This window comes from Solwaraspora sp. WMMA2065 (genome assembly GCF_030345075.1).
Taxonomy (GTDB): Bacteria; Actinomycetota; Actinomycetes; order Mycobacteriales; family Micromonosporaceae; genus Micromonospora_E.
Window position 1 is genome coordinate 5802157 of sequence record NZ_CP128361.1, and the last position, 54769, is coordinate 5856925.

General features: G+C 71.8%; 63 protein-coding genes, 1 tRNA gene and 1 pseudogene (2 of these 65 running past the window's edge). 37 read left to right on the forward strand and 28 right to left on the reverse strand.

The genetic code is table 11. The annotated features are described in order from the left end of the window. Together O7610_RS26395 and O7610_RS26400 are read right to left on the reverse strand one after the other, a co-directional pair. Window positions 1-244, reverse strand: the beginning of a protein-coding gene (locus O7610_RS26395) for a phospholipase (protein WP_281553072.1). 287 nt of this gene lie to the left of the window's left edge; the window shows 244 of its 531 coding nt (coding positions 1-244); it begins with the start codon at window positions 242-244; its stop codon lies beyond the left edge, outside the window. 229 nt (window positions 245-473) lie between these two features. Next, window positions 474-746, reverse strand: a complete 273-nt coding sequence (locus O7610_RS26400; protein WP_281553073.1) for a hypothetical protein — start codon at window positions 744-746, stop codon at window positions 474-476. 223 nt (window positions 747-969) lie between these two features. Here O7610_RS26400 and O7610_RS26405 point away from each other — a divergent pair, with 223 nt between their 5' ends. Then, window positions 970-1989: a potassium channel family protein gene (locus O7610_RS26405; protein WP_281553074.1), complete on the forward strand. Its 1020-nt coding sequence runs from the start codon at window positions 970-972 to the stop codon at window positions 1987-1989. Window positions 1990-2011: 22 nt separating this feature from the next. Here O7610_RS26405 and O7610_RS26410 read toward each other — a convergent pair whose 3' ends face one another. Further along, window positions 2012-3076 carry a 2-oxoacid:ferredoxin oxidoreductase subunit beta gene (locus O7610_RS26410; protein WP_278171615.1) on the reverse strand — a complete coding sequence of 355 codons (1065 nt, stop codon included), beginning with the start codon at window positions 3074-3076 and terminating at the stop codon, window positions 2012-2014. After that, a complete protein-coding gene (locus tag O7610_RS26415) occupies window positions 3069-4916 on the reverse strand; it encodes a 2-oxoacid:acceptor oxidoreductase subunit alpha (RefSeq protein WP_281553075.1) in 1848 nt (615 codons plus the stop codon). The genes O7610_RS26410 and O7610_RS26415 overlap by 8 nt, the downstream gene beginning before the upstream one ends. A 303-nt stretch (window positions 4917-5219) precedes the next feature. Between O7610_RS26415 and O7610_RS26420 the strand changes: the two genes are divergently transcribed. Beyond that, window positions 5220-5597 (forward strand): NADH-quinone oxidoreductase subunit A, encoded by a 378-nt coding sequence (locus O7610_RS26420; protein WP_281555407.1) that lies wholly within the window; start codon window positions 5220-5222, stop codon window positions 5595-5597. A gap of 38 nt (window positions 5598-5635) precedes the next feature. Here O7610_RS26420 and folP read toward each other — a convergent pair whose 3' ends face one another. Beyond that, the gene (folP, locus tag O7610_RS26425) at window positions 5636-6505 is read right to left on the reverse strand and encodes a dihydropteroate synthase (protein ID WP_281553076.1); all 870 of its coding nucleotides are present in this window, start codon (window positions 6503-6505) and stop codon (window positions 5636-5638) included. Between the two features lie 150 nt (window positions 6506-6655). Here folP and O7610_RS26430 point away from each other — a divergent pair, with 150 nt between their 5' ends. Genes O7610_RS26430 through O7610_RS26445 form a run of 4 tightly spaced genes read left to right on the forward strand, consistent with a single transcriptional unit; the run spans window position 6656 to window position 9037 of the window. Further along, the gene (locus O7610_RS26430; RefSeq protein ID WP_281553077.1) at window positions 6656-7297 is read left to right on the forward strand and encodes a DivIVA domain-containing protein; all 642 of its coding nucleotides are present in this window, start codon (window positions 6656-6658) and stop codon (window positions 7295-7297) included. Continuing rightward, a complete protein-coding gene (locus O7610_RS26435; RefSeq protein ID WP_281553078.1) occupies window positions 7294-7779 on the forward strand; it encodes an SRPBCC family protein in 486 nt (161 codons plus the stop codon). Before O7610_RS26430 ends, O7610_RS26435 begins: the two co-directional genes overlap by 4 nt. Beyond that, a complete protein-coding gene (locus O7610_RS26440; protein ID WP_281553079.1) occupies window positions 7776-8378 on the forward strand; it encodes a DNA-3-methyladenine glycosylase I in 603 nt (200 codons plus the stop codon). The genes O7610_RS26435 and O7610_RS26440 overlap by 4 nt, the downstream gene beginning before the upstream one ends. Window positions 8379-8410: 32 nt before the next feature. Next, the gene (locus tag O7610_RS26445) at window positions 8411-9037 is read left to right on the forward strand and encodes a hypothetical protein (RefSeq protein WP_281553080.1); all 627 of its coding nucleotides are present in this window, start codon (window positions 8411-8413) and stop codon (window positions 9035-9037) included. Between the two features lie 52 nt (window positions 9038-9089). Here O7610_RS26445 and O7610_RS26450 read toward each other — a convergent pair whose 3' ends face one another. Next, entirely contained in the window at window positions 9090-9881 is a 792-nt protein-coding gene (locus O7610_RS26450) for an enoyl-CoA hydratase-related protein (protein ID WP_281553081.1), read from the reverse strand. A 48-nt stretch (window positions 9882-9929) separates the two neighbouring features. Then, window positions 9930-10742 carry a PaaX family transcriptional regulator gene (locus tag O7610_RS26455; protein ID WP_281553082.1) on the reverse strand — a complete coding sequence of 271 codons (813 nt, stop codon included), beginning with the start codon at window positions 10740-10742 and terminating at the stop codon, window positions 9930-9932. Between the two features lie 190 nt (window positions 10743-10932). On the opposite strand from O7610_RS26455, the gene O7610_RS26460 reads away from it, so the two are divergent. Continuing rightward, window positions 10933-11100 (forward strand): DUF3117 domain-containing protein, encoded by a 168-nt coding sequence (locus tag O7610_RS26460; protein ID WP_007455245.1) that lies wholly within the window; start codon window positions 10933-10935, stop codon window positions 11098-11100. Between the two features lie 240 nt (window positions 11101-11340). Beyond that, the gene (locus O7610_RS26465; protein WP_502959121.1) at window positions 11341-12798 is read left to right on the forward strand and encodes a leucyl aminopeptidase family protein; all 1458 of its coding nucleotides are present in this window, start codon (window positions 11341-11343) and stop codon (window positions 12796-12798) included. Between the two features lie 14 nt (window positions 12799-12812). Here the strand turns inward: O7610_RS26465 and O7610_RS26470 are convergent, their stop codons facing one another. Beyond that, window positions 12813-13385: an O-methyltransferase gene (locus O7610_RS26470; protein ID WP_281553083.1), complete on the reverse strand. Its 573-nt coding sequence runs from the start codon at window positions 13383-13385 to the stop codon at window positions 12813-12815. Window positions 13386-13669: 284 nt separating this feature from the next. Here O7610_RS26470 and O7610_RS26475 point away from each other — a divergent pair, with 284 nt between their 5' ends. Further along, a complete protein-coding gene (locus tag O7610_RS26475; RefSeq protein WP_502959059.1) occupies window positions 13670-15097 on the forward strand; it encodes a S1C family serine protease in 1428 nt (475 codons plus the stop codon). A gap of 77 nt (window positions 15098-15174) precedes the next feature. Continuing rightward, complete coding sequence (locus O7610_RS26480) at window positions 15175-15675, forward strand: twin-arginine translocase TatA/TatE family subunit (RefSeq protein ID WP_475048883.1); 501 nt, start codon at window positions 15175-15177, stop codon at window positions 15673-15675. A gap of 28 nt (window positions 15676-15703) precedes the next feature. On the opposite strand, the gene O7610_RS26485 is transcribed toward O7610_RS26480, so the two are convergent. From O7610_RS26485 to O7610_RS26495, 3 genes are read right to left on the reverse strand one after another with little or no spacing between them, the layout of a single operon-like run. Next, on the reverse strand, window positions 15704-16852 hold the full coding sequence (locus O7610_RS26485; protein WP_281553085.1) for an Mrp/NBP35 family ATP-binding protein: 1149 nt from the start codon (window positions 16850-16852) through the stop codon (window positions 15704-15706). A 38-nt stretch (window positions 16853-16890) separates the two neighbouring features. Further along, window positions 16891-17490: a DUF1003 domain-containing protein gene (locus tag O7610_RS26490; RefSeq protein ID WP_281553086.1), complete on the reverse strand. Its 600-nt coding sequence runs from the start codon at window positions 17488-17490 to the stop codon at window positions 16891-16893. After that, the gene (locus O7610_RS26495; RefSeq protein ID WP_281553087.1) at window positions 17483-18748 is read right to left on the reverse strand and encodes a magnesium transporter MgtE N-terminal domain-containing protein; all 1266 of its coding nucleotides are present in this window, start codon (window positions 18746-18748) and stop codon (window positions 17483-17485) included. Before O7610_RS26495 ends, O7610_RS26490 begins: the two co-directional genes overlap by 8 nt. A 32-nt stretch (window positions 18749-18780) precedes the next feature. On the opposite strand from O7610_RS26495, the gene O7610_RS26500 reads away from it, so the two are divergent. Beyond that, complete coding sequence (locus tag O7610_RS26500; protein WP_281553088.1) at window positions 18781-19737, forward strand: PhzF family phenazine biosynthesis protein; 957 nt, start codon at window positions 18781-18783, stop codon at window positions 19735-19737. Window positions 19738-19800: 63 nt separating this feature from the next. On the opposite strand, the gene O7610_RS26505 is transcribed toward O7610_RS26500, so the two are convergent. Beyond that, window positions 19801-20316 carry a hypothetical protein gene (locus tag O7610_RS26505; protein ID WP_281553089.1) on the reverse strand — a complete coding sequence of 172 codons (516 nt, stop codon included), beginning with the start codon at window positions 20314-20316 and terminating at the stop codon, window positions 19801-19803. A 146-nt stretch (window positions 20317-20462) separates the two neighbouring features. On the opposite strand from O7610_RS26505, the gene O7610_RS26510 reads away from it, so the two are divergent. Continuing rightward, window positions 20463-21422, forward strand: a complete 960-nt coding sequence (locus O7610_RS26510; protein ID WP_289212112.1) for a DMT family transporter — start codon at window positions 20463-20465, stop codon at window positions 21420-21422. A 69-nt stretch (window positions 21423-21491) separates the two neighbouring features. On the opposite strand, the gene O7610_RS26515 is transcribed toward O7610_RS26510, so the two are convergent. Together O7610_RS26515 and O7610_RS26520 are read right to left on the reverse strand one after the other, a co-directional pair. After that, window positions 21492-21950, reverse strand: a complete 459-nt coding sequence (locus O7610_RS26515; RefSeq protein WP_281553091.1) for a DUF4190 domain-containing protein — start codon at window positions 21948-21950, stop codon at window positions 21492-21494. Window positions 21951-21980: 30 nt separating this feature from the next. After that, a complete protein-coding gene (locus tag O7610_RS26520; protein WP_289212113.1) occupies window positions 21981-22400 on the reverse strand; it encodes a DUF4190 domain-containing protein in 420 nt (139 codons plus the stop codon). Between the two features lie 111 nt (window positions 22401-22511). On the opposite strand from O7610_RS26520, the gene O7610_RS26525 reads away from it, so the two are divergent. Further along, window positions 22512-23447: an SDR family NAD(P)-dependent oxidoreductase gene (locus tag O7610_RS26525; protein WP_281553093.1), complete on the forward strand. Its 936-nt coding sequence runs from the start codon at window positions 22512-22514 to the stop codon at window positions 23445-23447. A gap of 5 nt (window positions 23448-23452) precedes the next feature. On the opposite strand, the gene O7610_RS26530 is transcribed toward O7610_RS26525, so the two are convergent. The 3 genes from O7610_RS26530 to O7610_RS26540 all read right to left on the reverse strand — a co-directional run bounded on the left by O7610_RS26530 (window position 23453) and on the right by O7610_RS26540 (window position 26051). Continuing rightward, entirely contained in the window at window positions 23453-23860 is a 408-nt protein-coding gene (locus tag O7610_RS26530) for a CoA-binding protein (protein WP_281553094.1), read from the reverse strand. Window positions 23861-23869: 9 nt separating this feature from the next. After that, window positions 23870-24898, reverse strand: a complete 1029-nt coding sequence (locus O7610_RS26535; protein ID WP_348650015.1) for an Rv2578c family radical SAM protein — start codon at window positions 24896-24898, stop codon at window positions 23870-23872. 121 nt (window positions 24899-25019) lie between these two features. Continuing rightward, window positions 25020-26051: a LacI family DNA-binding transcriptional regulator gene (locus O7610_RS26540; RefSeq protein WP_281553095.1), complete on the reverse strand. Its 1032-nt coding sequence runs from the start codon at window positions 26049-26051 to the stop codon at window positions 25020-25022. A 305-nt stretch (window positions 26052-26356) separates the two neighbouring features. Between O7610_RS26540 and O7610_RS26545 the strand changes: the two genes are divergently transcribed. Both O7610_RS26545 and O7610_RS26550 read left to right on the forward strand, forming a co-directional pair. Then, window positions 26357-27529 (forward strand): Gfo/Idh/MocA family protein, encoded by a 1173-nt coding sequence (locus O7610_RS26545; protein WP_281553096.1) that lies wholly within the window; start codon window positions 26357-26359, stop codon window positions 27527-27529. Next, window positions 27522-28379: a sugar phosphate isomerase/epimerase family protein gene (locus O7610_RS26550; RefSeq protein WP_281553097.1), complete on the forward strand. Its 858-nt coding sequence runs from the start codon at window positions 27522-27524 to the stop codon at window positions 28377-28379. The genes O7610_RS26545 and O7610_RS26550 overlap by 8 nt, the downstream gene beginning before the upstream one ends. Before the next feature lie 20 nt (window positions 28380-28399). On the opposite strand, the gene trxA is transcribed toward O7610_RS26550, so the two are convergent. Further along, window positions 28400-28762 (reverse strand): thioredoxin, encoded by a 363-nt coding sequence (trxA, locus tag O7610_RS26555; protein ID WP_281553098.1) that lies wholly within the window; start codon window positions 28760-28762, stop codon window positions 28400-28402. Between the two features lie 579 nt (window positions 28763-29341). Between trxA and O7610_RS26560 the strand changes: the two genes are divergently transcribed. From O7610_RS26560 to O7610_RS26600, 9 genes are all read left to right on the forward strand, one after another. Then, window positions 29342-29983, forward strand: coding sequence for a TrmH family RNA methyltransferase (locus O7610_RS26560; RefSeq protein ID WP_281555409.1), 642 nt, complete (start codon window positions 29342-29344; stop codon window positions 29981-29983). Window positions 29984-30165: 182 nt separating this feature from the next. Continuing rightward, window positions 30166-30885 (forward strand): DUF6758 family protein, encoded by a 720-nt coding sequence (locus O7610_RS26565; RefSeq protein WP_348650014.1) that lies wholly within the window; start codon window positions 30166-30168, stop codon window positions 30883-30885. 106 nt (window positions 30886-30991) lie between these two features. Beyond that, on the forward strand, window positions 30992-31150 hold the full coding sequence (locus O7610_RS26570) for a hypothetical protein (RefSeq protein WP_199757972.1): 159 nt from the start codon (window positions 30992-30994) through the stop codon (window positions 31148-31150). A 6-nt stretch (window positions 31151-31156) separates the two neighbouring features. Further along, on the forward strand, window positions 31157-32041 hold the full coding sequence (locus O7610_RS26575) for a PH domain-containing protein (RefSeq protein WP_281553099.1): 885 nt from the start codon (window positions 31157-31159) through the stop codon (window positions 32039-32041). A gap of 103 nt (window positions 32042-32144) precedes the next feature. After that, window positions 32145-32768, forward strand: coding sequence for a SigE family RNA polymerase sigma factor (locus tag O7610_RS26580; RefSeq protein WP_281553100.1), 624 nt, complete (start codon window positions 32145-32147; stop codon window positions 32766-32768). A 70-nt stretch (window positions 32769-32838) separates the two neighbouring features. Then, complete coding sequence (locus tag O7610_RS26585; protein WP_281553101.1) at window positions 32839-34122, forward strand: hypothetical protein; 1284 nt, start codon at window positions 32839-32841, stop codon at window positions 34120-34122. Continuing rightward, window positions 34119-34976 carry a PHP domain-containing protein gene (locus O7610_RS26590; RefSeq protein WP_281553102.1) on the forward strand — a complete coding sequence of 286 codons (858 nt, stop codon included), beginning with the start codon at window positions 34119-34121 and terminating at the stop codon, window positions 34974-34976. Before O7610_RS26585 ends, O7610_RS26590 begins: the two co-directional genes overlap by 4 nt. An 89-nt stretch (window positions 34977-35065) precedes the next feature. Beyond that, on the forward strand, window positions 35066-35680 hold the full coding sequence (locus O7610_RS26595; protein ID WP_281553103.1) for a MarC family protein: 615 nt from the start codon (window positions 35066-35068) through the stop codon (window positions 35678-35680). Window positions 35681-35813: 133 nt separating this feature from the next. After that, the gene (locus tag O7610_RS26600; protein ID WP_281567494.1) at window positions 35814-36668 is read left to right on the forward strand and encodes a RecB family exonuclease; all 855 of its coding nucleotides are present in this window, start codon (window positions 35814-35816) and stop codon (window positions 36666-36668) included. Here the strand turns inward: O7610_RS26600 and O7610_RS26605 are convergent. The 3 genes from O7610_RS26605 to O7610_RS26615 all read right to left on the reverse strand — a co-directional run bounded on the left by O7610_RS26605 (window position 36631) and on the right by O7610_RS26615 (window position 38371). After that, on the reverse strand, window positions 36631-37518 hold the full coding sequence (locus O7610_RS26605) for an oxygenase MpaB family protein (protein ID WP_281553104.1): 888 nt from the start codon (window positions 37516-37518) through the stop codon (window positions 36631-36633). The two genes, O7610_RS26600 and O7610_RS26605, sit on opposite strands and share 38 nt — an antisense overlap. Then, a complete protein-coding gene (locus tag O7610_RS26610; RefSeq protein ID WP_281553105.1) occupies window positions 37515-37934 on the reverse strand; it encodes a Fur family transcriptional regulator in 420 nt (139 codons plus the stop codon). Before O7610_RS26610 ends, O7610_RS26605 begins: the two co-directional genes overlap by 4 nt. Window positions 37935-38050: 116 nt before the next feature. Continuing rightward, window positions 38051-38371 carry a translation initiation factor 2 gene (locus O7610_RS26615; protein WP_281553106.1) on the reverse strand — a complete coding sequence of 107 codons (321 nt, stop codon included), beginning with the start codon at window positions 38369-38371 and terminating at the stop codon, window positions 38051-38053. A 117-nt stretch (window positions 38372-38488) separates the two neighbouring features. Between O7610_RS26615 and O7610_RS26620 the strand changes: the two genes are divergently transcribed. Next, entirely contained in the window at window positions 38489-38671 is a 183-nt protein-coding gene (locus O7610_RS26620; protein ID WP_281553107.1) for a hypothetical protein, read from the forward strand. A 28-nt stretch (window positions 38672-38699) separates the two neighbouring features. Here O7610_RS26620 and O7610_RS26625 read toward each other — a convergent pair whose 3' ends face one another. Beyond that, window positions 38700-39086 (reverse strand): FmdB family zinc ribbon protein, encoded by a 387-nt coding sequence (locus tag O7610_RS26625; RefSeq protein WP_281553108.1) that lies wholly within the window; start codon window positions 39084-39086, stop codon window positions 38700-38702. Window positions 39087-39186: 100 nt separating this feature from the next. Next, the gene (locus O7610_RS26630) at window positions 39187-39873 is read right to left on the reverse strand and encodes a 5-formyltetrahydrofolate cyclo-ligase (RefSeq protein WP_289212114.1); all 687 of its coding nucleotides are present in this window, start codon (window positions 39871-39873) and stop codon (window positions 39187-39189) included. A gap of 213 nt (window positions 39874-40086) precedes the next feature. Here O7610_RS26630 and O7610_RS26635 point away from each other — a divergent pair, with 213 nt between their 5' ends. The 6 genes from O7610_RS26635 (at window position 40087) to O7610_RS26660 (ending at window position 46441) form a co-directional block, all read left to right on the forward strand. After that, window positions 40087-42363 carry a GGDEF domain-containing protein gene (locus O7610_RS26635; RefSeq protein ID WP_502959122.1) on the forward strand — a complete coding sequence of 759 codons (2277 nt, stop codon included), beginning with the start codon at window positions 40087-40089 and terminating at the stop codon, window positions 42361-42363. Window positions 42364-42372: 9 nt separating this feature from the next. After that, the gene (locus O7610_RS26640) at window positions 42373-43332 is read left to right on the forward strand and encodes a UTP--glucose-1-phosphate uridylyltransferase (protein WP_281553111.1); all 960 of its coding nucleotides are present in this window, start codon (window positions 42373-42375) and stop codon (window positions 43330-43332) included. Then, the gene (locus tag O7610_RS26645; protein ID WP_281553112.1) at window positions 43329-44648 is read left to right on the forward strand and encodes a molybdopterin molybdotransferase MoeA; all 1320 of its coding nucleotides are present in this window, start codon (window positions 43329-43331) and stop codon (window positions 44646-44648) included. The genes O7610_RS26640 and O7610_RS26645 overlap by 4 nt, the downstream gene beginning before the upstream one ends. Continuing rightward, complete coding sequence (locus O7610_RS26650; protein ID WP_281553113.1) at window positions 44645-45286, forward strand: GNAT family N-acetyltransferase; 642 nt, start codon at window positions 44645-44647, stop codon at window positions 45284-45286. The genes O7610_RS26645 and O7610_RS26650 overlap by 4 nt, the downstream gene beginning before the upstream one ends. A 143-nt stretch (window positions 45287-45429) precedes the next feature. Then, window positions 45430-46266 carry a divisome protein SepX/GlpR gene (sepX, locus tag O7610_RS26655; RefSeq protein WP_281553114.1) on the forward strand — a complete coding sequence of 279 codons (837 nt, stop codon included), beginning with the start codon at window positions 45430-45432 and terminating at the stop codon, window positions 46264-46266. A 98-nt stretch (window positions 46267-46364) separates the two neighbouring features. Then, a tRNA-Ala gene (locus O7610_RS26660) sits at window positions 46365-46441 on the forward strand. Window positions 46442-46546: 105 nt separating this feature from the next. Here the strand turns inward: O7610_RS26660 and O7610_RS26665 are convergent. Further along, window positions 46547-47650 carry a sensor histidine kinase gene (locus O7610_RS26665; RefSeq protein ID WP_289212115.1) on the reverse strand — a complete coding sequence of 368 codons (1104 nt, stop codon included), beginning with the start codon at window positions 47648-47650 and terminating at the stop codon, window positions 46547-46549. Then, a complete protein-coding gene (locus O7610_RS26670) occupies window positions 47647-48306 on the reverse strand; it encodes a response regulator transcription factor (protein ID WP_281553116.1) in 660 nt (219 codons plus the stop codon). The genes O7610_RS26665 and O7610_RS26670 overlap by 4 nt, the downstream gene beginning before the upstream one ends. A gap of 135 nt (window positions 48307-48441) precedes the next feature. Here O7610_RS26670 and O7610_RS26675 point away from each other — a divergent pair, with 135 nt between their 5' ends. Next, window positions 48442-49410: a S1 family peptidase gene (locus O7610_RS26675; protein WP_281553117.1), complete on the forward strand. Its 969-nt coding sequence runs from the start codon at window positions 48442-48444 to the stop codon at window positions 49408-49410. Here O7610_RS26675 and O7610_RS26680 read toward each other — a convergent pair. Next, entirely contained in the window at window positions 49334-49831 is a 498-nt protein-coding gene (locus O7610_RS26680; RefSeq protein WP_281553118.1) for a VOC family protein, read from the reverse strand. The two genes, O7610_RS26675 and O7610_RS26680, sit on opposite strands and share 77 nt — an antisense overlap. 146 nt (window positions 49832-49977) lie before the next feature. Here O7610_RS26680 and O7610_RS26685 point away from each other — a divergent pair, with 146 nt between their 5' ends. After that, entirely contained in the window at window positions 49978-50709 is a 732-nt protein-coding gene (locus O7610_RS26685; protein WP_475048898.1) for a helix-turn-helix domain-containing protein, read from the forward strand. On the opposite strand, the gene O7610_RS26690 is transcribed toward O7610_RS26685, so the two are convergent. Then, window positions 50672-51328, reverse strand: a complete 657-nt coding sequence (locus O7610_RS26690; protein ID WP_281553119.1) for a TetR/AcrR family transcriptional regulator — start codon at window positions 51326-51328, stop codon at window positions 50672-50674. The genes O7610_RS26685 and O7610_RS26690 overlap by 38 nt on opposite strands. 124 nt (window positions 51329-51452) lie before the next feature. On the opposite strand from O7610_RS26690, the gene O7610_RS26695 reads away from it, so the two are divergent. The 4 genes and pseudogenes from O7610_RS26695 to O7610_RS30790 all read left to right on the forward strand — a co-directional run bounded on the left by O7610_RS26695 (window position 51453) and on the right by O7610_RS30790 (window position 53910). Beyond that, a complete protein-coding gene (locus tag O7610_RS26695) occupies window positions 51453-52472 on the forward strand; it encodes an aldo/keto reductase (protein WP_281553120.1) in 1020 nt (339 codons plus the stop codon). A gap of 52 nt (window positions 52473-52524) precedes the next feature. Beyond that, window positions 52525-52776, forward strand: a pseudogene (locus O7610_RS26700) (LLM class flavin-dependent oxidoreductase); the annotation flags it as partial. A 43-nt stretch (window positions 52777-52819) separates the two neighbouring features. Then, the gene (locus O7610_RS26705; protein WP_281553121.1) at window positions 52820-53278 is read left to right on the forward strand and encodes an LLM class flavin-dependent oxidoreductase; all 459 of its coding nucleotides are present in this window, start codon (window positions 52820-52822) and stop codon (window positions 53276-53278) included. Between the two features lie 299 nt (window positions 53279-53577). Beyond that, window positions 53578-53910, forward strand: a complete 333-nt coding sequence (locus O7610_RS30790; RefSeq protein ID WP_353850300.1) for a zinc ribbon domain-containing protein — start codon at window positions 53578-53580, stop codon at window positions 53908-53910. Here O7610_RS30790 and O7610_RS26710 read toward each other — a convergent pair. Next, window positions 53891-54769, reverse strand: partial view of a tartrate dehydrogenase gene (locus O7610_RS26710; RefSeq protein WP_281553122.1) — the 3' portion only. It continues 204 nt past the right edge of the window; the window shows 879 of its 1083 coding nt (coding positions 205-1083); its start codon lies beyond the right edge, outside the window; its stop codon occupies window positions 53891-53893. The genes O7610_RS30790 and O7610_RS26710 overlap by 20 nt on opposite strands.

The following is a 54769-nucleotide window of genomic DNA, read 5'->3' on the forward strand; positions in this document are numbered from 1 at the left end:
CGAGCGGGTTGTCCGGGCTGGACGAGCAGTAGTCGGTCGACCAGTCGAACTGGTACGCGGCCCAGGCGCCCTGGTTGAGCCGGGCCGAGTTCCAGACGCTGTAGCTGCTCGCGCTGGTCTGGGTCCAGTTGGACAGCACCGTGGGCTTGTCGGCGGGCACGGCGGCGGCGGGGCCGGCCGTGCCGAGGGCGGCGGTGAGGCCGAGCAGGGCGGCGGTGAGCAGGGTGGTCAGGCGTCGGGACATAGCGATACCTCCGGTGGACGGTCCGTCGGGTGGCGTCGGCATGCTTGTTACCGGTGGGTCACAAGCGTGTCCACAGTCTCACGGCATCAGCTGGAGTCGATCTGTAGTCAGCCTGATCGTTTGTCGACCGGTGTGTAAACAGACGAGTCGGCCGGACCGGTCACATCGCCCGGCCGTTGCGGCCCTCCAGCCTGCCCGGCCCTGATCCCCGGTCACCCGGACGGTCCGATCAGCCGGCGTCGGCGGCGTCGGCCCGGGGTGCACCGGGCAACGCGGCGACCCGGACCAGGGCGACCATTCGGCCGAGGCCGCCACCATCCGTTCCGAGGGAACGTCCGATGATCCACACCCACCGATTGTCGTAGTAGGCCGACAGATCGGGTCGCATCTGCTCCACCTGAAGTATGAGATTGTGTCCGCCGTACCGCCAGTCGTTCTTGCCGAGTCGCAATACCGTCCCCGGGGTGATCGCGGGAATGGCGGTGGGTCGTGGCGGGTTCACAGGCTGCTCCGGAACTGGCGGATGGATGGGCTCGCCGGGTGAGCATCAACAACACTGCGTCCCGATGCAATGTCTCTAAGCAAGATTTGAGGCGGCGGGATACGACTGCTTCCGCCCCGGACGCACCTGGCACAAGGTGTTGTCCAGGCGATCAAGATCAGGCGGCACGGAACAGCTATGTTGTGGGCGTGTACGGGGATATGAAGGCGGAGGCGGGCCGGCGGTGATTCACTTTCCCGCCGTACGGCAAGGGCCGTTGCGGGCACTGAGCCTGCGGCTGTCGGCGGCGGTCGGCCTGGTGCTCGGCGTGGTGGCCGTGGTGTATGCCGACCGCGACGGCTACCGGGACGCCAACGGTGACGGAGTCTCGCTGCTCGACAGCTTCTACTACGCGGTGGTCAGCCTCTCCACCACCGGGTACGGCGACATCGCCCCGGTCACCGAGACGGCGCGGCTGGTCAACGTCCTGATCATCACGCCCGCCCGGGTGGTCTTCCTGATCATCCTGGTCGGCACCACCCTGGAGGTGCTCACCGAGCAGTACCGGACGAACCTTCGACTGACCCGGTGGAGAAAGAACGTGAAGGATCACGTCATCATCTGCGGCTACGGCACCAAGGGCCGCAGCGCCGTCTCCGCGCTGCTGGAGAACGGCTTCGACAAGCAGCACATCGTCGTCGTGGAGAGCAGCGGGATCGCCCTGCGGCAGGCGACCTCCGCCGGGCTGGTGGCCATCGAAGGATCGGCCACCCGCTCGTCGGTGCTCAACGAGGCGCACGTCAAGCATGCCAAGGCGGTGATCATCGCGACCGACAGCGACGACGCCTCAGTCCTGGTCACGCTGACCGTCCGGCAGTTGACCGCCGGGAAGGTACGGATCATCGCCGCCGCCCGGGAAGCGGAGAACGCGCCGCTGCTACGGCAGAGCGGCGCGCACCATGTCATCGTCTCGTCCGCCACCGCGGGCCGGCTGCTCGGCCTGTCCACGTCGGCACCGCCGCTGATCGACGTGGTCGAGGATCTGCTCACCCCGGGACAGGGGATGGCGCTGGCGATGCGTTCGGCGAACCGCGACGAGGTGGGCACCTCACCTCGGCAACTGGCCAACCTGGTGATCGCGCTGATCCGGCGCGGCCGGGTGGTGTCGCTCGCCGACCCGGACAGCGTCAAGATCGAGACAGGTGACCTGCTGGTCTACGTGCGGGACGACCGCACCTCGGCCAGCACGCCGTCGATCGGCTGACATCCGAGCCGACCGGCACCGATCAGTTGATCGACCAGGTGTCGCCGCTGCGCAGCAGCCCGGCCAACTGCTCCTCCGGGGTGCCCTCGGCCGCCGCCCGGGCCTGCTCGACCTGGGTCTGGATCAAGCTGTCGTAGCTGGGCCGGGACACGCTGCGGAACACCCCGATTGGCGTGTTGCGCAGATCGGCGGCGGGCAGCCGGGACAGCGCGAACGCATAGGCGGGCTCGGCGATCGTGGCGTCGTGTACCACGATCTGCTCGGCCGGCACCGACGCGGTCTCGCGGACCTCCAACCCGAAACCGCCAGGCGGGTGGACCACGCAGAACTGCCCGTCGGCCCCGAACGTGATCGGCTGGCCGTGCTCCAGCCGGATCAGGTAGTCGTCCCGGGTCGCCGGCTCCTTCAACTGCTCGAACGCGCCGTCGTTGAAGATGTTGCAGTTCTGGTAGATCTCCACGAACGCCGAACCCTGGTGCTCGGCGGCGGCGCGCAGCACCGACTGCAGATGCTTACGGTCGGAGTCGATGGTCCGGGCGACGAAGGTCGCCTCGGCGCCGAGGGCCAGCGACAGCGGGTTGAACGGTGAGTCCGCCGAGCCGACCGGCGTCGACTTGGTGATCTTGCCCAGCTCGGAGGTCGGCGAGTACTGCCCCTTGGTCAGCCCGTAGATCCGGTTGTTGAACAGCAGGATCTTGAGGTTGACGTTGCGGCGCAGCGCGTGGATCAGGTGGTTGCCGCCGATCGACAGCGCGTCACCGTCCCCGGTCACCACCCAGACCGACAGGTCCGGGCGGGACACCGACAGACCGGTGGCGATCGCCGGCGCCCGGCCGTGGATGGAGTGCATGCCGTACGTGTTCATGTAGTACGGGAAGCGCGACGAGCAGCCGATGCCGGAGACGAAGACGATCCGCTCCCGGGGCATGTTCAGTTCCGGCATGAACGACTGCACGGCGGCGAGGATCGCGTAGTCACCGCAGCCGGGGCACCAGCGCACCTCCTGGTCGGACTTGAAGTCCTTGGCGGTGAGCTTGACCGCCACCGGCGTACCGCCGGGGCGTCCGTTGCGGGCGGGCTCAGACATTCTTCACGACCTCTTCCAGCATGGTCTCCAGCTCCGTGGCGGTGAACGGCAGGCCACGGACCTGGTTGTAACCGATCGCGTCGACCAGGTAACGGGCCCGGATCACGTGGGCCAGTTGACCGAGGTTCATCTCCGGGATCACCACCCGGTCGTAGTTGCGCAGCACCTCGCCGAGGTTGGCCGGCAGCGGTGCCAGGTGCCGCAGATGGGCCTGGGCGACCGACAGGCCACGCTGGCGCAGCGCCCGGCAGGCGGCGCCGATCGGTCCGTACGTCGACCCCCAGCCGAGCACCAGCGTCCGGGCGTCGCCGTTCGGATCCTCCACCTCGACGTCCGGCACCGGGATCGCGTCGATCCGGGCCTGCCTGGTCCGCACCATGAAGTCGTGGTTCGCCGGGTCGTAGGAGATGTCGCCGGTGCGGTCGGCCTTCTCCAGACCGCCGATGCGGTGCTCCAGGCCGGGGGTGCCGGGGATCGCCCACGGCCGGGCCAGCGTCTGCGGGTCGCGCAGGTACGGCAGGAAGGTCTTGCCGTCGTCGTCGTTGGCCTCGGTGGCGAACTCGACCTGCAGGTCGGGCAGGGAGTCGACCTCGGGCAGCAGCCACGGCTCGGAACCGTTGGCCACGTAGTTGTCGGACAGCAGCAGCACCGGGGTGCGGTAGGTGAGCGCGATCCGGGCCGCCTCGATGGCGGCGTGGAAGCAGTCCGACGGCGAGCGCGGCGCGATCACCGCGACCGGTGCCTCGCCGTGCCGGCCGAACAGCGCCATGTTCAGGTCGGCCTGCTCGGTCTTGGTCGGCATGCCGGTGGACGGCCCGGCCCGCTGCACGTCGACGATCACCAGCGGCAGTTCCAACGCGACGGCGAGCGAGATGGTCTCGCCCTTGAGCGCCACGCCGGGCCCGGAGGTGGTGGTGATGCCGAGGGCGCCGCCGTACGCCGCGCCGAGCGCCGCACCGACCGCGGCGATCTCGTCCTCGGCCTGCATGGTGACCACACCGAACCGCTTGTGCTTGCTCAACTCGTGCAGGATGTCCGAGGCCGGCGTGATCGGGTAGGCGCCGAGGAAGACCGGCAGCTTGGCCCGGACCCCGGCGGCCACCAGCCCGAGCGACAGCGCCGCGTTGCCGGTGATGTTGCGGTACGTGCCCGGGCGCATCCGGGCCGGGTTGACCTCGTAACGTACCGAGAAATCCTCGGTGGTCTCGCCGAAGTTCCAGCCGGCCTTGAACGCGGCGATGTTCGCCGCCACCAGGTCCGGGCGCTTGGCGAACTTGCGCTCCAGGAACCGGATGGTGGACTCGTAGGGCCGGGAGTACATCCAGGAGAGCAGACCCAGCGCGAACATGTTCTTCGCCCGCTCGGCGTCCTTCTTCGAAACGGACAGCTCGGCGAGCGCGCCGATGGTCATCGAGGTCAGCGCCACCGGGTGTACGGCGTACCCGTCGAGCGAGCCGTCGTCCAGTGGGCTGGTGGCGTACCCGACCTTCGCCAGGTTGCGGCGGGTGAACTCGTCGGTGTTGACGATGATGTCCGCGCCGCGCGGCAGGTCACCGAGGTTCGCCTTCAGCGCCGCCGGGTTCATGGCGACCAAGACGTTGGGCGAGTCGCCGGGGGTGAGGATGTCGTAGTCGGCGAAGTGCACCTGGAAGCTGGACACCCCGGGCAGGGTGCCGGCGGGAGCCCGGATCTCGGCCGGGAAGTTCGGCAACGTGGAGATGTCGTTGCCGAGCTGCGCGGTCTCCGAGGTGAACCGGTCGCCGGTCAGCTGCATGCCGTCACCGGAGTCGCCAGCGAAACGGATGACCACCCGATCCAGTTGACGGACCTGCTTGGTCACGTGAGCTGACCTCCTCGTTTCCTGCCGGCGGCGTGGATCGCCGGCCGTGCTGGGGCGGTTGCCGGCGGTCCTGCGGCTGTTGCCGGCCGTGGCGCTACCGTTGCCCGGCGCCACGATGGGTGTCCCGGTAAGGGCGTCCTAACCATGGTGACACTCTCAGCAGAGCCTACGTCGGATCGGGTCGGATACCCGGCTCGGGTCCGCCCGGTGGGACTGGAATCACCCGACGGTCACGGGGTGGCGACGTCGGTCTCCACCGCTCGGCCCACGCCGACCCGACGACCGGACGGTAGGCTGCCGGACATGCAGGGCTACCTCGGCTCGTACGCGACGTTGGGGCTGTTGCTGCTGGTCGGCGTCGCCTTCTTCACAGTCGGCTACGGCGCCAACCGGCTGCTACGGCCGGGGCGCCCGGCCGACCCGGTCGGTAAACGGGCCAGCTACGAGTGCGGCCTCGACCCGGTGGGCGGCGACTGGGCCCAGGCGCAGATCCGCTACTACGTGTACGCGTTCCTGTACGTGCTCTTCGCGGTGGAGGCGGTCTTCCTCTTCCCCTGGGCGGTGATCTTCGACCGGCCCGGGTTCGGCCTGGTCACCGTCGCCGAGATGGGCCTCTTCGTGACCGTCCTGGCGCTGGGCATCCTCTACGCCTGGCGCAAGAACGTGCTCCGCTGGACCTGACCTCCGCTGGACCTGACCACGGGTCGACCCGTACCCGCTCAGGCCAACGCCCGGCGGGACACCGCCGGCGGTCGGTCGCCCCGGATCGACGCCACCATGTCCAGCGCCCGCCGGGTCGCCGCGACCTGGTGCGCCCGGAACACCCGGGCACCCAACCAGGCGGAGACCGCCGTCGCCGCCAGGGTGCCCTCCAGCCGCTGGTCGACCGGCAGATCCAGGGTTTCCCCGATGAAATCCTTGTTGGAGAGGGCGACCAGGACCGGCCAGCCGGTGTCGACCAGTTCGGTGAGCCGCCGGGTGACCTCCAGCGAGTGCCGGGTGTTCTTGCCGAAATCGTGCGCCGGGTCGATCAGGATGCCGTCCGGCCGTACCCCGAGACCGACCGCGCGCTCGGCGAGGCCGGTCACGGTACCCACCACGTCGGCCACCACGTCGTCGAACGCGGCCCGGTGCGGTCGGGTTCGCGGCGCGGTTCCACCGGTGTGCGAGCAGATCAATCCTGCCCCGGTCGCCGCCGCGACCTCGGCGAGCCGGGGGTCCGCGCCGGCCCAGGTGTCGTTGAGCAGGTCGGCGCCGGCCACGACCGCCTCCCTGGCCACCTCGGCCCGCCAGGTGTCGATCGAGATGACCAGGTCCGGGAAGGCGGCCCGGACCGCCGCGATCGTGCCGACCGTACGGTCGATCTCCTCGGCCACGTCGACGGCGGTCCCGGGTCCGGCCTTCACCCCGCCGATGTCGACGATGTCCGCGCCGGCGTCGACCGCGGCGGCGACCGCGTGCAGGGCGGCGTCCGCCGCGAAGGTCGCGCCCCGGTCGAAGAACGAATCGGGCGTACGGTTGACGATCGCCATCACCGCGAGGTCCCCGGGTGCCAGGGACCGTCGGCCGAGCCGAAGCGTACGCCCCATCCGTGCCTCCGTTCCCGTCCCGCCTGCCAGGAGGCTATCCGGCTGCGGTACGCCAACTGCCGGCGGTCGCCGGGGCGGGAGAGCCCGCCGCGGGCCGGCGACTCGCCGCCGGGGGTCGCCCTCGCCGCGCCGGCATGTCACGATTCGGTCATGGATCAGTTTCTCCTCGTTCTGGTCGCCGCGTTGACCGTCGCCGCGGTCGTCTTCGGGGTCACCGTGCTCGTCACCGGCAACGACCCTGGGCTGGTCCCGGTCGAGCCGGACGGGCGGGCGGTCCCGCTGCCCGGCACCCGGCCGCTGCTGGAGCACGACGTCAGCCAGGTGCGGTTCGACACCGCGCTGCGCGGGTACCGGATGGCGCAGGTCGACCAGGCGCTGCGCCGGGCGGCGTACGACATCGGGTACAAGGACGAGTTGATCGAGGTGCTGCAGGCCGAGGTGGCCGCGCTGCGGGAAGGGCGGACCGAGGACGCCGACCAGTTGCGGCGGGCCCGGGACGCGGCCCTCGTGCCGGCCGTCGACCTGGCGGGGACCCCGGTGGCCGGCGCGTCGGCCGACCCTACCGAGTCGGCCGACCTCATCGCCGGCCCGACGGAGCCGGCCGGGGCCCTGGAATCAGCCAGCGCCGACCGGATCGAGTCCGTGCCCGCCGACGAGCCGCAGTCCGCGTCCGCCGACCGGTCGGAGTCCGCCCCGTCGCCCACGGCCGACGCAGCCGCCGGGCCGGGGAGCCGCCCGGCCGACGCAGCCGCCGGGCCGGAGATCCGCCCGGCCGACGGTGCTGCCAGGTGAGCGGTCCGAACGAGGCTGCCGCCGGCACCCCCGGCGCCGGCGAGGTGACCGCGACGGTCATCATCCGGGCCCCGGCCGAACGAGTCTTTGCCGCCTTTACCGCCTGGGAGCGGCAGTCCGAGTGGATCCCCTTCACCGATGTGAAGGTCGTCTCGGGCGACGGCGGCGAGGGCAGCCTGATCGCGGCAGTCACCGCGGTCGGTCCGGTGGCGTTGCGCGACGAGATGCGGGTCGTCCGGGTCGACGCTCCGTACGAGGTCCGGGTGGTGCACTGCGGCACCTTGCTGCGCGGCCCGGGAGTGCTGCGCTGCACTCAGATGGACCACGACCGCACCCAGGTCGTCTGGCACGAGTGGTTCCACCTGCCCGGTGGCGTCGCCGGCCGGGTGGCCTGGCCGTTGCTCTGGCCCGGTTCCAAGGTGAGTCTGACCCAGGCGTTGAAGAAGTTCGGCCGGCTGGTCGAGACCGGGGCGCTGCCGTGACCGGGCTGAGCGTCGGGGCGGACGGCCTGGCCCGGTGCGGCTGGGGCGCCGGTTCCGCCGACTACCGCCGGTACCACGACCAGGAGTGGGGCCGCCCGGTCCACGACGACGACGCACTGTACGAACGGCTGACCCTGGAAGCCTTCCAGTCCGGTTTGTCCTGGCTGACGATCCTTCGCAAGCGGGAGGCGTTCCGGGCCGCCTTCGACGGTTTCCGGATCGAGAAGGTTGCCGGGTACGGCCCGGCCGACGTCGAGCGGCTGCTCGCCGACGCCGGCATCGTCCGCAACCGGGCCAAGATCGAGGCCGCCGTGTCGAACGCGCGGGCCGTGCTCGACCTGCCCACCGGCCTGTCCGAGCTGCTCTGGCGACACGCCCCGCCGCCCCGGTCCGCCCGGCTCGCCTCGATGGACCAGGTGCCGGCAGTCACCGCCGAGTCGACCGCGTTGGCCCGGGAGCTCAAACGGCACGGCCTCCGGTTCGTCGGACCCACCACCGCGTACGCGTTGATGCAGGCGACGGGGATGGTCGACGACCATGTCGCCGGCTGCCACGTGCCGCCGCCGACCCGGCCCGGCGGTCCGGTCGTGGTCCGGTGATCCGCCGCCCCGCGTCGTGATGAGATAGGAGCATGCGCGAGATCAGTCAGCTCGACGATCAGCCCGCGACGCCCGGCCCGGCCCGGTCCGGCACCGGCGCCTGGGCGGTGGTCATCCCGGCCCAGCGCTACGAGGCGGAGCGGCTGTTCCACCACGACACGCTGGAATTGACCGGCCTCGACGGTGACCCCCGGCCGCCGTACGGTGCGCCGGTGCTGGTCGTCTCCGACGGTGACCCCCGGTTCGTCGTCGCGCTCGGCCGGATCGGCGGAGCCGGCGGCGGCGCCGAGGGCGGGGAGACCCGGGCGGCCGAGCCCGAACCGCTGGTGGTGCACTACACCTGCCGGGCCTTCGACGAGCCGGTGCCAGCGGCCGCCCTGCGGCTGACCGGGGCGGTGACCCCGGTGGACGTGGCCACCTACCGGTCATTGGCCGGCCGGCTCGCCCCGGCCGGTGACCGTCGCGCCTGGCTGGTCAGCGTCGACCTGCCGATCGAGGCACCGACGGCGGCGGAGGCGGTCCGGCTGTTCTGGTCGTACGTGCGCGAGCTCGGGCCCCGCGAACTGCCGGCCTTCGTCTACCCGAGCGGCAACGAGCTTGCCATGCAGGCGTTCGTGCTCGGTGCCGAGGCCAACCAGGACCCCGAGGAGGACGACTGACGGCTGCGGCCCGGTCAGCGGGCACGCGGCTCCTGGTCAGGCCGTGCCGGCTTCAGCGCCCGTCGAACACCGGCCGCTGCTTGGCGACGAACGCCGCCGTCGCCTGCCGGTGATCGGTGGTTGCACCACAGATCGACTGGGCCTGCGTCTCCGCGGCCAGCGCGTCGGCCAGCGAACCTGAGGCGCCGATGGACAGCGCCCGCTTGATCGCCCCGTACGCGACGGTCGGCCCGGCCGCCAACCGCTCGGCGAGTTCGTAGGCGACCGGCAGAATCTGCTCATCGTCGTCGACCAGCTGGTTGAGCAGCCCGATCCGGTGTGCCTCGGCGGCTGGCACCGGCTGTGCCAGCAGTAGCAGTTCGGACGCCTTCGGGTAGCCGACCAGCCGGGGCAACGCCCACGAGGCGCCGGTGTCCATCGCCAGCCCGACGTTGGCGAACGCCATCAGGAAGCTGGTCCGTGGCCCACCGATCCGCAGATCGGCCAGCATTGCCAGCGAAGCGCCGGCACCGGCCGCCGCGCCGCGGACCGCGGCGACCACCGGCTTGGACAGCCCGGCCAGCCGCGTGGCGATCGGGTTGTAGTGCTCCCGGACGGTGTCCAGCGGCTCAGCCGTCCCGGACTCCAGCGTCTCGACGTGTTCGCGCAGGTCCTGACCCACGCAGAAGGCCCGCCCGGCGCCGGCCAGCACCACCGCCCGGCAGCCGGGGTCGGTCTCCACCTCGGCCAGCGCGTCGCGCAGCGCCTCCTTGAGCTCGACGTTCAGCGAGTTGAGCGAGTCAGGCCGGTTCAGGGTCAACGTGACGACCGCCCCCCGACGGTCGACGATCAGTGCCTCGGTCACCTCGGACGCCCCTTTCGTTAGGCTGGCTGGAGTTTGCGTCGGTACGGCTCAGCGCGGGCCGCCGTCGCGCTGGCCGAGCTCCAGGCACCTGTCGACGTACCGGTCGGCGGCCGGGCGCAGCCGGGTGGCGTGCCGGTCGAAGAAGGTCGCCGCGCTCGTCCCAGGCCAGCGTTCCGGCAGCAGCGCCGGAGGGAGTTGCGGATCTCGGAACAGGAACCCACGCCAGGCGTGGACCAGCTGGAACCGGGCGGCGTACGCCTCCTCGTCGTCGCTGCGTACGGTCACCTTTGCCAATTTCGGTCGCTGCCCGGCGACGAACCGCTCGTAGGCCTGTCCGATCTCGGCCAGGTCCCAGGCGCGGCGGACCAGCGCGGCGGCCCCGGTGGTGCCGGCGGCGTGCGCGGCGGTGAACCGCTCGAACCGTACGCCGGCCTCGGCCAGCATGCCGTCGACCTCGCCGGCGGCCCGGGTCGCCACCCAGGTGTGCTCGTCCAGCATCCCGTAGCCGAGGTAGCTCAGGTTGGCGCACAGCCGTTGCCGGCCCCGCCGACCGCCGGGTGGGTCGAGTACCAGCAGGTCGAACTTGCCGTCCCAGCTGATTCTGCCGGTGCGGTAGATCCGGGCGGCCGCCTCGTCCAGCCGCCGGGCGGCTTTCGGGGTCAGCAGATAGCCCGGGCCGGCGGCCAGCCGAAGCGGTTGCAGCCATCCCTGCCGGACCATCCGGGAGACGGCGGTGCGTACGGCGGGCGGCGCGATCCCGAGCGGGGCCAGCAGCTTGACCAGGGCAGCAACGGGCGCGCGACCACCTCGTGGCCGAAGATGGTCACCGAACAGGTCGAAGAGCGCCGACCGTGCCTGCATGACCGCACATTGTGACAGCCCACTTCAAGATAAGCTAGACGCTGTCACAGCATTGTGGCCTCGGTTTGGGTCCGGCGGTGTTCATCAGGGAAAATCGTTGGTCGGCACCGTGGCAGTGGGATGCGGTGAGACTTACGAGGTGGCTGGGGTGCTCCCCAGCGGCCCTGGGGCAAGTCTGAGGGGAGACAACATGGCGGCGATGAAGCCGCGGACGGGCGACGGTCCGCTGGAGGTCACCAAGGAGGGCCGGGGCATCGTCATGCGGGTTCCGCTGGAGGGTGGGGGTCGACTCGTCGTCGAGATGACACCGGACGAGGCCAACGCGCTCGGTGATGCGCTGAAGGCCGCCGCAGGCTGATCGAGCCGGACCCGGGGCCGACGCTGGCCCACGGGTCGACATAGCGACGGTTGACGAGTCCGCCGATCCGGCCCCCGCCGGGTCGGCGGACTCGGTACGCCGTGGGCAGCACCCAATCCTGTACCTGGAGGTAACCCCGGCGTGTTCGCCATCCGTCTGCTGGCGGAGACCACCGCCGCCGGCACCATCGTCCTGCCCGTCGAGCCGGACCCCGGGCCGGCCGGCGCGCGGCTCGGACCACTGCCCGACCAGTTGGCGCTCGACGGCGACCGCGCGGAGTTCACCGCGTCGGCCGCCGCGATGCTGACCCGCACCGGGCACGACGGCAGCGCCGGCGAGATTCACGTGCTGCACCGGCCCCAGCACTCGCCGTACCAGGTGATCCTGGTCGGGGTCGGCCCGGCCGACGAGGCCGGCTGGCGGACGGCGGGCGCGGCCGTCGGCGGGCTGCTGCGCCGGGCCGTCGACGCCGAGCCGGTCGGAGGTCCGTGCCTGGTCGCCGTGCCACCGCAGGCGGGCCCGGCGGCGGTCCGCGGGTTCGCCGAAGGCTGCTGGCTGGCCGGATACCGGTTCACCGCGCCGGGCGAGTCCCGCCCGGTCGTACCGGGCGAGTCCCGCCCGGCCGCAGACACCGACCAGACACACGACGGTCTGCCGGTGGTGCTGCTCGCCCATCCGCCCACCGAGGCGGCCGAACAAGCGTTGCGGTACGCCCGGGCGACCGCCGCCGCCACCTACCTGGCCCGGAACCTGACCAACATGCCGTCCTCGGTCAAGAACCCGGCCTGGTTCGCCGATCAGGTCGTCGCCGCGGCGGCCGACCGACCCGGGCTGACCGTCTCGGTACGCGGCCCGGCGGAGCTGGCCGCCGAGGGGTTCGGCGCGCTACTGGCGGTCGGCGGCGGTTCGGCGGCCGGTCCCCGCCTGGTGGAGATCGACTGGTCCCCGCCGCACGCCGGGCGGCACGTGGTGCTCGCCGGCAAAGGCATCACGTTCGACACCGGCGGGATTTCGATCAAGCCGGTGGACGGGATGAAGCTGATGCGCAAGGACATGGGCGGGGCCGCCGCGGTGGTCGCCACCGCCGTCGCGGCCGCCGACCTGGAGCTGCCGGTACGGCTCACCGTGCTGGTTCCGCTCGCCGAGAACATGCTCAGCGGCGCCGCGTTCCGCCCGGGTGACGTGGTGCGGCACTACGGCGGGCGGACCAGCGAGACCACCAACTCCGACGCCGAGGGCCGGTTGGTGCTGGCCGACGCGATCAGCTACGCGGTCAGCAGGTTCACCCCGGACTATCTGGTCGACCTGGCCACCCTCACCGGGGCGAACGCGATCGCCCTGGGCCGGCGTACCGCCGCGCTGTACAGCGAGGACGACGACCTGGCCGGAGCGCTGCTCGACGCCTCGGCGGCGGCCGGGGAGGGCGCGTGGCGGATGCCGCTGCACGCCGACTACGTCGAGTACCTGGGCAGCGAGATCGCCGACCTGTTCAGCGCCCCGGACCGGGGGGCCGGCTCGGTGGTGGCCGCGCTCTACCTGCGCGAGTTCACCGGGCCGTTGCGCGACCGTTGGGCACACTACGACATGTCCGCCCCGGCCTGGTCCGACGACGACCACGCCGAGCTGACCCGGGGCGCAACCGGCTGGGGGGTCCGGACGTTGGTGCGCTGGCTGACCGCGCTCGACCCGGCGGCATGACCGCCGGTCGCAGGTCAGCGCCGTACCGCCGCCAGCAGCCCGTCGCCGGCCGGCAGCAGCGCCGGCACCCACTCCTCGGCTTCCCGGATCGACTTGACCAGTTCACGGATGGCGACCGTGTCGGGGTCGCGCGCCGCCGGGTCGCCGATTCGGCCACCGGCCAGCGCCCCGTGTACCGCCAGGATGCCGCCGGGGCGCAGCAGCCGCAGCGCCGCGTCGACGATCGCGCCGAACTCGGCGCTGTCGCCGTCGACGAAGATCATGTCGTACACCGAGTCGGCCAGCCGGGGGAGCACATCGAGCGCCCGGCCGGTGATGATCCGGGTCCGCGACGTCGGGTAGCCGGCCTCGACAAAGATCCGCCGAGCCATCCGCTGGTGCTCGTTCTCCACGTCGATCGTGGTCAGCACCCCGTCAGGGCGCATCCCGCGCAGCAGCCAGACGCCACTCACCCCGGTCCCGGTGCCGATCTCGACGACGGCGCGCGCGTTACCGGCAGCGGCGAGCAGCCGCAGCGTCGCGCCAGCGTCCGGCGAGACCGGGCGCAGCCCGACCTCCTCGGCCAGGCTACGGGCGGTACGCAGCACCAGGTCCTCGGCGGCGTACCCGGTGACGAACTGGAGGGCCTGGGGCGCCGTCCAGGCAGGGGGTCGGGTGACCGGGTGGATGGCGCACCTCCAGCGAAGGGTCGGGCGGCGGTTGCCGGTACGAGCCTAGAGCGCCGCTGGTCGACCGGCTGGGCGGGCACCGGGGCAGACCGCTGTTCGGTGACCGCTGAATGTTCTTCGATTATCCGTGCAATCCTGGACGCGGAGCGATGTCACCGATCCGACCGGTGCCGTCGCGCTGGGGGATGGACTGGGAGGCAACCGTGACCGACGGCGGAAACTGGCGCCAGGCCGACGGGATCGCACCGCCGGGGCACCAGCCGCCGGTCGGCGGGTGGGCCGGGCCGTACGGCCCCGCACCGGCTCCGCCGTACCCGCCGGTGGCCGGTCCGCCGCCTTACCCACCGTCGTACGGTGCGTCGGTTCCGGTGCACCGACCGTCGGCCGGTGCGCTGTCGTACGGCCCGTCGGCGCAGCATTCGCCGTGGTGGTCGGACGCGCTGCGGGATCCCTGGCGTGATCCGTACGCACCGGCCGCGGTGGTGGTTGACGTCCCGCCGGGCGCCGCCGGCACCGGCGAGGGTCCGGAGCCGGTCGTCGAACCAGCGCCGGCGGTACGCCGTGGGTTCACGCCGTACGTGGTGGTGTCGGTGATCGCCGCGCTGCTCGCCGGAAGCCTCGGCGGTGCCCTCGGGTTTGCCTTCGCGGTGCGCGGCGGCGTCGCCGGAGCCGGCACCGTGCTCGGCGGCTCGCCGGCCGATCCGCCCGGGGCGGTGCAGCGTCCGGCCGACTCGCTGGCCGGGGTGGCCCAGCGGGTCCTGCCGAGCGTGGTGACCGTGCAGGTGAGCGGGCCGTCCGGGCAGAGCGTCGGCTCCGGCTTCGTCGCCACCGCCGACGGCTACGTGATCACCAACGACCACGTGGTCGGGGTGGGAGCGGAGGAGGCGACGGTGCTGTTCAACGACGGCTCCACCGCGCGAGCGTCGATCGTCGGTCAGGAGCCGGAGTCGGACGTGGCGGTGATCAAGGTCGACCGGACCGGGCTGACGCCGGTCGAGTTCGGCGACTCCGAGGCGATCGCGGTCGGCGATCCGGTGCTGGCCTTCGGCTCGCCGCTCGCCCTGACCAACACGGTCACCTCGGGGATCGTCAGCGCCCTCGACCGCACCATCCAGGCCGGCGAGCCCGGCGGCCAGGTGCGCTACTACGCGGCGATCCAGACCGACGCGGCGGTGAACCAGGGCAACTCGGGCGGTCCGCTGGTCGACGCCGCCGGCCGGGTGATCGGCGTCAACTCGGTGATCAAGTCGCTGGCCGCCGACGAGGAGACGGCCGGCAACATCGGTCTCGCCTTCGCCATCCCGATCAACCACGCGAAGCGGATCACCCAGGAGATCATCGACACCGGTACGGCCCGACGGACGATCTTCGGCGCCCAGGTCACCGATGCCGCCCGTACCCCCGGTGCCGGTGTCCGGCTCAGTGAGGTGGTCGACGGCGGGCCGGCGGAGGCAGCCGGCCTGCAAGCCGGGGACGTGGTGCTGCGGATCGACGGTCGGCCCCTGGACCAGGCGACCGACCTGATCGCGTTGGTGCGCAAGTACGCTCCCGGGTCGGTCGTGACGGTCGACTACCGTCGGGGCAGCGAGGCCCGGTCGGCCTCGGTGACCTTGGCCGCCGACGCCAAGTAACACCCGGTCGGCCCTCCCGGACCGGCTGGTGACGTGCGTACCCTTGCCTTCGACGGCGGCACAGGGAGGCCCGGAGCATGTTCGACAACCTGAACTGGTGGGAGATCGGTCTGCTCCTGCTGCTCGCTTTGCTGATCTTCGGTGACCGGTTGCCGCAGGTCATCTCCGACGGCCTGCGGATGCTGCGCAACCTGCGCAACATGGCCCGCAACGCCACCTCGGACCTCGGCCGCGAACTGGGCACCGACATCCAGCTCGAGGACCTGCACCCCAAGGCGTTCATCCGCAAGCACCTGCTCAGCGAGGAGGACGAGGCCGCGCTGCGCAAGCCGTTACAGGGTGTCTACGACGACCTGCGTTCCGACGTCAGCGGGGTCCGCGACGAGCTGCGTGAGGTCGCCGACGCGGCCGATCTGAAGTCCGCCGTCAAGCCGACGACGGTGACCGGTGGCGCCCGCAGGTCGGCTGCCACGACCGGCTCACCTGCCACGACCAGCCCGGCGGCCGATACCAGCCTGGCCGCCGGGACCAGTCCGGCCGCCGTCTCGGCCAAGCCGTTGGACGTCGACGCCACCTGACGGTCGTCAGCCGGACGCCACCTGACGGTCAGCCGGCGGACGGTCGCAGGCCCAGGGGCTTGCCCAGCAGCGACTCGCGGCGGACCGCGAGGCGGTCGGCGACCGCGTCGAGCGCCCGGGCCGCTGGTGCCTGCGGGTCGGCCAGCACGATCGGAGTGCCGCGGTCACCGGTCTCCCTTACCCGGGTGTCCAGCGGAATCTGGCCGAGCAGCGGCACCTGGGCGCCGACGGTGCGGGTCAGCGACTCGGCGACACTGCCGCCGCCGCCGCTGCCGAAGATCTCCATCCGTTCCCCGGTGGGCAGCTCCAGCCAGGACATGTTCTCCACCACGCCGACCAGCCGCTGGTGGGTCTGCAGAGCGATGGCACCGGCCCGTTCGGCCACCTCGGCGGCGGCTGCCTGCGGCGTGGTCACCACCAGGATCTCGGCGTTGGGCAGCAGCTGGGCCAGGGAGATCGCCACGTCACCGGTGCCCGGCGGCAGGTCCAGCAGCAGTACGTCCAGGTCGCCCCAGTAGACGTCGGCGAGGAACTGCTGCAGCGCCCGGTGCAGCATCGGCCCACGCCAGACCACCGCCGCGTTGCCGGCGGTGAACATGCCGATCGAGATGACCTTCACGCCGTGTGACTGCGGAGGCATGATCATTTCCTCGACCCGGGTCGGCCGTCCCTCTGCACCGAGCATCCGGGGCACCGAATGTCCGTAGATGTCGGCGTCGATCACTCCGACCGACAGCCCGCGCGCGGCGAGCGCGGCCGCCAGGTTCACCGTCACGCTGGACTTGCCGACCCCGCCCTTGCCGCTGGCCACCGCGTACACCCGGGTGCGGGACCCGGGCTGGGCGAACGGGATGACCGGCTCGGCGCCGGCGGAACCGCCGCGCAGCTGCTCCTGTAGCGACTTGCGCTGCTCCGGGCTCATCACACCGAAGTCGACGTCCACCCCGGTGATCCCGGGCACCCGGGTCACCGCCTCGGTGATGTCGGTGCGAAGTTTGTCCTTCAACGGGCAGCCGGCGACCGTCAGCAGCAGCTCGACCCGTACCCGGCCGGCGGCGTCGACCGTCGCGGAGCGCACCATGCCGAGCTCGGTGATGGGGCGGCGGATCTCCGGGTCGTTGACCGTGGCCAGTGCGGCGTTGATGGCATCGTTGACGGTGCTGGTCGGTGCGGACATGCCCGCCATGCTACGTCGGGTGTGCAGGTCACCGCCGCTCACTGTCCGGTGGCCGCGGTCCCGCCCGGCTGGTCCGGTCGGGCGTCCGGCTGGTTCGGTCGGCTCTCCGGCGGCTGAGGTCCTTCCACCGGGCGGCGCTCCAGCCGGTGCCGGCGGTAGGCCTGCTCGTCGAGCTCCTCGGCCAGCCGGCTCAGCTCCGACCGCAGGAAGTCCCGGGTGGCCACCTCACTGACCGCCACCCGCAGCGACGCGATCTCGCGGGCCAGGTACTCGGTGTCCGCCTTCTGCATCGCCGCCCGCCGCCGGTCCTCATCCAGGGAGAGCCGGTCCCGGTCCGCCTGCCGGTTCTGCGCGAGCAGGATCAGCGGCGCCGCGTACGACGCCTGCACCGACAGCAACAGGGTCAGGAACGTAAAGGTGTACGGGTCGAAGCGCAGACTCACCGGGGCGAGGGTGTTCCACGCGATCCAGCTGACCACCGCCACGGTCATGTAGACGAGGAACCGTGCGGTACCCATGAACCGGGCGATCGCCTCGGCCCACTGCCCGAACGCCTCCGGGTCGTAGCGGGGCAGCGAGATCCGTCCCGGTTCGCGAGGCTGGTCCAGCCGGCCGGTGCTCCGGCGCAGGTCAGCCATGCCCGTCCCCACCCTCCAGCGGTGTGTCCCGGTCCCGCCAGTCCGGCGGCAGCGAGTGGTCCAGCACGTCGTCCACGGTCACCGCGCCGACCAGCCGGTTCGCCGGATCGACCACCGGCATCGCGACCAGGTCGTAGGTGGCCATCCGGCGGGTGATCTCCAACAGCGGGGTTTCCGGCTGCAACGGGTCGATGCCGCTGTCCACGACTCCACCCAGCAGCTCCGCCGGCGGCTCCCGCAGCAGCCGCTGGAAGTGCACCACACCCAGGTACTTACCGGTCGGGGTGGCCATCGGCGCCCGCGCCACGAAGACCTGGGCGGCGATCGCCGGCGGCAGCTGCGGCTCCCGAATCCGGGCCAGCGCCTCGGCAACCGTGGCGTCCGGGGTCAGGATGACCGGCTCGGAGGTCATCACGCTACCGGCGGTGCCCGCCTGGTACTGCAGCAACTGGCGTACCGAGTCCGCTTCGTCCGGCTCCATCAGGTCCAGCAGCACGTCCTGCTCCGGCGGCGGCAACTCGGCCAACAGGTCGGCCGCGTCATCCGGATCCATCTCCTCCAGTACGTCCGCGGCGCGTTCCCGGTCCAGGGCGGTCAGGATCGACACCTGGTCGTGTTCGGGCAGCTCCTCCAGCACGTCGGCGAGCCGTTCGTCGTCCAGCGCCGCGGCGATCTCCTGCCGCCGACTGTCCGGCAGATCCTGCAGGGCGTTCGCCAGGTCCGCCGCGCGCATCTGGTCGAGTACGGCAAGCAGCCCGGCCGTGCCCTGGGTGTCCGGTAGCCCGATCAGCCCGCGCACCCGGTGCCAGTCGAGCTGGTGCAGGTGACCGCGTCGGGTCAACCGCCCGGTGATCTCCCGGACCGCGACCCGGGTCAACGACCACTCGCCGACCCGGTTCGCCTCCATCGCGACGTCCACCACCGAGCCGGGCTGATCCTCCGGGTCGAAGCGGACCCGCCGGTCCAGCAGGTCTTCCAGCACCAGCAACTCGTTCGGCCGCTTCTCGAACCGCCGCAGGTTGAGGGTGCCGGTGCTGAGCAGCACCGACTCCGGGTCGATCGCGGTGACCCGGCCCATCGGCAGGAAGATCCGCCGACGCATCGGCATCTCCGCCACCAGTCCGACCACCTGAGGTGGCCGGTTGGTGGTCCGCAGCCGTACCACCGCGTCCCGGACCCGCCCGACCTGGTCGCCGTTGGGGTCGAAAACGGCGAGCCCGGCAAGCCGGGCGACGTACACCCTGGTCGCCGTAGTCACGGCCACAGCGTACGGGCCGTAGGGTTTGTTTCATGTCCAGCCTCGGGTACGAGATCGTCGACGTCTTCACCGACCGGCCGTTCACCGGGAATCCGCTCGCCGTGGTGTTCGGTGCCGATGCGCTGGCCGTCGACCAGATGCAGGCGGTCGCGCGGGAGTTCAACCTGTCCGAGACGGTGTTCGTCCTACCGCCCGGCACCCCGGACGCCAGCTACCGGGTGAGGATCTTCACACCGGAGAAAGAACTACCGTTCGCCGGGCATCCGAGCGTCGGCGCGGCGGTCACTGCCGGCCGGCGAGGCCTGGTGAGGGCGGGGACGGTGATCCAGCAGTGCGGTGCCGGGTTGCTGCCGGTCGAGCTGACCGAGCACGGGTACGCCACACTGCGCGGTGGCGAACCGACTCTCGGGGCGCCGGTGGACCCGGCCCCGCTGCTGGCCGCGGTCGGCCTGACCGCGCAGGACCACACCGGTCCGGCGCCCCGCCGCGCCGGCTGCGGTCTGGAGTTCGACTACCTGTGCGTACGTCCCGACGCTCTGCCCCGGGCCAGGCTGGACCCGGCGGCCGCGGCCCGGGGCGGCGTCGGGATGGTCAGCGTGCTGACCTGGGCTGCGGCCGGCTCCACTGCCGGTTCCCCGGCCGGCTCCACTGCCGGTTCCCCGGCCGGACCCGCGCCCGGTTTCCCGGCGGGGGAGCCGGAGCAGCCGACGGCGCACTGCCGGGTCTTCTGCCCGGGAGCCGGGGTGACCGAGGACCCGGCTACCGGGTCCGCCGCGCTCGGCCTCGGCGTCTGGGCGGTGGGCAGCGGTCTGCTGCCGGCCAACGGCCAGTCACGCTATCTCGTCCGGCAGGGGGTCGAGCTCGGCCGTCCTTCGACGTTGGACTGTACGGTGACCGCGCTGGGGGGCCGGGCGCGGAGCGCCACCGTCGCCGGTCAGGTGGTGCCGGTCGCCAGCGGGCAGATCGCCGTACCGCCGTTTGTCGGCTGACCCTCGACCCGGCGTGGGTCGCCCGGTTGTCCGGATCGCGGCCCGGCGCAGGCCCGGCGCGCTTCAGCGCCGGCGGACCCGGTGCAGGCGGAATGGACGACGGGTCGGCCGGGTGACCGTGCTGGGGCGGGGCGGCGCGGCGAGCGATCCGTCCGGCAGTGACGCGCCGGCCGCCACCGGCGGCCCGGCCGGGGTCAGGCGGTACAGCTGACACTCGTCGGCCCACCGGCGCACCAGGTCGGCCGGGCTGCCCGGGGCGTTCAGCCGTTTGGCGGCAACCTGGGCCGCGATCGACTCCCAGTCAGGGTCGGCCGGCTCGATCAGCGTCACCTCAGCGGGCCAGGACACGATCCGGCCGCCGTGATCGCCCCGCAGGGTCACCGTCGCCGGTACGCCGGCCGCCAGCCCGGCGGCGGCCTGTTCGCCGGTACCGGTCACCACGTGCAGCGAACCGTCGGCCGGCACGCACCACAGGGCCCGGGCGGGCGCGCCGTCGACCGAGACCCACGCGACCGCGGCCTTCTTGCCGGCCTCGTCCACCAGTGGGGCGGCCTCGCCGGTCTCTGCTGGGTCGGGCATGCCGACCATCCTGCCGTAGTCCCAGCGCGGTGTCGCGCCGCAGCCGGCTCGCAGATGACGCCCTGGCCTGTCGACGGTCTGTTGCCGGCCCGTCGACGCGGTCCCGGTGCACGGACCCGGTCGGTAGTCTGTGAGGATCAGATCCCGTGTCCTCCGGTGCCCACCCCTCCGGTCCGGGCGGCCGGGGTGAACTGCTCGCCACCGGTGCCACCGCGATCGCCGTACTCGCCGTGTCCACCTCGGCGCCGCTGATCGCGTTCGCCGCCGCGCCCGCCCTCGCCGTCGCCTTCTGGCGCAACGTGCTGGCCACCGGTGCGGTCGCGCCCTTCGTACTGGCCCGGCGTCGGCCTGAGCTGCGGCTGCTGGCCCAACCGGGCGGCCGTAGCCAGGCCGGCTGGAGTGCGCTGGCCGGTGTCGCGCTCGCCGCGCATTTCGGCACCTGGATGCCGAGTGCACAGCTCACCTCGGTGGCGACCGCCACCGCGCTGGTCGCCACCCAGCCGGTCTGGCAGGGCCTGATCGCCCTGGCTCAGGGCCGGCGACTGCCGCTGGTCACCTGGGGCGGGATCGGTCTCGCGGTGCTCGGCGCGGTGCTCGCCACCGGCGCCGATGTCGGATTCGACGCGCAGGCTGTCCTCGGTGACCTGCTGGCCCTGGCCGGGGCGGTCTTCGCCGCCTGCTACACCGCGCTCGGCGAGCAGGCCCGGCAGACGATCAGTACCACCACGTACACCACGATCTGCTACGGCGTCTGCGCGGGCGTGCTGCTCGTCGTCTGCCTGGCCGGCGGGATCCAACTGACCGGATTCCCGGGCTCGGCCTGGTTGGCGGTCCTCGGCCTGGTGGTCGGTGCCCAGCTGCTCGGCCATTCGATGTTCAGCTACGCCCTGCACAAGATCCCCGCGACCACCGTCAGTGTGCTCATCCTGCTGGAGGTGCCCGGTGCCGCGCTGATTGCCTGGCTGTGGTTGGGCCAGGTGCCCCGTACCGCCACGTTGCCCGGGCTCGGGTTGCTGCTGGTCGGTGTCGCGGTGGTCGTACTCGGCGGGACCCGCAGCCGCACGTCGCCGCCGCCGCTGCCGCCGGAGGCCGGTCCACCGGCCTGACCCGGACCTCGCCCCGGCACCGCCCGGCCCCGGCCGGCCCGCCGCTACCCGGCCGGCCCGCCGCCAGGCTCAGACGCCGGCCGTGGTGTTGAGCATGGTGATGATGAATCCGAAGTAGACCACCGTGAACAGTGCAATCAGCACCCCGAAGCCGACCCCGCACCAGCCGATGATCACGCCGGCCTGGGCGAGCCCGTCGCCCTGCTGGCCGGTCCGGTGAATCTCGTCGCGGCCCCGGCGCCCGAGGTAGACCGCGATCCCACCGAGCAGCGGGCAGCTGAACAGGCTGACCAGCGACACGATGAACGACGCGAGTGCCATGCTGTTCGTCGGTTGCGGCGCGACGTAGCCGTACGGGTACCCGCCGTACGGGTACCCGCCGGCCGGATTGCCCGGTGGCGGGTACTGGCCCGGCGGCGGTAGCTCGCCGCGTGGCGGTTGTCCGTCGGCCGGTGCCGGCCCGGCGCCGGCCGACGGGGACTGCGGTGCTGGCGGGCGGATCTGGCCGCCGACGTCTGGCTCCTTCACCCGGATCTCCTTCTGTGGGCCCGGCTGCTGCTAGCTCTGGCTGATGCTGGCTGCGATCGCGATCGTGACGAGAACCGCCCCGGCCAGCCCGAGACCGAAGGCGATCCAGCCGGTGATCACCCCGGCCAGTGCCATCCCGTCGCCCTGCTCCGGACGACCCTGCTCGGCCGCGGTGCGGATCTGACGCCGGGCGGAGTGCCCGAGCAGCGCGCCGACGATGCCGATCAACCCGGGCACCAGGTAGCCGCACAGCCCGACGATGCCGAGGACGCCGAGGACCAGCGCGGCGATCGCCCGGCCGTTCATCGGCATCGGGGCGGGCGGCGGATACGGGTAGCCCGGCGCGGCGTACCCGGCAGGCGGGTAGCCGGTCGCCGGGTAGCCGGCCGGCGAGTGGTGGCTCGGCCAGGACGGATCGCTCCAGTTGCCCGGCTGCTGGGGTTGGCTCATCGGCGGTGGTCTCTCTGCGGGAGGGTTCGCCCGATCACAGTAGTCGGTACCGGCGAACCGCTCATGGGCGGCGTCGTTGCCCGCGACGGCGCAAGCGGGCAGGATCAGTCCATGGTTTCTGACGTACGAGCCGTGATCGGCAGCGCTGGACAGGACGCCGGCCCACCCCCGTCCCCGGTCGCCACCCTGCGCCCCGGGTCGGACCAGCGCTCGGCCGCCGTCGCGTCCGGTCCGGAACGGGCCGGGACGGATCCGGACGGTGCGGCCGGGCCGGCACCTGAGCTCGGCACGTTGCGTCTTGACGGCCGGGTCGCACTGGTGACCGGTGCTGGCAGCTCGGACGGGATCGGTTTCGCCACGGCCCGACGGCTCGGCGAGCTCGGCGCCCGGGTGGCGATCGTCTCCACCACCCGGCGGATCCACGAGCGGGCGGCGGAGCTCGGCGCGACCGGGTTCGTCGCGGATCTGACCGACGAGGCCGAGGTCGGCGCGTTGGCGGACGCGGTGTCCGAACAGTTGGGCGACGTGGAGGTACTGGTCAACAACGCAGGGCTGGCCAGTCGGGCAAGCCCGGAGGTGTTGCGGCCGGTGGCCCAGCTCACCTTCGAGGAGTGGCGGGCGGAGATCGACCGTAACCTCACCACCGCGTTCCTGTGCAGCCGGGCCTTCATCGGTGGGATGTCGGAGCGTGGCTGGGGTCGGATCGTCAACCTGGCAGCCACCGCCGGGCCGGTCAACGCGCTGCCCACCGAGGCGGGGTACGCGGCTGCGAAGGCCGGCGTGGTCGGGCTCACCCGGGCGCTGGCGATGGAGATGGTCGCCGACGGCGTGACCGTCAACGCGGTCGCACCGGGCACGATCTACACGGCCGCGTCGACGGTCACCGAGCTCAAGCAGGGCATGGGTACGCCGATCGGCCGTCCCGGCACCCCGGACGAGGTGGCCGCGGCCATCGCCTTCTTCTGCTCGCCGGCCGCCTCCTACATCACCGGCCAGATGCTCGTCGTCGACGGTGGCAACAGCGTCCGGGAGGCCGAGTACCGCTGATCGGGTCAGCCGGTCCGGGTGAGGCCACCGAGGGCTCGTTCGACGGCCGTGCACCGGTCCTCGACGTAGTCGATACCGGCCGCGGCGGCGATGTCGCGGGCGACCGGCGAGGCGATCCCGCTCTGCAGCCACACGGCGGGGGCGCCGATCCGCACCGCGGCACGTACCACCTCGACGGCCTCCGGTACCGGCCGGAAGACGTTGACCAGATCGACCGGTACGTCGAGCTCGGCGAGGCTCGGGTAGGTCGGCTGACCGAAGATCTCGGCGACGTGCGGGTTGACCGGAATGACCCGCCAGCCGTAGCGGATGAGCTGCGCCGGCACGCTGTGCGCCGACTTCGCCGGGTCACGTGACGCGCCGACGACGGCGATGGTCCGCGCGTCGGCCAGGATCTGTTGCGGAGTCCTCACCCGTCGAGCCTAGTTCCCGGTGACGCCGTCCGCCTCGTCGATCCGGCGGGCGGCACCCGGCCCGGTCGGGGACAGGCCGTGCCGGCGGGCGGCCATCCGCACCCGGCCCACGACCTCTCGCTGGTACGCCTGCGGCAGGTAGGATCCGGAGCGGAACAGCGCCCGATAACGCGGGACGAGATCGGGGCGGGTCCGGCCAAGCCAGGCGGCGTACCACTCGCGGGCGCCGGGGCGCAGATGCAGCGGCAGCGGGGTGACGCTGACCGCGCCGGCCCGGGCGATCGCGCCGACGGTGGCCTCGATCGACTCCGCGTCGTCGGTCAGCCCGGGCAGGATCGGCGCCATCAGCACCCCGACGTCGAAGCCGGCGTCGGTCAACGCGCGGACCGTGTCGAGTCGTCGGGACGGGCTCGGCGCGCCGGGCTCGACCGCCCGCCACAGGGGCTCGTCGACGAACCCGACCGACATGGCCAGGCTGACCCGGGTGACCTGGGCGGCCCGGCGCAGCAGCGGCAGATCCCGCAGGATCAACGTGCCCTTGGTGAGGATCGAGAACGGATTGGCGGCGGCACTCAGCGCGTCGATGATTCCGGGCATCAGCCGGTAGCGTCCCTCGGCGCGCTGGTAGCAGTCGACGTTGGTGCCCATCGCGATCGGCCCGCCCGACCAGCCGGGGGCGGCCAGCTCCCGGCGGAGCAGCGCCGCGGCGTTGACCTTCACGACGATCTTCGTGTCGAAGTCGAGGCCGGCGTCGAGGTCCAGGTAGGTGTGGGTGTTTCGGGCGAAGCAGTATGTGCAGGCGTGGCCGCAGCCGCGGTACGGGTTGACGGTCCACTCGAACGGGACGCGGCCGGAGCCGCGTACCCGGTTGATGATCGACCGGGCGTGGATCTCGTAGAAGGTCATCCCGGCGAAGCCGGGCGTGTCGAAGGTGCGCTGCACGGCCTCGGGCAGCGCCAGCGGCAGGGGTGGAGCCGCCGGCGCTGCCCCCGGAGGGACCTGCTGGTCGGGGGGAGCCGACAAGGTGTCCCAACGCATGGCCATCATTCGAACATATGTGCGACGCCGGAGCAAGTCGGCGGGCCGGTCGGATCACCCAGGTCCGTGCCGGTCGGATCACCCAGGTCCGTGCCGGTCGGATCGCACTGGTCCGCGGTGGTCAGCTCCCACCGGTCCGGGGCGGCCCGGCGCTGTCCCGGCGGACGAGCTCGGCGCCGATCTCCTCGATGAGCGGTGGGCGTGCCCCGCCGGACGACTGCAGCGCCAGCGTCATCGCCCGGGCGCCCATTTCGGCCAGCGGCAGCCGTACGGTGGTCAGCGCCGGGGTGACATCCCGGGCGACCGGCATGTCGTCGAAGCCGACCACGCTGAACTGGCCGGGCACGACGATGCCGCGGGAGCGCAGCAGCGCCAGTACGCCGATCGCCATCGAGTCGTTCAGTGCCGCGATCGCGGTCAGTCCGGGCTCGGCATCCAGCAGGCTGGCCGCCGCGGCGGCGCCACTGGCCCGGTCGAAGTCGGCGTACGCCACCCGCCGGGCCGGCAGCTTCTGACCGTGTTCGCGGGCGGCCCGACGCAGCCCGGCGAGCCGGTCGGTGGTGGTGGTCAGCGCCTTCGGCCCGGCGACGACCCCGAAGTTGGTGTGCCCGAGGGAGTGGAGCTCGGCGCCGAGCAGGTAGCCGCCCATCTCGTTGTCCGGCACCACTGCGTCGCCGGCATGCTCGTGCCGGCCGATCACCGCCACCCGCCCGCCGGTGCGCTCGTACACCCGCAGCTTGCCGGCGAGCGTCGCGGTGAACGCTTCGTCGTGGTAGCCGGATCCGGCGAGGACGATCGCCGCCACCTGGTGGGCGCGGAGCAGCTCGACGTACTGCAGTTCCTTGTCCGGGTCCCGGTAGCTGTTGCAGATGATCACCAGCCGGCCGTGTTCGGTCGCCACCCGTTGCAGGCCGCGGGTGATCTCCGCGAAGTACGGGTCGGACACGTCGTGCACGATGACGCCGATTGCGCTGCGGTGCGACCGGGCCAGTGACTGCGCGTGGGCGTTCGGGACGTACTGCAGCTCCTCGACCGCAGCCAGTACCCGCTCGCGCAGGGCTTCGGTGACCGGTTTGCTGCTGCCGTTGATGATCCGCGAGGCGGTGGCCGGGGACACGCCGGCGCGCTTCGCGACATCGGCCAGTGTGGCCACGACCCGCTCCTTTCCCGGGCTCCCGCAGCGGAGCGGGAGCCGGCCAGGCCGGAGGCTCGCGGCATTGTGCGCGGCCCGGAATGCTTGCGGTGAGGATAGCGTGACTGGCCGGCGGTGAGCCGGGAAAGCCCTTGCCGAACGCCGTGGAGAGGCAGTAGCGTACGCCGGAAAGCGCTTACCTCAGGGGTTCCCACTGCCTCGCTGACCTGCGCCGGACACCTGACACTTCCCGCCAGCCCAACTTTCTCGCTAGCACAGCTCGCTAGCACGAACTCCCACCACCACCAAGTCGAAGGAGGCGAGGCATGGCCCGCACCACCATCGGGATCATCCTCAACGGTGTCACCGGTCGGATGGGATACCGGCAGCACCTGGTCCGGTCCTTGCTCGCCATCCGGGACCAAGGTGGACTGTTGCTGGCCGACGGCACCCGGCTGTGGCCGGAACCAGTGCTGGTCGGGCGGAACGAGAACAAGCTGCGTGAAGTCGCCGACCGGCACGGCCTCACCGAGTGGACCACCGATCTCGCCGCCGCGATGGCCCGCCCCGACCTGCAGATCTACTTCGACGCGCAGGTCACCGCGCAGCGGGAGAAGTCGCTGCGGCTGGCGATCGAGGCGGGCAAACACATCTACACCGAGAAGCCCACCGCCGAGGATCTGGCCGGTGCGGTCGACCTGGCCCGGCTCGCCGACGCGGCCGGGATCAAGCACGGTGTCGTGCAGGACAAGCTGTTCCTGCCCGGCCTGCGTAAGCTCGATCGGCTGGTCAAGGGCGGCTTCTTCGGCCGGATCCTGTCGGTACGCGGCGAATTCGGCTACTGGGTGTTCGAGGGGGACTGGCAGTCCGCGCAGCGGCCGTCGTGGAACTACCGGGCGGCGGACGGCGGCGGGATCACCGTGGACATGTTCCCGCACTGGCACTACGTGCTGGAGCAGATCTTCGGCCGGGTGACGTCGGTGACCGCGCAGGTGGCCACTCACGTCGACCGCCGCTGGGACGAGTCGGGCGAACCGTACGACGCCACGGCGGACGACGCCGCGTACGGCATCTTCGAGATCGACCGGCCGGGGCCCGACGGTGGCCGGATCATCGCCCAGATCAACTCGTCCTGGGCGGTCCGGGTGTACCGCGACGAACTGGTGGAGTTCCAGGTGGACGGCACCGAGGGCAGTGCGGTCGCCGGGTTGCGCGACTGCCGGGTCCAGCACCGCTCGACCACGCCGAAACCAGTGTGGAACCCGGACCTGCCGGTCACCGAGGAGTTCCGCGCGCAGTGGCAGACGGTGCCCGACAACGAGGAGTTCGACAACGGGTTCAAGGCGCAGTGGGAGCTTTTCCTGCGGCACGTCGTCGAGGACGCCCCGTACGGCTGGGACCTGTGGGCCGGCGCGCGGGGGGTGCAGCTCGCCGAACTGGGCCTGCGGTCGGCACGGGAGGGCCGGCGGATCGAGGTGCCGGAGCTGACCGGTGAGTGACCCGTTCGCCGGGATCGAGGTACCGGCGGCCGGTGTCGGGCCGGTGCCGCCCCGGTTCGCGCTCAACGCGGCGACCACCCGACGCTGGCCGCTGCCGGAGCTGGTCGCCGGCTGCGTCGCCGTCGGGGTCCGCGGGGTCGGCCTGTGGCGCGAGGAGACCGCCGCGTACGGACTGCGCCGCACCGCCGAACTGTGCCGGGGTGCCGGTCTGCCGGTCACCTCGCTGTGCCGGGGCGGCTTTTTCGGCTCGGACGACTGGTACGACGACAACCGGCGCGCCATCGACGAGGCCGCCGAACTCGGCGCCCCGGTCCTCGTGCTGGTCTCGGGCGGCCAGGACGGCCGAGATCTGGATGGTGCCCGGGCCCGGGTCGGTGACGCGGTCGGCCGACTGGTTCCGTACGCGTTGCAGGCCGGGGTGACCCTGGCGATCGAGCCGTTGCATCCGATGTTCTGCGCCGACCGGTGCGTGGTGTCGACGCTCGGCCAGGCGCTGGATCTCGCTGAGCCGTACCCGGCGGAGGCGGTCGGCGTGGTGGTCGACACCTACCACGTGTGGTGGGACGACCAGGTGTGGGCGCAGATCGAGCGGGCCGGTCGGGCCGGTCGGATCGCCTGCTTCCAACTCGCCGACTGGATCACCCCGCTGCCGGCGGGGGTCCTGCTGGGACGCGGTCTGCCGGGCTCCGGCTGCATCGACCTCGGCAGGTTCGCCACGGCGGTGGACGCGGCCGGCTACACCGGGCCGGTGGAGGTCGAGGTGTTCCACGAGCTGGTGTGGCAGCGACCGGGAGCCCAGGTGCTGGCGGCCACGGTCGCGGGCTACCGGTCAGCGGTCGGCGACCGGTAGCCCGCCCTGACCGTGCACGGTCAGTGGTTGTGCGATGCCAGCTGCTTGCGAACGTCGTCCATGTCGAGCGCCCTGACCTGCTCGATCAGCGACTCCAATGCGGACTCCGGGAGCGCGCCGGGCTGCGCGAAGACGACGACGCCGTCGCGGATGGCCATGATCGTCGGGATTGACCGGATGTCGAACTTGGCGGCGAGCGCCTGCTGCGCCTCGGTGTCCACCTTGCCGAAGGTGATGTCGGTGTGCTTCTCGGACGAGCGCTCGTAGACGGGCGCGAACCGCACGCAGGGTTTGCACCAACTCGCCCAGAAATCAACCAGGACGATGCCGTCGCCGGAGGTTACCTCGTCGAAGTTCTCGGCGGTTAGCTCAGCGGTTGCCATCGATGTCTCCGATCGCCAGATGTGGGGCCGTGATTCCCCGGTCTACCGTGGGAAACCGCTCTGCGTGCTACGGCATTCCCGATCGATACCTCGCGAAACGCGCCAACTCGCGGTCACTCATCGTGATGGGAGCGTTTCCAGCAGTTCTTGCAGGTGGTGCCCGGTTTCATCGAAAAGTGGCGGGGTGACTAGGACAAACACCGCCGCTGGTGGATCGGTTGGGTCTTCGATTTGACTACTCACTGTAACGTAACAAAACGATAACTGTGACTTCCGTCTCCGCTCCTGCCCTTCCCGAGCCGGGGTGGGTCCGGCAGAATCTCAAGACATCAGAGCGTGGACGGCGGGTGCCGGGGAGGGCCCCGCCGTTCATTGCGTCCAGGCCCGGAAACGAGGCCCGTCCAGGAGCGCGGGGACGCGCGGCCACCGGCCCACCGGTCGCCCCTGGGGCGCGACGTCCCGCATCCCGGTGCCGGTGTGACGGGTCCGTAGGCTCTGCAGAGCGTGGAACAGTGGCAGAGCGCAGCGCGGTCGGGTCCGCCGGTCGGCGACGGAGTCAGTGACGACGCCCGGGCCGACGTGGCGCAGATCGGCGTCGGCCCGTGGCCCGGTGACTGGCCCTCGGACCCACGTTACGACCCCGAACTGCTCGCCGCCGGGGACCGCCGCAACGTCGTCGACCGTTACCGGTACTGGCGCCGCGAGTCGATCGTCGCCGACCTCGACCAGCGCCGGCACTCGTTCCATGTGGCGATCGAGAACTGGCAGCACGACCTGAACATCGGCACGGTGGTCCGTAACGCGAACGCCTTTCTCGCCGCCGAGGTGCACATCGTCGGGCGGCGTCGGTGGAACCGCCGGGGTGCCATGGTCACCGACCGGTACCAGCACGTCCGCCACCACGCCGACATCGCCGGTCTGCTGGCCTGGGCAGGTCGGCTCCGACTGCCGGTCGTCGGGATCGACAATTTGGCCGGTTCCCGGCCGATCGAGACGGTACGGTTGCCGCGCCGCTGCGTCCTGCTGTTCGGACAGGAGGGCCCCGGTCTGTCCGACGACGCCCGGGCCGGCTGCGAGCTGCTGTTCTCGATCGCCCAGTACGGTTCCACCCGGTCGATCAACGCCGGCGTGGCGAGCGGCATCGCGATGCACGCGTGGATCCAGGCGCACGCCGGGCCACCGCCGGACCCCGCCGGGCCACCGGCACCGACCCGGCGGTAGCCGCGCACGGGCCGGACGGCAGCCGCGTCGACCGGGCTGAGGCCGGGTGGACTCGGGCGGTAGCGGCGAAGGTCCTGGCCAGGTGGGCGTACCGACCCGCGACAGAGGGAAAGAACGACTGAAAAAGCCGGTTCGCTTGACGGGGGAGCGGCGCGGCGAGCAACGTGGGTGGCGTGGGTGTGATGGTGAGCTGTCCTCGCTGCGGAGGCCCGGTGCGGCCGCCTGACCTGATGCACACCGAGTCCCGCTGTGACGGTTGCGGGCCGGTGCCCCCGCTGCACGTCGCCGAGCACATCGGGGCCGAGATCGTCGCGAGTGTGGCGCACCGGCTGCTGGCCACCGCCGGGCCGGGTGCGGCCGTGCCGGTGCCACTGTGGGCGATCTGGCCGCTGCTGGCAGGCTGGACGTTGACCGGTGTCGGCTGGGTCGGCGACGACCGGGAGGCGGTCCGGGCGACGGTCACCGCGTTCAGCGGCCCCGCTCCGGTCTCCGGCGGGCCGGCAGATCTGGTGCTGGTGGCCGAGGAGCCCGGGGTGGGTCTGGGCACCCGGTTCGCCGGGCTACCCGGCCCGGATCCCGGGCAGTTGCTGGCCGGAGTGCTCGGTGACCGGCCGGCGGTCGGTGACCGTCGATCCACCGGCGGTAGCGGTCCGGGCGGTGGCGGTCCGCACGCCAAGTTGCGGGCTGGTGGACATCCGACTCCCTTGTGGTCGATTCCGGCCGAGCCGGACCGCTGTGCCTACGTCGGCGAGGCGCGCGGCCTGTGGCTGTACGCAGTGGCCTGGCCGGCGAACGCCGGCTACCTGCTGGCCGAGGAGATCGTCCTGCACGACCTGTCCGAGGAGGTGCCGGCCGGGATCGTGTACGGCGCGCCGTCGCCGTACCTGCACGGGAAAGCGTGAACACCTTTTCCCACGATCAACTACACCACCGTGGGACGATGGGCTGATATTCTAGTAACGCCGGGACGAGCGTCGCGGCGCGCCACACGGAGGGGGATGGCCCGCAATGGTCAAGAAGGTCCTCACCTGGGGCGGAATCGCGTTCCTGATTTTCTTCGTCGCGTTCCGGCCTGACTCGGCGGCCGACGTGTTCAAGTCGGTGGGCGGCGGGATCGTCGACATAGCGCAAGGGTTCGGCGACTTCTTCACCAGCCTCGTGGCCTAGTCGCCCATGGGCAACCCCTCCGAGCCCCCCGACGCTGACGACGAGGCCGCACGCCGGCGCCGTCAACGCGACACCGAGCCGATTCCGCAGATCCATCCGGAGGACGGCCCCCACTTCGGTGCGGGGCCGTCCTACGGGGATGGTCCGGCGTACTCGGATGGTCCGGCGTACGCCAGCAGCGCCGGTTACGGCGGCCGGTCCGGTGGTGGCACCCGCCAGGTGCCCGACGAGCCGATCATCAGTTACTCGCCGCCGGACATCTCCGCCGACGAGCTTGCCGGCCTGCAGGTCGACGCCTCCGGCATGCCGGTGCAGCCGCGCCGGGTGCTGCCACTTGAGGACGAGCCGACCCCGCTGGTCGCGCGGTACCTCTTCCCCACCGAACGCTACCGGGGCGAGTGGAAACGGCACTGGATCCACCTGATCACCCCACTGCTGATCGGGGTGGTCGCGACCTTCGTCCTCGGCTACCTCTCCGGCTTTCTCGCCGGGCAGGACGTCGGTGGGCTGACCACGGTGGCGGTGCTGCTCTGGCTCGGTGTGCTCGGCTGGGTCGGCTGGAAGATCGCCGACTGGTGGTTCGACCGCTTCATTCTCACCAACAAGCGGGTGATGGTGGTGAACGGCATCGTCACCCGTAACGTGGCGATGATGCCGCTGCTGCGGGTGACCGACATGAAGTACGAGCAGTCACCGCTCGGCCGCTTCCTCAACTACGGCACGTTCATTCTCGAGTCGGCCGGCCAAGAGCAGGCGCTACGCGAGGTCAAGCACCTGCCGAACCCGAACGAGCTCTACCTCCGGGTGGTCGAGGAGATGTACGAGCCGCAGGCTGTGGAGGCACGGTTGAGCAAGGACGAAGCCGCCGCCAAGGCGGAAGACGGAGCGTGACGGCGTCGCGGTTGCGTCCCTCCGCCCGGCCCCGCCACCGGTCGGTCCGACCCCGACACCGTCCTGTCCGGCGTACCGTGTCCGGCGACGGGGGAGGTAGCCGATGACGCCCAGGGACTCCGTGGAGGAGGACTTCCGCGAGTTCGTCGCATCCCGTTCCGGGGCGCTGCTGCGTACCGCCTATCTGCTCGCCGGTGACTGGGCGACCGCCGAGGACCTGCTGCAGACCGCGCTGACCAAGACGTACCTGGCCTGGAAGCGGCTCGGCCAGATCGAGGCGGTCGAGCCGTACGCCCGCCGGGTGCTGGTCAACACCGCGACCAGTTGGTGGCGTCGACGCTGGCACGGTGAACGTCCCACGGAGACGCTGCCGGAACGGGCCGGCCCGGACCTCATCCAACAGCAGCTGGACCGGGACGTGCTCTGGCGCCATGTCAAGGCGTTGCCAGCCCGGCAACGTGCGGTACTGGTACTGCGCTACTACGAAGACCTCTCCGAGGCCCAGACCGCCGCGCTGTTGAACATCTCACCGGGCACGGTGAAGAGTCAGACTTCCCGGGCGCTCGGCACGCTGCGCAAACGGCTCGCCGCCGAGGAACCACACCTCGCTCCGGCCACAGTCACATCCCGCCCAACCCGGCCCGCCGTGGCGGTGCCGACCACCGCCCGCCCGCTGCCGGCACCGACCCAGGCGGCACCGGTCCGATCCACCCGAGTAGTGGTGTAGCGAACCGGTGACTCCCCTTTCCGGACCGCCCAGCGACAACCTTCCACCGACACGGCGGCGTCCATCTGTCGTGGCGACCGACGACCTTGAGCGAGCGCTGCGGCAGTGCCTTAGCGACCAGGCCGTCGACCCACCCGCGGTCGCCGATCTCGCCGACCGCGCGGTGCGTCGGGCCCGGCGGTCCCGCCGGGCCCGCAACGGAGCCGCTGCGGCGGTCGGTCTCTGCCTGTTCGCCACCGCCGGCGTCGCCAGTAGCCATCTGCTGGTCGTTGACGGCTTGGAACCGCCGACCCTGGCTGAACCGCTGGCGGTGACCGGCGGGGACGTCGCAGCCAGCACCCCGGCCGCTCCGGCTGCCCCGCTGCCGTTCAGTGAAGACCTGCGCAGTCAACCGCTGGCCGCCACCCAGGCACCTCCGGTCGACCTCGTGGTGGCCGGCGAACTGCACACCGTCGACGGCCAGCGGATGGACCTCGCCCAGATCGGTGGCGTCGCCCAGGCCAGCCGGTTGGCGGACGGTTGGCTCGTCGTTACCGAGACATCGGCAGACGGTGCGGCCGGAGTGTGGTTCGTGGCCCCCGACACCGCTCCGCAGGTGGTACTGGCCGGTGTCGACGCGGTTGCGGTCGATCCGGTCGGTACCCGGATCGCCTGGCGGCACGGCGCCGAGCTGACCGTGGCCTCGGTGGTGCACGGTGAGCTGGCCGGCGCCAGACGCGGTCGGGCACCGGAGCAGAGCCGGCCGGTCGGCTTCGCCGGCGACGCCGTACTGCTGGAACGCGAGGGAGGCGGCGAGCGGCGCCGCGGCTACGGCGTCTGGCGGCCCGGCCAGGGTGAGGGGACCAGCTGGAGCGAGACAGCCAGTGTCGTGTACGGCGCGTTGCCGGACGGACAGACCGTCGTCGCCCAGGTGCACGATGCGTCCGGCGGTCCCTGCCTGGCCCTGCTGGATGTCGAACAGGGCCTCACCGCGGTGAAGACCGCCTGTACGGTGCCGTTGACCGGAGACGGCCGGGGAGCGGTCTCCGCGGACGGCAGGTGGCTGGTAGCCAACGGAGTCGCGGACGCGCGGGCGGCCAGCGAGCCGGAGCTGGCCCTGCTCGTCGACCTGAACCAGGTCTTCGACGACCAGATCGGCGCGGTGCGGGAAGCCGGGCAGCGGCTTGCCGGCAGCACCGTCTGGGTGGATCAGGACAGCGTGGTGCACGCGGCCGGCGTCAACCAGTTGGTCCAGATCAACGTGGACCGGATCAGCACTGGCCAGGGTGGAGCGGTGGAGCACATCGCCGTACCAGCCTCGACCGCCGTCGACGCCGAACCGGTGCTGGTCGCCGGTGCCCCGGACCGCCGATGACTGTCGACAGCCGGATCGACCTGCACACCCATTCCACCGCCAGCGACGGCACCGTCGATCCGGCGGACCTGGTCCGGCAGGCCAGCGCCGCAGGTCTCACGGTGCTGGCACTCACCGACCATGACACCACCGCCGGCTGGGCACCGGCGGCCGCGGCCCGCCCGCCCGGGCTCACGCTGATCCGGGGCGCCGAGATCTCCTGCCGGTGGTACGGCACCGAGCCGTCCATCCCGCTGCACCTGCTCGGCTACCTGTTCGATCCGACCTACGCTCCGTTGACCGCCGAGCTGGACCGGATCCGGGCGGCCCGGGCGGTACGCGGCGAGCGTATCGTTGACCGGCTGCGCGCCGACGGCTTCGACATCAGCTGGGACGCGGTGCTCGGCTACGCCGCCGGCGGCTCCGTCGGCCGGCCGCACATCGCCCAGGCCCTGATCCGGGCCGGCCTGGTCGCCGACACCGACGAGGCGTTCCGGCCGGAATGGCTCGGCCAGCGTTACCGGCTGCCAAAGGACGACCTCGACGTCTTCGCCGCCGTCCGGCTGGTGCACGAGGCGGGCGGGGTCACGGTTTTCGCCCACCCGGCCGCGACCAAGCGAGGGCGGACCGTGCCGGACAGCATGGTCGCCGACCTGGCGGCGGCCGGGCTGACCGGCCTGGAGGCTGACCACGCCGATCACCGGCCGGACCAGCGGGCACACGTACGCCGGCTCGCCGACGGGCTCGGGCTGGTCGCCACCGGTTCCTCCGACTACCACGGCAGCCACAAGACGGTCCGGCTGGGCGAGCACACCACCACTGCGGCGGCGTACGAACGGCTGGTGGCGGCGGCTCACGGCGTACCACCGATCTGACCCCGACCAGGACCCGGGTGCTGAGCGCGACCAAGGATCCGGTCCTGCCCCGTCCGGACCGGCGATTCGTCGGTCACTAGGTTGACCTGGTGAGCTTCAAGCTGTTCGGCGAGGTCTTCGTGACCCTGCTGGTGATCACCGATCCGCCCGGCATGGTGCCGATCTTCCTCGCACTCACCGGAGCGTTGCCGGTCCGGGAACGCCGTCGGGCCGCCTGGCAAGCGGTGGCGCTGGCCCTCGGCGTGATCGTGGTCTTCGCGGTCGCCGGGCAGACGCTGCTCGCCTACCTGCACATCGAGTTGCCGGCGCTGCAGGCCGCGGGCGGACTGTTGCTCATCCTGGTGGCGCTGGAACTGCTCACCGGCAAGGCCGACGACCCGGGCCAGCAGGCGACGTCCAACATCGCGTTGGTCCCGCTGGGCACCCCGCTGCTGGCTGGTCCGGGTGCGATCGTGGCGACCATGCTGTTCGTGCAGCGTGCCGAGACCGTCGCCGACCATCTGGCGATCGCGCTCGGCATCGTCGCGGTGATGGTGGTGGTCTGGCTGACGTTGCGGTTCTCCGGCGGCATCGTCAAGGTGCTCCGGCCGGGCGGCATCGAGGTGCTGACCCGGATCGCCGGCCTGCTGCTCGCCGCGATCGCAGTCCAGCTGATCGCCGACGCCGTCGCCGCCTTTGTCCGCTCCTATGTGGCCGCCGGCTGACCGTCGGCGGTCCCGTGGCAGGATCGGGGACGTGTCCCGACCTTCCTCCCCGTCGGGCCGGCGGCCCTCCGGCGCCGCCCGTCCGGCCAAGGGTGCCCGTCCCGCCCAGGCCGAGCAGCTCGGTTTCGACGGTATGCCCGAGCGGCTCTTCGTCTGTACGCCGAGCAAGCTGGCCGCGTTCGTGGACTGTCCCCGTCGCTTCCGCTACAGCTACGTCGACCGGCCGGCGCCGCCCAAAGGCCCGCCGTGGGCGCACAACTCACTCGGCGCCAGCGTGCACACCGCGCTGCGGGCCTGGTTCGCCCGCCCGGTGCAGCAGCGCCGCCCGGAGGCGGCGGCAGCCCTGCTCAAGGGCACCTGGGTGCGCGACGGGTACCGCGACGAGGAGCAGGAACGCGCCGCGTACCGGCAGGCCCTGCAGTGGCTGGAGGCGTACCTGGAGCAGCTTGACCCGAACGTCGAGCCGCTCGGCGTCGAACGGGTGGTGGCGGCGAAGACGGCGGTGCTGGCCTTCAACGGTCGGGCCGACCGGATCGACGCCCGGACCGGCCCGGACGGCCCGGAGGCGGTGATCGTCGACTACAAGACCGGGCGGGCCGGGCTGACATCCGACGACGCGCGTGGCTCGCAGGCGCTCGCGCTGTACGCGTACGCCGCGCAGCGGGTCTTCCGCCGGCCCTGCCGGCGGGTGGAGCTGCACCATCTGCCGACCGGTACGGTGAGCTCCTTCGAACACAGCAGTGAGTCGCTCGACCGGCAGGTCACCCGGGCGGAGGCGACGGCCCGGGACATCACCGCTGCGGAGCGGGCCGTCGCCGACGGCGCAGACCCGGACGACGCGTTTCCGGCGTCGCCGGGCACGCTCTGCGGCTGGTGCGACTACCGACGGGTGTGCCCGGCCGGTGACGGCTACCCGGAGCAGCAGCAGTGGGCCGCCGTCGACCGGCTGCTCACGGCGCCCCCGCAGCCGCGTACGCCGCAGGAGTGACCGGGGCGGCGGCCCGTTCCGCCCGGTCGCGTGCGGCGGCGCGGATCGGCCCCTCCACCAGGTTGCGCGGCACCGCCCGCAACGCCAACCGCAGGCCACGGGCAGCGACCGCCGCGCAGCGGTCGGTGGTCGGCAGGCCAAGGCCGCCGTACATCCGCCGGGCCCAGGCCGGCAGCAGGCCGATCGCGGTGGCCGCCACCCCGAGGTACGCCAGCCGGGGCGGGCCGAAACCCAACCCGAGCCGCCACGGCAGACTGAGCTGACCGGGTACCGGCGGGGCGGTGAGGAACAGCGCGGTGTCGGCCGCCTCGCGGGTCATCCGCAGGTCCGGTCGGACCGCCCGGTAGTACGCGTCGACATCGGCCGCGCTGCCGGGGACGCTGTCCGGGTCGAGCCCGACCAGTGCCGCGCTGCGCCGCTGCTCGGCGTAGTAGCGGTCCACCTCGTCCGGGGTCAGCCGCAGGCCGGCGCGGGTGGCGGTGTCCAGGAACGACTCGACCTCGGCGACGTGTACCCAGCGCAGCAGGTCGGGTTCGTCGACGCGGAACTCGGTGCCGGTGGACGGGTCGGTGGCCCGCAGGCGGGCGTGCAGCCGGCGGATCCGGGCGGCGGCGGCGTCCGCCTCGGCGGTGGTGCCCCAGACCGTGGTCGCCACGTAGGTGGACGTGCGCATCAGCCGGCCGAATGGATCGGCGCGGTAGCTCGAGTTCTGTGCAACCCCGGCGATGGCCCTCGGGTGCAGCGCCTGCAGGTACAGGCTGCGTAGCCCGGCGACGACGAGAACAGGCTCGTCGTGCACCCGCCAGGTGACCGATCCGGGCCCGAACAGCCCGAGGCCGTCGTCGGTCACCGGGCCGCCCGCGCCTGACAACCGGGACACAACCCCCAGAAGGTGACTTCCGCCTCGTCAATCGCGAAGCCGTGGTCGGCGGTCGGCTCCAGGCACGGCGCGGCGCCGACCGCGCAGTCGACGTCGCCGACCACGCCGCATTCGCGGCAGACCACGTGATGGTGGTTGTCCCCGGTGCGCCGCTCGTACCGTGCCGCGCCACCGGCCGGCTCGATCCGTCGGGCCAGACCGGCCTCGGCGAAGACATTGAGCACGTCGTAGACCGCCTGGGTGGAGACGGATTCGATGCGGCTGCGCACCTGACGGGCGATCTCGTCTACGCCGAGATGCCCGCCTTGCGCGAGCACGTCGAGGACGGCGAGCCGTGGCCGGGTGACTCGCAGACCCCGGCTGCGCAACTCCTCCTCTGCCGGCATCTGTCCATCGAAACACGCAGGTGGGCGCGGTACAAGATAGAACCGTGGGCACCGTGGCGGTGGCCACAGCGGGTTCGGGTGGTTGCCGCGCGGTGCGCGTGCGCCAGGTCCGCCGGTCAGAACACCAGCCGGGAGCAGAGCAGACAAGTCAGGATGATCATGACAGCGGCAGCGATCATGCCGACGCCGTAGGTGACCGTACGGGCGTTGCGCTCCTCGCCGTCGAGCGCCGCCAGGTTCTGCAACGGCAGCGTACCGGGTGGCGCCGGATTGACCAGCACCGGTGGACGCCAGCCGGGCGGCGGCGGAGCGCCGACCGGCGGCCCGCTGTAGTTGACTGGCCCGACACCGGCCGACCTGCCCGGTCCACCGCCGGGACCGTCCGGGTCCGGGCGCCGCCAGTACGCGTCGTCGCCCGCGCCGTCATCTGTGGTCACGACAGACGACGTTACCAATTCACCTGCCTGCCCTGACGGCTCGGCCAGTGCGGTGTCGGGCTCCGAAGGATCACCGGCGGGGCGGTAGCCTGGTGGAGTGCGAACAACGGACGAGCGGTGACCGGCCTGACCGTGCCGGACGGCCGTGGTGGCGATGATCGTCTCGTCGACCTGAGCGACGACGACGCGCCGCTGCTGCCCGAGCAGACCAGCGACGACACCGACCTGGGCTGGGGCGAGCGGACCACCAGATCGGACGACGCATGGTTGTTGGCCGAGCGGCCGCCGCACTGGAGCTGACAGTGGGTCTGCCCGCCGTCGGTCCGGGTCAGCTGTTCGCTGACCCGGCTGCGGCAGGTGCCTTGGTCGAGCCGCCGGACGCCGACGTACCGCCGGAACTGCTCGACGAGCTGCCACCGCTGTCGGTCTTGCCACCGCTGTCGGTCTTGCCGCCGGAGGATGCCGCGCCGTCCTTTTTCTCCGCGGGCTTGTCCGACGACGGCGCCGAGGAGCCGTTGGCCGAGCCGCCGCCCTGGCCGCTGCGCGAGTCGGTCCGGTAGAAGCCGGAGCCCTTGAAGACGATGCCCACCGAGTTGAACACCTTGCGAAGTTTCCCGGCGCACGACGGGCAGTCGCGCAGTGGCTCGTCGGTGAACGACTGCACCGCCTCGAGCTGGTGTCCGCACGCGGTGCAGGCGTACTGGTACGTAGGCACGGTCTCCTCCGACACTGGCTAGGCCATCTGGCACTCAACCCATTCGAGTGCCAATGATCCGCCATCGGACCCCGCTACGTCCAGCGGGAAGCGGCAGAGCTCACCGCATGGGAGTGAACCAGCGCACCTCCGACGGTGTGATCACCGCTGCCACCGGTCGGTCGTGCGGCTCTGCCGGGACCCGGGGCAGGAGCTCGCCGTCGTGCAGCAGCGCGACCACCGGTACGCCACCGGGTACCCGGGCGAGCGCCCGGTCGTAGGAGCCGCCACCACGACCCAGCCGTACGCCGTGGTGGTCGACGGCGAGGGCCGGTACCACGATGAGCCCGACATCGGCCACCGCCGAGCGGCCCAGCCGGGGACCGGCCGGTTGGCGCAGACCAGCGGTGCCTGTCCGGCCGGATGTGCCTGTCCGGCCGGATGTGCCTGTCCGGCCGGATGTGCCTGCCCGGCCCGTCGTGCCGGTCGGATTCGGCCCGTCGAACCGGGCCCAGTCGAGGTCCCGGTCGGGCAGCAGGACCGGCAGCAGCACTCGGTCCGGTCCGCCGACCGCCTCGGCGAGCAGACCGGCGAGCCCCGGACCACCGGGTTCGCTGCCGATCGGCAGGTACCCGGCGACCTGCGCCGGCCTGACCCGATCGATCAGCTGACGTACGGTGGCCCCGACCCGGCGACCGGCCAGGGTGAGCTGATCGGACGTCAGCTTGCGCCGCTGCGCGAGAATGTCAGCACGGAGTCTGTCCTTGCTCGATGGACAGAGGTTCGCTCCATCGGGAAAATCCGACACTCAACACTCCTGGTGGCAACCGCGGCGGAATATCTGGCTTGTGTCAGCATCGCACCATCAGGTGCAGAATCCTCTGGGGGAAGCGTGACCCTGCGCGGACGGTTGACCACCGCTTTCCTCACGGTCGTGCTCGGACCTGTCCTGCTCGGGGCGTTCTTCGTCGGCGCGACCGTCGCGGCGGTCGGGCAGAGCCGCTCCACCGAACGCCTCGACCTGGCCACCGCCAGCGTCGGCACTTCAGTCAACGCGCTGTGTAGCCAGCTGGAGGCTGCTGCGGGCGCAGTGGCTCTGCTGCTGCCCGATCGGGCCCGACTGGCCGTTGCCGCTGACCAGGCGGTGGCCCGCAGCCTCGCCTCCGCAGTCCAGGTGACCGGCCCGGACGGTGCGTCGATCGTGGCCACCGCCGACCCGCCGTCGGCGCCCTGGGTCGACTGTGCGAGCGGGCGGGACGACAACGGTGGAGCTGACAGCACCGGTAGTGGACAGTCGTGGCAGGCGCCACCGGTGGACACTGGCCCTGGACCGCCGACCGGCACCGGGTCGCCGGACGCCGCCGACTCGGCGACGGCACCCGCGCCGGACGGCGCCGGTGGCAGCGGGGCGATGCCGACCCTCGCGGCGATCGTCGAGGTCCGGGACGAGAACGACGTCCTGGTCGGTCAGGTGTCAGCGGTCAAGCTGCTGGACCCCGACCTCGTCGCCCGGCTCGCCGCATCGACCGGCGTGGGCATCACCCTGCTCGCCGGCACCGACCGGGCCACGGTGGTACACAGCACCGAGCCGCCCGAGGTGCGGGGAAACGTGGTGGCCACCGCCGGCCAGCTCGCCGACGGCGGGACCAGCTGGACCGACGGCGGCCGGCAGGTGCGCCGGCTCGGCCCGGACGACGGTCAGCTGCTGCCGATGGTGCTGTCCACCCCACGCGACCAGCTGTCCGGCCTGTACGCGGTGCTGGTGGCGACGGTCGTCCTGGCAGGACTGCTCGCGGTGGTCGCCGCCTGGTGGCTGGCCCGGTCCACCACGCAGCCACTGGCCGAACTCGCCGACGCCGCGAGTCGGGTGGTCGACGGTGACCTGGCCGCCCGGGTTCCGGTACGCGGCTCGGACGAGGTGAGCGAGCTCGCCACCATCTTCAACCGGATGACCCGCGAGGCCCAGGCGTACGTGCAGGCCCTGACCGCGAGCCGGGACCAGCTGCGCGGCCAGCTGACGATTCTGGGCGACACCCTGTCGAGCACCCACGATCTGCAGCGCATCCTGCGGGTGATCCTGCAGACCGCGCTTGCCGCGACCGGGGCGCGGGACGGTGCCGTCCTGGTGCTCGACCCGGCGGCCGGGGTACTGGTCGGCCAGTCGTCCAACCGGTCGACCCCGGCCGACACCGGCCCGGCCACCACGTCGTCCGGCACCGGCCCGGCGGTCGATCAGCCGGCGGGACCGGACACAGCCGCCAGCCAGGCGGGGCCGGACGGGACGCTGCACGTGCCGCTCGGCAGTGGGCTGCTCGGCACGGTGGCCGTCAGTGGTCAGCCGAAACGGGGACGGATCGAACGCGACGGTCCGGCCCTGTCGGCGTACGAGCCGGCCTGCCGGACCTATGTCGCGGTGCCCTTCTCGGTGCCGAACTGGACCGATGAGCTCGGCGTGGGGGCGCCCGGGGCGGGGGGGCAGCGTACCCCCGGCCGGCACGGTCCGGGCGCGCCCGCCGCGTTCGGGGTGCTGGCCGTCTACGACCGGCTCGGCGGCGACGAGTTCGACGACGCCGATCTGATGACGCTGCGCACCTTCGCCGGGCATGCGGCGGTGGCGGTCAACAACGTACGGATGCACAAGGAGGCCGAGCGGCTGTCGGTGACCGACCCGCTGACCGGGCTGTGGAACTACCGGCACCTGCGGGAGTCGATCCACCGGGAGATCGAACGGGCCAACCGGTTCGGTCGGATGCTCGCCGTACTCGTGCTCGACCTGGACCGGTTCAAGGACATCAACGACACGTACGGGCACGCGGCCGGGGACAGCGTCCTGGTCGAGTTCGCCCGCCGGATCCGCGCCGAGATCCGTGAGGTGGACCTGGCCTTCCGACAGGGCGGCGAGGAGTTCGTGGTGCTGCTGCCGGAGACCGACGTCCGTGGCGCGGCCACCGTCGCGGAGCGGCTCTGCGCCGCGATCCGCGACCGCCCGATCCGGGTCGAGCCGTACGCCGGGGCCGGCCGGCGCGGGCACGCCACCGTGTCGGTAACGGTATCGATCGGCATCGCCGTCTACCCGGACCACGCCGGCGACGGCGAGGAGGTCCTCGACGCCGCCGACGACGCGCTGTACGCCGCGAAAGCAGCTGGCCGGGACACTTTTCATGTCGCTGACCGGGCGCCGGCCCGGTCGACCCGGGTACCGGCAGGCGGCGGCGCGGCCACCCCGGAGGGCGGACCGTCGCGCGGTGGCGGCGCGTCTTTCGGGCCACACCCGCCGAGACAGACCCGTGGCCGATAGTCTCGCGGCATGTCGGAGCATGCAGCCACCCCAGCAACGACCCCCACCGCAAACGCGGATCAGCGGGCGGTGAAGGCGGTCATCCCTGCCGCCGGGCTCGCCACCCGGTTCCTGCCGGCCACCAAGGCCGTGCCGAAGGAACTCCTCCCGCTGGTCGACCGGCCGGTCCTGCAGTACATCGTCGAGGAGGCCACCGCCGCCGGGATCAACGACGTACTGTTGATCACCGGCCGTGGCAAGACCTCCATGGTCGACCACTTCGACCGGCAGCCCTACCTGGAAGGCCGGCTCGCAGACAAGGGCGACCAGGAGCGGCTGGCCGCGATCCGGCGGCCGAGCGAGCTGGCCGAAATCTACACCTGCCGCCAGCACGAACCGCTCGGGCTGGGCCACGCGGTGGGCTGCGCGCAGAGCCACGTCGGCAACGAACCGTTCGCGGTGCTGCTCGGCGACGAGTTCGTCGACGAGAACGACCCGCTGCTGCCGGCCATGATCGACCTGCAGGCCCGAGCCGGCGGGATCGTGCTGGCCTTCATGGAGGTGCCGCCGGCCGAAACCAAGCGGTACGGCATCGCGTCGGTCGAACCGGCCGCCGAGTCGGTGCAGAACGGCGCCGACATCGTCCGGGTCACCGGGCTGGTGGAGAAGCCGTCGGCCGAGGACGCGCCGAGCAACCTCGCGGTGCTGGGCCGCTACGTGCTGCCGCCGAGCATCTTCGAGGCGATCAAGCGGACCAAACCGGGCAGCGGCGGCGAGATCCAGCTGACCGACGCGATGGCGATGCTGCTGGCCGAGGGGACACCGGTGCACGGCATCGTCTACCGGGGCACCCGCTACGACACTGGAGCGCCCCTGGGCTACCTGCAGGCCGTGGTGCAGATTGCCTGTCAGCGGGAAGGGCTCGGCGACGAGTTCCGGGCGTGGCTGAAGGAGTTCGTGGCCGACGCGCCAGGGGTGCCCTCTACATGACCGCGACGGCCGGTGCCGAGGCGGCCTTCAACGAGCTGACGCCGCTCGCCGAATACCTGGGCAGTGTGCTGCGCAGGATTCGGCCGCTGCCGCCGCTCGACCTCGACCTGACCCAGGCGCACGGCAACCTCCTCGCCGAGGATGTCGTGGCACCGCACGCCTTTCCCGCGTTCGACCAGGCCGTCATCGACGGCTACGCGGCACGCTGGGAGGACATCGCCTCGGCCGGCCGGGGGAGCAGGGTGATCCCGGCCAGCCGGTCGGCGACCCCGGCCGTACCCCGCTCGGTGCGCCTCAACGTGGTGGGCGACCTGGGCGCGGCGAGCTGGCGGCCGGTCCGGCTGACCCCGGGCACCTGCTTCTCGGTGGCGGCCGGGGCGCCGTTGCCGATCGCCGCCGACGTGGTGGTGCCGATCGACTGGACCGATCAGGGCATGGCCGCAGTGGAGATCTTCCAGGTGCCCCGGCGCGGCTCCGGGCTGCGGCGGGCCGGCGACGAACTGCCGGCCGGGGCGGTCCTGGCCCGCGCCGGCTCGTACGTGACGCCGGCGATGGTGGCGGTCTTCGCCGCTACCGGGATCGGGCACGTGGCGGTCCGGCCCAGTCCGCGGGTGGTGATCGTGGCGACCGGTGACGAACTGGTCGACGTGGGCCGCAGCAGCCAGCCGGGGCAGGTGGTGGACGCGAACTCGCACGCGCTCACCGCCGCTGTCGCCGAGGTGGGCGCGCTGGCGTACCGGGTGGGCATCTGCGACGACGATCCGGAGGGGCTGCGGGGGCTGCTCGAGGATCAGGCGATGCGGGCCGATCTGATCATCACCACCGGCGGCACCGGCACCGGGCCCGGCGACATGGTCCGGCGGATCTTTTCCCGACGGGAAGGGGGCCGTGCGGGGCCGGTCACCTTCACCGAGGTCGCGCTCTATCCCGGAACGGCCCTCGGATTCGGTACGGTCGGAGCCGAGGAGGTGCCCGTGGTCTGCCTGCCCGGGGAACCCGGCTCCGCGCTGGTCGGGTTCGAGGTGCTGGCCCGGCCGGTGATCCAGTTGCTGGCCGGTGCCGAGCCGGTGTTCCGGCCGAGTGTGCGTGCCCATCTGCTGGAGACCGTGTCATCGCCGGTCGGCCTGCGGGAGTTCCGTCCGGCCAACGTCGCGGAGCGGCGTGGCGGCGGCTACACCGTGCAGCCGCTGCCCGGCGGGCCGTTCACCCTGTCCGGGCTGGCCGAGGCGAACGGCCTGCTGGTGCTCGGTGAGCGGGTGACCACCGCCGCCGCCGGTTCCACCGTCGACGTGTTGCTGCTGGATCGGCAGCGGTGATCGGGGACGAGGCTCCGGGCTGGCCGGTGGTGCTCACCGACGGTCCGGTGCTGCTGCGGCCGTACCGTCGCAGTGACGCCGCCGACTGGTCGGCGGTCCGGCAGCGCAACCATCGCTGGCTGGCCCCGTGGGAGCCGGCCCCGCCGGGGCCGTGGCACGAGCTCAACTCCCCGGACGCGTTCCGCTATCTCTACCGTGACCAGCGTCGACAGTCGCGGCGCGGTGAGAGCATGCCGTTCGCGGTCTGTCTGGTCGAGACGGGCGGCGAGCGGCTGGTGGGTCACCTGAACATCGGCAACATCGTGCGGCGGGCGTTCTGCTCCGGCTACGCCGGCTACTGGGTGGACGCGGCTGTCGCCGGGCGGGGGGTGATCCCGACCGCGTTGGCCCTGGCGGTGGACCATGCCTTCGCCGCCGGTGGACTGCACCGGATCGAGGTCAACGTCCGACCGGAGAACATCCCGTCACGGCGTGTAGTCGAGAAGCTGGGTTTCCGTGAGGAGTCCTACCATCATCGTTACATGCACATCGACGGTGCCTGGCGTGACCACATCGGATACGCCCTGACCAGCGAGGATGTGCTGGTCGAAGGAGGACTGCTGGCTCGCTGGCGGCGGCTGCAGGCCAGTGCCCACTGAACACAACCGCCGGCCGTGGTCGGCGCGGCGTACAAAATTCCTGGTCGGACGCCCGTAACCTCAAGTAACGAGAAGGTACGGCAACCTATCAAGCCTTTCATGTCCGTGCATGGGCGGCGGGTTGCCTCGGGGTGACGGGAGGGGTGAGGGTGCCGACCTCGGTGCTCCTCGCCGTCCTCGCCGCCGCCGGGCTGCTCGCCCTCGCACCGGCGCTGGTCCGCCGGTACGACGCTACCGAGCGCCTGGTGGCGGAGCGGGCGCAGTCGACGGCGCGGGTGCTGCAACGCCGCCGCCGTCGGCGCACCGTGCCCGGAAAACGGCCGGTCAACCCGCCCCGACGGCTCAGTGTGCGCCGTGCGGTCGGTCCGGAAGGTGGTACGGCGTCCGACGCCGGGTCGTTCAACGATCCGTCCGCTCCAATGCCGGCCGCCGGTCGACCAGGTGCCGGTCGACGGGGTGGCCGGCTGCGCCTCGTCCCGACCGTCGGCGTCCGACCGCGCCGTGCACCGGCTCGTCGGCACACCCCGGCGGTGGTCCGTCGACGCCGGGTCTTCGCCGCGTTGCTGCTGCTCAACCTGGTCGAGCTGATCGGCGTGCTGGTGGTCGGCCCCGGCTTCTGGATCAGCTTCGCGGTCACCGCAGTGCTGCTCGCCGTCTACCTGGTGCACCTGCGCAACCGGGCGATCGCCGAGCGCCGACGCCGTCGGCACCGCGCCCGGGAAGCGGCCTGGCTGGCCGCCCGGCAGGCCGAAGTACGCCGCGAGCAGGCCCGCCGGGCCGCCGCCCGCCGGGAGCAGCAGCGCCGGCTCGCCGCCCAGCGGGAGGTGATGCGCCGCGCCGCGATGGGCCTGGACCGGCCGCGTGACCTGCCGGCCGCGGCCAGCGGCGGCGGGGTCGGCGGGTCAGTCTCCTACCGCCGTACGGGTGGCCTGCGGGGCCGGGCCTACGAGGCCGGCCGCAGCTACGACGGCCGGTCCTGACCGGGGCTCCCGGGCGGGATCGATTCGCGCACCGGGTGCCCGACCTGTTAGCCTTGTCGCCGGTCCACTGCTGGTCTGGCAGCGGGTCACCCGATTCTGGGGCTGTGGCGCAGTCCGGTAGCGCACCTCGTTCGCATCGAGGGGGTCAGGGGTTCGAATCCCCTCAGCTCCACCACCAAGAGGCAGCAGACCAAGGGCGGGTTCTCGGGGATCGAGAGACCGCCCTCGTTTGACCACGCTGACGGTTCATCATCCACCCAGGAGACAGTCGCCGGCGGCCTCAGGCCGAGGCGGTGGGCGAGGACGCGGCGGGGAACGACACCTGGACACGAAGGCCGTCGTGGCCGGTGGACGAGGCCGCGATGATGCCGTCGTGTGCCCGGGTGATCGAGCGGGCTATCGCCAGTCCGAGCCCGGCCCCGCCGCTGTGGTCGATACGGGTCCCGGACCGGCGCCGGAAAGGCTCGAACAGGGCCGACACCTCCTCGACCGGCACGTCGTCGCCGGTGTTCGACACGACCAGGGCAGGGTCGTCACCGACCTGCACCTCGATGACCCCGCCGGGCCGGTTGTACTTCAGGGCATTCTGCACAAGGTTGGCGACCAGCCGCTCCAGCAGCACCTGCTCGCCGAGCACCGCCCGGGGCTGGAGCCGGCTGGTGATCGTGACCCCGGCTTCGGTAGCCCGCGCCTGATGAGCGTCGAGCACCGCGGCCACGATCCGGTCGAGCCGCTGTGGTGTCCGGGCGACCAGACCGCGGTCGCTCTCGCTGAGCACCAGCAGCCCTTCGATCAGGCGCTCGTTGCGCTCATTGGTCGCCAGCAACTGGGTCGTGAGGAGTTCGAGCTGCTCGGCGGTCAGGGTCCGGGCCATGCCGACCTCGATCAGTGTCCGTTGCACGGCGAGCGGGGTACGCAGCTCGTGGGACGCGTCCGCGGCAAACCGGCGTTGTGCCTCGTAGCCGACGGCTATCCGATCCATCATCTCGTCGATCGCTCGGCCCAGCTCGGCCAGCTCGGAACGGCCCGGACCTGGGCGGAGCCGGTAACCCAGATTCGTCGGTCCGACGTTCGCGATCTCGGCCGCCAGCTTCCGGATCGGCCGCAGGCACCACCGCACCATCGGGTACGCGGCGGCCAACATCACCGCCAGCGCGGCGGCGAGGGCGATCGCAGGGGGGATGCTGGGTCGCCGGAACATCTGCACACAGATGAACGAGGCATCGCTGTCCGGCGCCTGTCCCGGTGGAACGCCGCACCAATCAATACTGAAGGCCTGCCACCACGCGAGTGCCTGCCCGGCGAGCACCGGCGCGAACTGGGCCGTGAACAGGAGCACGCCACACAGCAGCAAGATCCGTCGGGTCGGTGTCCAGAAACTCATGGACCTAGCTGGTATCCGGCACGTGGCACCGTGTGGATCACCTCAGGTTCACCCAGCTTGCGGCGCAGCGTCATTACGGTCATGCGGACTGAGTTGGTGAACGGGTCAGCGTGCTCGTCCCAGGCCTGTTCCAGCAGGTCCTCGGCGCTGACGACGCCACCACCGGCCCGCATCAGCACGTGCAGAACGGCGAACTCCTTCGGAGACAGCGACAGCAGCCGACCGTCGCGGGTGGCCGTGTGCCGCATGGCGTCCAGCACGATCCCGCTGCGCTCCAACACCGGCGGCAACGCCGGGCCCGAGCGCCGGGACAGAGCCTGGACCCGGGCGACGAGCTCGGCGAACGCGAACGGCTTGGTCAGGTAGTCGTCGGCACCGAGGCCGAGACCTTCGACACGGTCGCGGATGCCGGCCGCTGCGGTCAGCAGCAGCACCCGGGTGCCGTCACCGGAGTCGACGATCGATCGGCACACCTCGTCACCGGTGTGTCCCGGCATGTCCCGGTCGATGACGGCCACGTCGTACCGGTTGACCCCGAGTCGTTCCAAGGCTCCGTCTCCGTCGTACACCACGTCGACGGCCATCGACAGCCGGCGCAGTCCTTCGCCGACCGTGTCGGCCAGCAATCGCTCGTCGTCCGCCACCAGCACCCGCACGCCGTGTCCTTCCGCTGCCCGTCCCGGCTGCCGACAGATTCGCACAACTCGGATAAAGGATGGATAAGGGCGTCGCTGACGCTCTCCTGACCACCGGGCCGCAAGCATGATCCCATCCCATGACGCTTCTCATTGGTGCCGGTGATAATTTTGCGTAGATATGTGCTGAGTTCTCTTCTGATCCTCCTGGTGGCCACAGCTGTTGTTCCCATCGGGGCCCGTAGCGCGGCGGCGATCGCGTACGGCGCGGACGCACCCGACGGGGCCTACCGGTTCTCGGTCCTGCTCACCATGACCGAGCTGCCCACCGCCGACGGTGGCACCCGGGACAGCTCGTGCTCCGGGGCACTGATCGCACCGCGTTGGGTGATCACCGCCGGGCACTGCTTCCGAGGTGACGACGGTCGCTGGGTGAGTCGCACCGTGGCCGGTCGTACCACCGCGACGGTCGGGCGCACCGAACTGAACGGTGAGGGCGGACAGGAAGTCGAGGTCATCGCGGTACACCAGGCCGAGACGAGCGACGTGGCCCTCGCCGAGCTCGGCACCGCCGTCACCGGCATCACGCCACTGACGATCGCCACCACGCCGCCGGCGGTGGGCGAGACGCTCCGTCTTACCGGATACGGACTGGTCGGCGACGGCGATGCGATCGTCCCCGCTACGCGGCTGCAGACCGGCCAGTTCATCGTCGAGGCGGTCGGCGAGACCCTGATCGAGACTTCCGGTCGGGAACCCCGTCCGGACACCAGCCCGTGCGCGCACGACTCCGGCGGTCCATACTTCCGCGAACGAGCCGATGGAACGGCCGAACTGGTGGCTGTCGTCAGCTCGGGACCGGGCTGTCCGCACTCCGGAGCGGACTTCAGCGCCCGCGCCGACAATCTCGCCGCATGGGTCGCCGACACGATGGCCGGAACATCGGATCGGGACCGGATCGTCCTCGGCGCCGCAGCTCTCCTCGTGGCCTGTTTTGCATTGGCGGCCATCACTGCACTGAGATTGAGGCGCGTCGGCCGACCGTTCCTCAGCCCTGCTGAGCGGCCCACTCGGCGACCCGGCGGGCGCTCTCGGACTCGGACAGGTCCTCGACCCGGGTCATGATCGACCAGCGCACCCCGTACGGGTCGCGGATGCTGGCGAACCGGTCACCGGAGACGAAGGTCGCCGCCGGCTCGCGTACCGTCGCGCCGGCCGCGACCGCGCGGGCCAGCGTCGCGTCGACGTCCGGGCAGTACAGGCCGATCGAGTAGCAGTCCTCGTCGCCGGCGGGCGGGGCGACCAGGCCGTACGCCGGGGACGGCTCGCCGAGCTGCAGCTGGCCGTTGCCGAAGTCGAGCACCGCGTGCACCACGGCGCCGCCCATCTCGGTCACGTCCACCACCCGGGCGCCGAACACGTCCCGGTAGAAGGCGATCGCGCCGCGCGCGTCCGGAATGGCCAGGAACGGGGTGAGGCTGGTGACGCCGTGCGGCGTACCGTTGCTGGTGTGCCGGCCGTCGGCGGCCGCGAGAGTGTCGGACATGGTCCCGACCCTAGGCAGCGGCCGGGCGGGTGGCTTGCAGATTCGCGACAGCCGGCCGGCCGGTGTCGCAGGCTCGTAGCCTGGCTGCCGTGGACCCGGCGCAGCGCGGCATTCTGTACCCGGCCCGGCTGCCGACCTTCGCCCGGCTGCCACCGCCGGAGCCGGTCGCGTCACTGGTCCGCTGGTTCTGGATCCCCGAGTGGCGGATCGCGCCGGGCCGTACCTCCCGGCAGCAGATCCTCTCGTTTCCCGCCTGCAACCTGGTAGTCGGCCCGGACGGGGTGGAGCTGGCCGGTCCGACGACCCGGGTCTCGTCCCGGGACCTGACCGGCACCGGCTGGGCGGTCGGGGCACTGCTGCGCCCGGCGGCGGTGCCGCACTTCACCTCGGACCCTGCCGCGCTGCGGGACGCCTCCCGGCTGCTGGACCTGCCCGACCTGCAGTTGCCGGTGGTCGGGGCGATGACTGGTGCCGTTGACGCGCCGCAGCGGCACGCTGGTGCGGTGGCGGCGTTCGTCGACTGGTTGAGCGCCACGGTCGGGCCGCCTGGCCCGGAGGCGCTGCTGGCCAACACCCTGGCGGAGCTCGTCGACACCGACCACTCGGTGCTGCGGGTCGAGGACGTCGCCGCCCGGCTGCACGTGTCGACCCGCACGGTGCAGCGGTTGGCCCGCCGCCACGTCGGCCTGCCGCCGTTGACGATGATCCGCCGACGCCGGCTGCAGGAAGCGGCGCACCTGCTGCGGACCGAACCGGGCACCGACCTCGCCGGTCTGGCTGCCCAACTGGGCTACGCCGACCAGGCCCACCTGGCCAACGAGTTCCGTACGGTGCTCGACTTCACGCCGAGTGCGTACCGGGGCGAAGGCCGGCGATGAGCAGGTTGACCAGGCGGCGGGCGTCGTAGCGGGGGTCGGTGTCGGCGCCGACGCAGAGATTGCCGACCCCGCGCATCAGTTGGTAGGCGTCGATGTCGGGACGGATCTCGCCGGCCGTGACGGCGGCGTCGAGCAGCTCGGTGCACACCGGGACCAGCCGGCCGAGGAAGTACTCGTGCAGCGTCTGGAAGGCGGCGGCGTCGGACTGCAACGCCCCGGCGAGACCGTGCTTGGTGATCAGGAAGTCGACGAAGAGGTCGACCCAACGGGCCAGGGCGGCGTGCGCGGTGGCGCTCTCCGCCAGCAGGGTCGGGCCGGCGTCGGCGCAGGCTTCGACCTGGTGTCGGAAGACCGCGACGATCAGATCGGACCGGGTGGGGAAGTGGCGGTAGATCGTGCCGACACCGACGCCGGCCCGGGTGGCGATGTCGCGTACCGGGACGTCGACGCCGGATGCGATGAACGCCGCCGCCGCCGCGTCCAGCAGGGCCTGCTCGTTGCGCCGGGCGTCGGCCCGCTGCCGGCGCGGCCGGTCCGGCTCGGCTTTCGGTCGCTCCGGTCCGGCTGTTGACCCCTCCGGTCCCTCCGACCTGCTGCTGTCGCCGTCGGTGTCGACCATGCGCGGTCCCTCCATTGCCCACTTGTCAACCGGAACGTTGTTCCGTATCGTCTTAGCGGAACGCTGCTCCGCTTCGCTGTCAGCGTGCCAGATCAGGCGACCCCGATCAAGGAGAAACAACGCCATGCAGTACCGCACCCTCGGCCGCACCGGCGTGCAGGCCAGCACCCTCGCCCTCGGCGCGATGAACTTCGGCGCGATCGGCGACACCAGCCAGGACGAGGCCACCGCCATCGTCGACGCCGCGCTCGACGCCGGGATCAACCTCATCGACACGGCCGACTGGTACAGCCATGGCCAGTCGGAGGAGATTCTCGGCAAGGCCATCGCCGGCCGCCGCGACGACATCGTGCTCGCCACCAAGGCCAACATGCCGATGAGCGACGAACGCAACCACCAGGGCAGCTCCCGCCGCTGGCTGGTCACCGCCCTGGACGACAGCCTGCGCCGGCTCGGCGTCGACCACGTCGACCTCTATCAGATCCACCGCTGGGACCCGGCGACCAGCGATGAGGAGACCCTGTCCGCGCTGACCGATCTGCAACGGGCCGGCAAGATCCGCTACTTCGGCTCGTCGACCTTCCCCGCCTACCGGATCGTCCAGGCCCAGTGGGCCGCCCGGGAACACCGGACCAGCCGGTACGTGACCGAGCAGCCCGGGTACTCGATCCTGCAACGCGGCATCGAGGCCCACGTCCTGCCGGTGACCCAGGAGTACGGCATGGGGGTGCTCGCCTGGAGCCCGCTCGCCTCCGGCTGGCTGTCCGGCGCGATCCGCGCCGACCGGGAGATCAGCACCAGCCGGTCCGGCAAGATGCCGCAGCGGTACGACCTGGACATCCCCACCAATCGGGCCAAGCTCGACGCGGTCGAGAAACTGGCCGCCGTCGCTGACGCCGCCGGCCTGACGATGATCCAACTCGCGCTCGGCTTCGTCACCGCACACCCTGGGGTGACCAGCGCGATCATCGGCCCGCGCACGATCGACCACCTGCATTCGCAGTTGGCTGCCGCAGACACCGTGCTGACCGCCGACGTGCTCGACGCCGTCGACGCGATCGTCGCCCCCGGTGTCGACCTGGCTCCGCATGAGAAGCACGACGCCCCGCCCGCTCTGCTCGACCCGGCGCTCCGCCGCCGCTGACCGCGTACTGGATGGACTGATGCCACCGACACCCCGGCTCAGCTTCGGGATCATGACCGCCCCATCCCAGGTCGACTACCACGACGTGTCGCGCGTCTGGCGCGACGCGGACTCGATCCCGGCCATCGAACACGCCTGGCTCTACGACCACCTCATGCCGATCTTCGGCGACCCGAGCGGGCCGACGTACGAAGGCTGGACCCTGCTCGCCGCGCTTGCCGCGCAGACCCGGCGGCTGCGTCTAGGCCTGTTGGTGACCAGCAACCGCTTCCGGCCACCGGCGATGCTGGCCAAGATGGCCGCGACCGTCGACATCGTCTCCGGCGGCCGGCTCGACTTCGGCATCGGTGCCGGCTCGCGGCCCGGTCACCCGCCGGCTGTGGACCGAGGCCGAACCGTTCGACTTCCACGGCACCCACCACCGCCTGGCCGGGGCGTACGGCAGCCCGAAGCCGGTGCAGCGCCCGTACCCGCCGATCCTGATCGGCGGACGGTCGGCGGCCCTGCTGCGGGTGGTCGCCGCGCACGCCGACCTGTGGAACATCCCCGGCGGTGACATCGCCGACGCGGCCAGCCGTAGCGCGCTGCTGGACCGCTACTGCGCCGAGATCGGCCGCGACCCGGCGACCATCACCCGCTCCATCCACCTGCCGGTCTCCTACGACCAGCCCGGCGCCACCCGGGCCGCCGTCAGCGCGGCGGTCGACGCCGGCTTCGGGCACATAGTCCTCGGCCTCTCGACGCCCTACCCACCCGACGTGGCCCGCTGGGTCGCCGACGAGTTCATCATCAGTACGCCGTCCTGAGGCTCCAGCCGGTGGCTCGGGCGCGGCGATCACCGAGGCTGTCACCGCTCGGCGGAAGTCGTCAGGGTTCTCGACCAACGGCAGGTGGCCGGACCCGGCGAGGCTCACGCGCTGACTGTCGGGCAGCGCCTCATGCAGTGAGTCGACGGCCCAGCGGGGGCGAATGTCCTCGGAGCCGTCGATGATCAGCACTGGCAGGTCGAGCGCACGGCGGGTTCGGGTGGCGGTTCGGGGAGACCTACCGGTGGCGACACCGACAGGGTGCCCGGACCGACCTCACGACGGCCGCGATCTGGTGGTTGTGGACCGCTGGTTCCCGTCGACCCGACTGTGCTCCGGACTGCGGCGCCCTGGCCGTCCGGATGCCGTTGGCCGTCCGGTCGTGGACCTGCCGGTGCGGGCAGGCCCACGACCGGGACGTCGACGCGGCCCGCAACATCCTCGCGGAGGGGCTCTCCGTGACTGCCTGTGGAGGCGGTGTAAGACCTCACCGGGAGTCCTCCTCTCGGACGGGGCGGTCGTCGGCGAAGCAGGAACCCCTGGGGCGACCCAGGGAATCCCTGTTCCTTCAGGGCGGGGAGGAAGTCAAGCCGGACCTGGGTGGCCCAGTGGTCAATCCGGTAGGTTCTTGATGATGGCTTCGGTGACAGCCTTGGTGCTGGCGCTGCCGCCGATATCCCGCGTCAGCAGCCCTTGTGCCGTGGTTGCCTCGATCGCGGCGTTTATCTTCCTGGCCTCGTCGGGCAGGCCGAGATGGGTCAGCATCATCGCTGCGCTGCCAATGGCGCCGATGGGATTGCAGATTCCCATCCCGGCGATGTCGGGCGCGGACCCGTGAACCGGCTCGAACATGCTCGGGTACCGCCGTTCCGGATTCAGATTCGCACTCGGGGCGAGGCCGAGGCTACCCGCGAGAGCGCTGCCGAGGTCGGAAAGGATGTCCGCGTTGAGATTGGATGCGACGACGACCGAGAGATCCTCCGGGTGTAGGACGAACTTGGCCGCCATCGCGTCCACAAGGACGCTTTCCGTTTCGACGTCCGGATAGTCTGCGGCGACCCGCCGGAACGTGTCGTCCCAGAGGACCATACCGTACTGCTGGGCGTTACTCTTGGTGACGCTGGCCACCTTCTTGCGGGTCCTGGTCAGAGCGAGGTCGAACGCGAACCGCATGATTCGTTCGCAGCCGACCTCGGTGAACAGGGCGGACTGGACGGCAACCTCTCCGCCCGCACCGCGGGCGGAGAGGTTGCGTCCGCCGAGGCCGGCGTATTCGCCTTCGGTGTTCTCGCGGACGACGACCCAGTCGAGCTCTACGGTGTCAGCCTTCCGTAGTGGGCTGGTGACGCCTGGCAGGAAAGTCACCGGCCGGACGTTCGCCCAATGGTCGAATCCCTGACAGATGCGCAGGCGAAGACCCCACAGGCTGATGTGGTCAGGCACCGTGGGCCACCCAACGGCACCGAAATAGATGGCGTCGAAGTCGCGCAA

What these genes read in the sequence shown, in the direction of transcription:
- trxA (WP_281553098.1), bottom strand. Translation starts at nt 28,762, where the DNA reads ATGGCAACCGCTGAGCTAACCGCCGAGAACTTCGACGAGGTAACCTCC.
- O7610_RS26695 (WP_281553120.1), top strand. Translation starts at nt 51,453, where the DNA reads ATGCAGTACCGCACCCTCGGCCGCACCGGCGTGCAGGCCAGCACCCTC.
- O7610_RS26455 (WP_281553082.1), bottom strand. Translation starts at nt 10,742, where the DNA reads ATGCAGGCACGGTCGGCGCTCTTCGACCTGTTCGGTGACCATCTTCGG.
- O7610_RS26690 (WP_281553119.1), bottom strand. Translation starts at nt 51,328, where the DNA reads ATGGTCGACACCGACGGCGACAGCAGCAGGTCGGAGGGACCGGAGGGG.
- O7610_RS26505 (WP_281553089.1), bottom strand. Translation starts at nt 20,316, where the DNA reads ATGCCCGACCCAGCAGAGACCGGCGAGGCCGCCCCACTGGTGGACGAG.
- O7610_RS26500 (WP_281553088.1), top strand. Translation starts at nt 18,781, where the DNA reads ATGTCCAGCCTCGGGTACGAGATCGTCGACGTCTTCACCGACCGGCCG.
- O7610_RS26565 (WP_348650014.1), top strand. Translation starts at nt 30,166, where the DNA reads ATGGTGAGCTGTCCTCGCTGCGGAGGCCCGGTGCGGCCGCCTGACCTG.
- O7610_RS26665 (WP_289212115.1), bottom strand. Translation starts at nt 47,650, where the DNA reads ATGAGTTTCTGGACACCGACCCGACGGATCTTGCTGCTGTGTGGCGTG.
- O7610_RS26520 (WP_289212113.1), bottom strand. Translation starts at nt 22,400, where the DNA reads ATGAGCCAACCCCAGCAGCCGGGCAACTGGAGCGATCCGTCCTGGCCG.
- O7610_RS26600 (WP_281567494.1), top strand. Translation starts at nt 35,814, where the DNA reads ATGCCCGAGCGGCTCTTCGTCTGTACGCCGAGCAAGCTGGCCGCGTTC.
- O7610_RS26570 (WP_199757972.1), top strand. Translation starts at nt 30,992, where the DNA reads ATGGTCAAGAAGGTCCTCACCTGGGGCGGAATCGCGTTCCTGATTTTC.
- O7610_RS26640 (WP_281553111.1), top strand. Translation starts at nt 42,373, where the DNA reads ATGTCGGAGCATGCAGCCACCCCAGCAACGACCCCCACCGCAAACGCG.
- O7610_RS26535 (WP_348650015.1), bottom strand. Translation starts at nt 24,898, where the DNA reads ATGCGTTGGGACACCTTGTCGGCTCCCCCCGACCAGCAGGTCCCTCCG.
- O7610_RS26490 (WP_281553086.1), bottom strand. Translation starts at nt 17,490, where the DNA reads ATGGCTGACCTGCGCCGGAGCACCGGCCGGCTGGACCAGCCTCGCGAA.
- O7610_RS26545 (WP_281553096.1), top strand. Translation starts at nt 26,357, where the DNA reads ATGGCCCGCACCACCATCGGGATCATCCTCAACGGTGTCACCGGTCGG.
- O7610_RS26575 (WP_281553099.1), top strand. Translation starts at nt 31,157, where the DNA reads ATGGGCAACCCCTCCGAGCCCCCCGACGCTGACGACGAGGCCGCACGC.
- O7610_RS26485 (WP_281553085.1), bottom strand. Translation starts at nt 16,852, where the DNA reads ATGTCCGCACCGACCAGCACCGTCAACGATGCCATCAACGCCGCACTG.
- O7610_RS26445 (WP_281553080.1), top strand. Translation starts at nt 8,411, where the DNA reads ATGCGCGAGATCAGTCAGCTCGACGATCAGCCCGCGACGCCCGGCCCG.
- folP (WP_281553076.1), bottom strand. Translation starts at nt 6,505, where the DNA reads ATGGGGCGTACGCTTCGGCTCGGCCGACGGTCCCTGGCACCCGGGGAC.
- O7610_RS26580 (WP_281553100.1), top strand. Translation starts at nt 32,145, where the DNA reads ATGACGCCCAGGGACTCCGTGGAGGAGGACTTCCGCGAGTTCGTCGCA.
- O7610_RS26590 (WP_281553102.1), top strand. Translation starts at nt 34,119, where the DNA reads ATGACTGTCGACAGCCGGATCGACCTGCACACCCATTCCACCGCCAGC.
- O7610_RS26410 (WP_278171615.1), bottom strand. Translation starts at nt 3,076, where the DNA reads ATGTCTGAGCCCGCCCGCAACGGACGCCCCGGCGGTACGCCGGTGGCG.
- O7610_RS26460 (WP_007455245.1), top strand. Translation starts at nt 10,933, where the DNA reads ATGGCGGCGATGAAGCCGCGGACGGGCGACGGTCCGCTGGAGGTCACC.
- O7610_RS26525 (WP_281553093.1), top strand. Translation starts at nt 22,512, where the DNA reads ATGGTTTCTGACGTACGAGCCGTGATCGGCAGCGCTGGACAGGACGCC.
- O7610_RS26420 (WP_281555407.1), top strand. Translation starts at nt 5,220, where the DNA reads ATGCAGGGCTACCTCGGCTCGTACGCGACGTTGGGGCTGTTGCTGCTG.
- O7610_RS26680 (WP_281553118.1), bottom strand. Translation starts at nt 49,831, where the DNA reads ATGTCCGACACTCTCGCGGCCGCCGACGGCCGGCACACCAGCAACGGT.
- O7610_RS26430 (WP_281553077.1), top strand. Translation starts at nt 6,656, where the DNA reads ATGGATCAGTTTCTCCTCGTTCTGGTCGCCGCGTTGACCGTCGCCGCG.
- O7610_RS26480 (WP_475048883.1), top strand. Translation starts at nt 15,175, where the DNA reads ATGTTCGACAACCTGAACTGGTGGGAGATCGGTCTGCTCCTGCTGCTC.
- O7610_RS26645 (WP_281553112.1), top strand. Translation starts at nt 43,329, where the DNA reads ATGACCGCGACGGCCGGTGCCGAGGCGGCCTTCAACGAGCTGACGCCG.
- O7610_RS26610 (WP_281553105.1), bottom strand. Translation starts at nt 37,934, where the DNA reads ATGCCGGCAGAGGAGGAGTTGCGCAGCCGGGGTCTGCGAGTCACCCGG.